General features: G+C 67.1%; 42 protein-coding genes (2 of these 42 cut by a window edge). 23 read left to right on the forward strand and 19 right to left on the reverse strand.

The annotated features are described in order from the left end of the window. Positions 1-985, reverse strand: the beginning of a protein-coding gene (kdpB, locus tag Q0379_RS19215; RefSeq protein ID WP_299015406.1) for a potassium-transporting ATPase subunit KdpB. It extends 1,076 nt beyond the left edge of the window; 985 of the gene's 2,061 nt are visible here — the first part of the coding sequence; the start codon lies at positions 983-985; its stop codon lies beyond the left edge, outside the window. 11 nt (positions 986-996) lie between these two features. After that, positions 997-2,709 carry a potassium-transporting ATPase subunit KdpA gene (gene kdpA, locus Q0379_RS19220; RefSeq protein ID WP_299015409.1) on the reverse strand — a complete coding sequence of 571 codons (1,713 nt, stop codon included), beginning with the start codon at positions 2,707-2,709 and terminating at the stop codon, positions 997-999. Positions 2,710-3,241: 532 nt separating this feature from the next. On the opposite strand from kdpA, the gene Q0379_RS19225 reads away from it, so the two are divergent. From Q0379_RS19225 to Q0379_RS19245, 5 genes are all read left to right on the forward strand, one after another. Beyond that, entirely contained in the window at positions 3,242-5,500 is a 2,259-nt protein-coding gene (locus Q0379_RS19225; RefSeq protein ID WP_299015412.1) for a TonB-dependent receptor, read from the forward strand. Positions 5,501-5,734: 234 nt separating this feature from the next. Beyond that, positions 5,735-9,166, forward strand: a complete 3,432-nt coding sequence (locus Q0379_RS19230) for a response regulator (RefSeq protein WP_366519338.1) — start codon at positions 5,735-5,737, stop codon at positions 9,164-9,166. 2 nt (positions 9,167-9,168) lie between these two features. Next, positions 9,169-9,990 (forward strand): CheR family methyltransferase, encoded by an 822-nt coding sequence (locus Q0379_RS19235; RefSeq protein WP_299015415.1) that lies wholly within the window; start codon positions 9,169-9,171, stop codon positions 9,988-9,990. Continuing rightward, positions 9,987-10,556: a chemotaxis protein CheB gene (locus tag Q0379_RS19240; protein WP_299015418.1), complete on the forward strand. Its 570-nt coding sequence runs from the start codon at positions 9,987-9,989 to the stop codon at positions 10,554-10,556. Before Q0379_RS19235 ends, Q0379_RS19240 begins: the two co-directional genes overlap by 4 nt. Continuing rightward, complete coding sequence (locus tag Q0379_RS19245) at positions 10,553-11,689, forward strand: hybrid sensor histidine kinase/response regulator (protein WP_299015423.1); 1,137 nt, start codon at positions 10,553-10,555, stop codon at positions 11,687-11,689. Before Q0379_RS19240 ends, Q0379_RS19245 begins: the two co-directional genes overlap by 4 nt. A 12-nt stretch (positions 11,690-11,701) precedes the next feature. On the opposite strand, the gene Q0379_RS19250 is transcribed toward Q0379_RS19245, so the two are convergent. Continuing rightward, positions 11,702-12,127, reverse strand: coding sequence for a MarR family transcriptional regulator (locus Q0379_RS19250; RefSeq protein WP_066685455.1), 426 nt, complete (start codon positions 12,125-12,127; stop codon positions 11,702-11,704). Positions 12,128-12,227: 100 nt separating this feature from the next. After that, positions 12,228-12,962 carry a GntR family transcriptional regulator gene (locus Q0379_RS19255; protein ID WP_299015430.1) on the reverse strand — a complete coding sequence of 245 codons (735 nt, stop codon included), beginning with the start codon at positions 12,960-12,962 and terminating at the stop codon, positions 12,228-12,230. 128 nt (positions 12,963-13,090) lie between these two features. On the opposite strand from Q0379_RS19255, the gene Q0379_RS19260 reads away from it, so the two are divergent. Together Q0379_RS19260 and Q0379_RS19265 are read left to right on the forward strand one after the other, a co-directional pair. After that, a complete protein-coding gene (locus Q0379_RS19260) occupies positions 13,091-14,161 on the forward strand; it encodes an aromatic ring-hydroxylating dioxygenase subunit alpha (RefSeq protein ID WP_299015433.1) in 1,071 nt (356 codons plus the stop codon). Next, positions 14,158-15,105, forward strand: coding sequence for a PDR/VanB family oxidoreductase (locus tag Q0379_RS19265; RefSeq protein WP_299015436.1), 948 nt, complete (start codon positions 14,158-14,160; stop codon positions 15,103-15,105). Before Q0379_RS19260 ends, Q0379_RS19265 begins: the two co-directional genes overlap by 4 nt. 10 nt (positions 15,106-15,115) lie before the next feature. On the opposite strand, the gene Q0379_RS19270 is transcribed toward Q0379_RS19265, so the two are convergent. From Q0379_RS19270 to Q0379_RS19285, 4 genes are all read right to left on the reverse strand, one after another. Then, positions 15,116-16,600, reverse strand: coding sequence for an AMP-binding protein (locus tag Q0379_RS19270; RefSeq protein ID WP_299015439.1), 1,485 nt, complete (start codon positions 16,598-16,600; stop codon positions 15,116-15,118). A gap of 44 nt (positions 16,601-16,644) precedes the next feature. Continuing rightward, positions 16,645-17,466, reverse strand: coding sequence for a p-hydroxycinnamoyl CoA hydratase/lyase (locus Q0379_RS19275; protein ID WP_299015442.1), 822 nt, complete (start codon positions 17,464-17,466; stop codon positions 16,645-16,647). Between the two features lie 40 nt (positions 17,467-17,506). Continuing rightward, positions 17,507-18,919 carry an aldehyde dehydrogenase gene (locus Q0379_RS19280; protein ID WP_299015445.1) on the reverse strand — a complete coding sequence of 471 codons (1,413 nt, stop codon included), beginning with the start codon at positions 18,917-18,919 and terminating at the stop codon, positions 17,507-17,509. 124 nt (positions 18,920-19,043) lie between these two features. Further along, a complete protein-coding gene (locus Q0379_RS19285) occupies positions 19,044-19,937 on the reverse strand; it encodes a helix-turn-helix domain-containing protein (protein ID WP_299015449.1) in 894 nt (297 codons plus the stop codon). 148 nt (positions 19,938-20,085) lie between these two features. Here Q0379_RS19285 and pobA point away from each other — a divergent pair, with 148 nt between their 5' ends. Genes pobA through pcaD form a run of 8 tightly spaced genes read left to right on the forward strand, consistent with a single transcriptional unit; the run spans position 20,086 to position 27,559 of the window. Next, positions 20,086-21,261: a 4-hydroxybenzoate 3-monooxygenase gene (gene pobA, locus Q0379_RS19290; RefSeq protein ID WP_299015452.1), complete on the forward strand. Its 1,176-nt coding sequence runs from the start codon at positions 20,086-20,088 to the stop codon at positions 21,259-21,261. A 17-nt stretch (positions 21,262-21,278) separates the two neighbouring features. After that, positions 21,279-21,989 (forward strand): CoA transferase subunit A, encoded by a 711-nt coding sequence (locus Q0379_RS19295; RefSeq protein ID WP_299015455.1) that lies wholly within the window; start codon positions 21,279-21,281, stop codon positions 21,987-21,989. Beyond that, positions 21,989-22,636, forward strand: coding sequence for a CoA transferase subunit B (locus Q0379_RS19300; RefSeq protein WP_299015458.1), 648 nt, complete (start codon positions 21,989-21,991; stop codon positions 22,634-22,636). Before Q0379_RS19295 ends, Q0379_RS19300 begins: the two co-directional genes overlap by 1 nt. Further along, a complete protein-coding gene (pcaF, locus tag Q0379_RS19305; protein ID WP_299015461.1) occupies positions 22,633-23,832 on the forward strand; it encodes a 3-oxoadipyl-CoA thiolase in 1,200 nt (399 codons plus the stop codon). The genes Q0379_RS19300 and pcaF overlap by 4 nt, the downstream gene beginning before the upstream one ends. Before the next feature lie 21 nt (positions 23,833-23,853). Continuing rightward, positions 23,854-24,555, forward strand: coding sequence for a protocatechuate 3,4-dioxygenase subunit beta (pcaH, locus tag Q0379_RS19310; RefSeq protein WP_299015598.1), 702 nt, complete (start codon positions 23,854-23,856; stop codon positions 24,553-24,555). Further along, positions 24,552-25,214 carry a protocatechuate 3,4-dioxygenase subunit alpha gene (gene pcaG, locus Q0379_RS19315; protein WP_299015464.1) on the forward strand — a complete coding sequence of 221 codons (663 nt, stop codon included), beginning with the start codon at positions 24,552-24,554 and terminating at the stop codon, positions 25,212-25,214. The genes pcaH and pcaG overlap by 4 nt, the downstream gene beginning before the upstream one ends. Before the next feature lie 21 nt (positions 25,215-25,235). Next, the gene (gene pcaB, locus Q0379_RS19320; protein ID WP_299015467.1) at positions 25,236-26,378 is read left to right on the forward strand and encodes a 3-carboxy-cis,cis-muconate cycloisomerase; all 1,143 of its coding nucleotides are present in this window, start codon (positions 25,236-25,238) and stop codon (positions 26,376-26,378) included. After that, positions 26,378-27,559 carry a 3-oxoadipate enol-lactonase gene (gene pcaD / locus Q0379_RS19325; RefSeq protein ID WP_299015470.1) on the forward strand — a complete coding sequence of 394 codons (1,182 nt, stop codon included), beginning with the start codon at positions 26,378-26,380 and terminating at the stop codon, positions 27,557-27,559. The genes pcaB and pcaD overlap by 1 nt, the downstream gene beginning before the upstream one ends. A gap of 27 nt (positions 27,560-27,586) precedes the next feature. Here pcaD and Q0379_RS19330 read toward each other — a convergent pair whose 3' ends face one another. The 3 genes from Q0379_RS19330 to Q0379_RS19340 are packed head-to-tail and all read right to left on the reverse strand — an operon-like array spanning position 27,587 to position 32,115. After that, positions 27,587-28,477: an alpha/beta hydrolase gene (locus Q0379_RS19330; RefSeq protein WP_299015473.1), complete on the reverse strand. Its 891-nt coding sequence runs from the start codon at positions 28,475-28,477 to the stop codon at positions 27,587-27,589. Positions 28,478-28,522: 45 nt separating this feature from the next. After that, positions 28,523-30,859 carry a 2-hydroxyacyl-CoA dehydratase gene (locus tag Q0379_RS19335; RefSeq protein WP_299015475.1) on the reverse strand — a complete coding sequence of 779 codons (2,337 nt, stop codon included), beginning with the start codon at positions 30,857-30,859 and terminating at the stop codon, positions 28,523-28,525. Further along, positions 30,859-32,115, reverse strand: coding sequence for a CaiB/BaiF CoA-transferase family protein (locus Q0379_RS19340; RefSeq protein WP_299015478.1), 1,257 nt, complete (start codon positions 32,113-32,115; stop codon positions 30,859-30,861). The genes Q0379_RS19335 and Q0379_RS19340 overlap by 1 nt, the downstream gene beginning before the upstream one ends. Positions 32,116-32,451: 336 nt before the next feature. Here Q0379_RS19340 and Q0379_RS19345 point away from each other — a divergent pair, with 336 nt between their 5' ends. The 4 genes from Q0379_RS19345 to Q0379_RS19360 all read left to right on the forward strand — a co-directional run bounded on the left by Q0379_RS19345 (position 32,452) and on the right by Q0379_RS19360 (position 38,663). Continuing rightward, entirely contained in the window at positions 32,452-35,160 is a 2,709-nt protein-coding gene (locus Q0379_RS19345; RefSeq protein WP_299015480.1) for a TonB-dependent receptor, read from the forward strand. 78 nt (positions 35,161-35,238) lie between these two features. Further along, positions 35,239-36,972 (forward strand): CocE/NonD family hydrolase, encoded by a 1,734-nt coding sequence (locus Q0379_RS19350; RefSeq protein ID WP_299015482.1) that lies wholly within the window; start codon positions 35,239-35,241, stop codon positions 36,970-36,972. Further along, entirely contained in the window at positions 36,969-38,099 is a 1,131-nt protein-coding gene (locus Q0379_RS19355; RefSeq protein WP_299015485.1) for a CapA family protein, read from the forward strand. The genes Q0379_RS19350 and Q0379_RS19355 overlap by 4 nt, the downstream gene beginning before the upstream one ends. Before the next feature lie 63 nt (positions 38,100-38,162). Beyond that, positions 38,163-38,663, forward strand: a complete 501-nt coding sequence (locus Q0379_RS19360; protein WP_299015487.1) for a MarR family winged helix-turn-helix transcriptional regulator — start codon at positions 38,163-38,165, stop codon at positions 38,661-38,663. Positions 38,664-38,667: 4 nt separating this feature from the next. On the opposite strand, the gene Q0379_RS19365 is transcribed toward Q0379_RS19360, so the two are convergent. Both Q0379_RS19365 and Q0379_RS19370 read right to left on the reverse strand, forming a co-directional pair. Then, positions 38,668-40,083 carry an MFS transporter gene (locus Q0379_RS19365; protein ID WP_299015490.1) on the reverse strand — a complete coding sequence of 472 codons (1,416 nt, stop codon included), beginning with the start codon at positions 40,081-40,083 and terminating at the stop codon, positions 38,668-38,670. 133 nt (positions 40,084-40,216) lie between these two features. Further along, on the reverse strand, positions 40,217-40,759 hold the full coding sequence (locus tag Q0379_RS19370; RefSeq protein WP_299015493.1) for a MarR family transcriptional regulator: 543 nt from the start codon (positions 40,757-40,759) through the stop codon (positions 40,217-40,219). Positions 40,760-40,828: 69 nt separating this feature from the next. Here Q0379_RS19370 and mhpT point away from each other — a divergent pair, with 69 nt between their 5' ends. Together mhpT and Q0379_RS19380 are read left to right on the forward strand one after the other, a co-directional pair. Then, positions 40,829-42,052 carry a 3-(3-hydroxy-phenyl)propionate transporter MhpT gene (mhpT, locus tag Q0379_RS19375; RefSeq protein WP_299015496.1) on the forward strand — a complete coding sequence of 408 codons (1,224 nt, stop codon included), beginning with the start codon at positions 40,829-40,831 and terminating at the stop codon, positions 42,050-42,052. Positions 42,053-42,302: 250 nt separating this feature from the next. After that, entirely contained in the window at positions 42,303-44,594 is a 2,292-nt protein-coding gene (locus Q0379_RS19380; protein ID WP_299015499.1) for a TonB-dependent receptor, read from the forward strand. Between the two features lie 50 nt (positions 44,595-44,644). On the opposite strand, the gene Q0379_RS19385 is transcribed toward Q0379_RS19380, so the two are convergent. The 6 genes from Q0379_RS19385 to Q0379_RS19410 form a co-directional block, all read right to left on the reverse strand. Beyond that, entirely contained in the window at positions 44,645-45,535 is an 891-nt protein-coding gene (locus Q0379_RS19385) for a hypothetical protein (protein WP_299015502.1), read from the reverse strand. 305 nt (positions 45,536-45,840) lie between these two features. Then, complete coding sequence (locus Q0379_RS19390) at positions 45,841-47,643, reverse strand: CIA30 family protein (protein ID WP_299015505.1); 1,803 nt, start codon at positions 47,641-47,643, stop codon at positions 45,841-45,843. Positions 47,644-47,669: 26 nt separating this feature from the next. After that, the gene (locus Q0379_RS19395) at positions 47,670-50,180 is read right to left on the reverse strand and encodes a zinc-dependent metalloprotease (RefSeq protein WP_299015508.1); all 2,511 of its coding nucleotides are present in this window, start codon (positions 50,178-50,180) and stop codon (positions 47,670-47,672) included. Between the two features lie 14 nt (positions 50,181-50,194). Further along, on the reverse strand, positions 50,195-53,245 hold the full coding sequence (locus Q0379_RS19400; RefSeq protein WP_299015511.1) for a TonB-dependent receptor: 3,051 nt from the start codon (positions 53,243-53,245) through the stop codon (positions 50,195-50,197). A gap of 300 nt (positions 53,246-53,545) precedes the next feature. Next, the gene (locus Q0379_RS19405) at positions 53,546-54,901 is read right to left on the reverse strand and encodes an ATP-binding protein (RefSeq protein WP_299015514.1); all 1,356 of its coding nucleotides are present in this window, start codon (positions 54,899-54,901) and stop codon (positions 53,546-53,548) included. Further along, entirely contained in the window at positions 54,901-55,554 is a 654-nt protein-coding gene (locus Q0379_RS19410) for a response regulator transcription factor (protein ID WP_299015600.1), read from the reverse strand. The genes Q0379_RS19405 and Q0379_RS19410 overlap by 1 nt, the downstream gene beginning before the upstream one ends. A 148-nt stretch (positions 55,555-55,702) precedes the next feature. Between Q0379_RS19410 and Q0379_RS19415 the strand changes: the two genes are divergently transcribed. Then, positions 55,703-56,740 (forward strand): efflux RND transporter periplasmic adaptor subunit, encoded by a 1,038-nt coding sequence (locus Q0379_RS19415; RefSeq protein ID WP_299015517.1) that lies wholly within the window; start codon positions 55,703-55,705, stop codon positions 56,738-56,740. A gap of 1 nt (position 56,741) precedes the next feature. Beyond that, positions 56,742-57,671: the beginning of an efflux RND transporter permease subunit gene (locus Q0379_RS19420; RefSeq protein ID WP_299015520.1), read on the forward strand. The gene runs 2,151 nt beyond the window's last position; the window shows 930 of its 3,081 coding nt (coding positions 1-930); the start codon lies at positions 56,742-56,744; the stop codon falls past the right edge of the window.

A 57,671-nucleotide genomic window follows, 5' to 3' on the forward strand; every position in this document is an offset into this window, starting at 1 on the left:
CCTCGGTGGCCATGCGGTTGCCGAAGGTGATGGTGCCGGTCTTGTCCAGCAACAGGGTGTCGACGTCGCCCGCCGCCTCGACCGCGCGGCCGGAGGTCGCCAGGACGTTGACCTTCAGCAGCCGGTCCATGCCGGCGATGCCGACGGCCGAGAGCAGGCCGCCGATGGTGGTCGGGATCAAGGTGATGAACAGCGCGCCCAGCACCAGCGGGTCCAAGGCCACGCCCGAGAACTTGCCCAAGCCCAGCAGGGTCACCACCGCGATCAGGAAGATCAGGGTCAGGCCAGCCAGCAGCACGGCCAGGGCGATCTCGTTCGGCGTCTTGCGACGGTCCGCGCCTTCGACCATGGCGATCATGCGGTCGAGGAAGGTCGAGCCAGCCTCGGCGGTGACGCGAACCTTGATCCAGTCGGAGACCACGGTGGTGCCGCCGGTGACGGCCGAGCGGTCGCCGCCGCTCTCGCGAATGACGGGGGCGCTTTCGCCGGTGATGGCCGCCTCGTTGACACTGGCCATGCCCTCGATGATCTCGCCGTCGGTCGGGATCACGTCGCCGGCCTCGACCAGGATCACCTCGCCCATGCCCAGTTTGTGGGCCGGGGTCGGAATCCATGTGCCGGTCTTCGGATCGATAATCAGCTTGGCCTTGGTCGTCACGCGGGTGGCGCGAAGGCTGTCGGCGGCCGCCTTGCCCCGCCCCTCGGCGACGCTTTCGGCGAGGTTGGCGAACAGCACCGTGGCCCACAGCCAGACGGCGACCTGGATGGCGAAGCCCGACGCCTGGTGAGCCGCCACGGCGGCGACCGCCGAGACGGTCGACAGCAGCGCCACCAGCCAGGTGGCGAAGATCACCGGATTGCCGGTCAGCTTGCGCGGATCGAGCTTGAGGAACGCCTCCTTGGCCGCGCGGGCCAGGACGGCGCTGGAGAGGCCGCCGGCCAGGGCGCGTCGGCCATGATCGGCATGGATGTCTATCGAACTCATGGGATCACCACTCAGCGGAGGGCCGCGACCGCGCCGAGCGCTTGGAAGTGCTCGACGATCGGTCCCAGCGCCATCGCGGGGAAGAATTGCAGGCCGCCCAGGATCAGGATCACCCCGATCAGGAGGCCGACGAAGAGGCCGCCGTCGGTCGGCAGCGTGCCGGCGGTGGGGGCGAGCTTGGGCTTGGCCGCCAGGTTGCCGGCGATGGCCAGCACCGCGACGATCGGCAAGAAGCGGCCCATCGCCATGGCGATCCCCAGCGTCACGTCCCACCAGGGCGCATTGGCGGTCAGGCCCGCGAAGGCGGAGCCGTTGTTGGCCGTCCCTGAGACATAGGCGTAGAGGATCTCCGACAGGCCGTGCGGGCCGCTGTGCATCAGGCCCTTCAGCGCCTCGGGCAGCACGGCGGCCAGGCCTGAGAAGCCCAGCATCGACAGCGGGATGATCACCACCGCCAGGATCGAGAACTGGATCTCGCGGGCCTCGACCTTTTTGCCGAGGTACTCGGGCGTACGGCCGACCATCAGCCCGGCGACGAACACCGACAGCAAGGCCATGACGACCATGATGGCGACGCCCGAGCCGATGCCGCCGGGCAGGATCTCGCCCAGCTGCATCAGGAACATGGCGATGCCGCCGCCCAGGGGCATCAGGCTGGAATGCATGCCGTTGACCGAGCCGTTCGAGGCGCCGGTGGTCATGGCGACCCACGCGGCCGTGGCGGGCGCGCCGAAGCGGACCTCCTTGCCCTCCATGTTCACCGAGGCGTCGACCTTGGCGGCGACCTGGGCAGGGGGGGCCTGGGTCTCCGTCGCGTAGACGCCCGCCGCCCCGGCGAACAGCAGCACGAAGGCGGCGATGACCAGAGCGCGAACGTCCTTCTTGGCCAGCACCATGCGACCGAAGGCGAAGAAGGCCGCCCAGCCCAGGGTGTTGATCGAGACCGCCGTGATCAGGTTGGTCAGCGGCGTTGGGTTCTCGAAGGGATGGGCCGAGTTGGCGTTGAAGATCCCGCCGCCGTTGATGCCCAGCATCTTGATCGCCTCCTGAGAGGCCACGGCGTAGAGCGAGATCTTCTGGTCGGCGCCCTCGAGCGTATGGGCGGTGACGCTAGCGGCCAGGGTCTGCGGCAGCCCCAGGGCGACCAGGACGATCGCGACCACGAACGCCAGCGGCAGCAGCAGGTAGAGCGTCGTGCGGATCAGGTCGGCCCAGAAGTTGCCGACGCCCTCCCCGCGATTGGCGACGAACGCCCGCGCGAGAGCCGCCGCGACGGTCGCGCCAGTGGCGGCCGAGACGAAGTTCTGCACCGTCAGCACGAGCATCTGACTGAGCGTCGACATCGTGCTCTCGCCCGCATAGCTCTGCCAGTTGGTGTTAGTGACGAAGCTGATCGCCGTGTTGAACGACAGGTGCCCCGAAAGCCCGGGGAAGCCCTGCGGGTTCAACGGCAAGACGCCCTGCAAGCGCAGCACCGCGTAGACGAAGATGAAGCCGACCAGATTGAAGGCCAACAGAGCCAGGGCGTAGGCGTGCCAGCTCTGGCTCTTGGTCGGATCAACGCCGCAGGCCTTGTAGAATAGGCCCTCAACCGGACGCATCACGGGGTCGAGGAAGGTTTTCTCGCCGTTCCAGACGCGCGAAAGAAAGACACCCAGCGGCCAGCCGATGGCGACCGCTAGGCCGAGGGTGAGGGCGATCTCCGCCCATCCTTGCCATGTCATGGAAGTTGTCCGTCAGAACTTGTCGGGTCGCAGCATCGCCGCGACCATGTAGCCAGCGATCACGATCGCGCCGGCGCCCCACAGGATGTTCACGAACATCGTCAGACGCGCCTCAGCGCGGCGACGAAAGCGCCGAACAGGGCGAACAAGCCCAAGGCCAGCGCCCCATAGAGAAGATCAGCCATCAAGGCCTCCTTAGTGTTGGAGGCCAGGGACCATGAAGGCGCGTAAAGGCGCGATGCGGAAGAGCGGGCGGCGTATAAGGATTGCATAAAGACGACCCAGTCGACCGGGACGCCCGCTGCCCTCCCTGGCCGATCGCAACGGCGTGCGCGCCCATTCAGAAATCCCAGTCACGCTTTGAAGCCTTCTGGGTTTGCGCCTCCTGAAAAAACCTATCAGATAAATAGGATTTCGGGACTCAGACGAGGCGTAAGCCCGCGGGTTCTTCGGGGGCATGATGACCAGTAGTAAAACCGATAGTCCAAAGGCGCGGCTGCTCGTCGGCGCAAGCGTTCTGGCTTGCGCTGTTATGAGCGACGTCGCTGAGGCCCGTGAGATCAGTCCCTCCGCCGCGGCGGAGGCGGAAGCCGGCCAAGCGGTGGATCAGATCACCATCACGGCGCGCCGCCGCGAGGAGAAGCTCCAGGACGTGCCGATCACGGTGTCGGCCGTCTCCGGCCAGGTGCTGAAGGCCGAACGCCTCGACCGGGTGGCCGACTACGCGGCCAAGATCGCCAATTTCGCGGCCCTGCAGCAGAACACGCGGGTATCCACACTGACCGTGCGGGGGCTGGGGGGCAACGCCAACAGCGACGGTTCGGAAGCGGGCGTGGGCTTGATCGTCGATGGCGTCTTCTTCACCCACCCCGGGTTTTCATGGCTCGACTTCGTCGACCTCGACCACATCGAGCTGGCTCGCGGTCCGCAAGGCACGCTGCTGGGCAAGAACACGACCCTGGGCGCGCTGATCGTGACGACCAAGGCGCCGTCCTATCGGCCAGACGCCACGGTCAGCGCGACGATTTCAAGCCGCGAGCATTATCAGGTCCGCGCGAACATTTCGGGCCCGCTCGTCGCCGACAAGATCGCCGGACGCCTAACGCTGTACGGCGACACCGGCGGCGGCTGGATCACCAACAAGGTCGACGGCAAGGACTATCTGGACAATCGGCGATGGGCGGTCCGCGGCCAGCTGCTGTTCGATCCCAACCCGTCCTTCAGCGACCGGCTGATCGTCGAACACTACGACACCGACGAGTACAACAACTACTACCCGCCGGTGGGCGATCCCCTCACCTACGTCAACGGAACCGTCCGGAATGGCTGGGCGCGCAAGCTGCAGACGGCGTTCGGCTACGCCTCGTCCTATGACATCAAGGACGCCAAGCTGGACACTCAGGAACGCCTGATCTCCAAGACGGACGGGGTGTCAAACATCGCCGAGCTCAAGCTCGGCGCAAACACCCTGACCTCGGTCAGCGCCTGGCGGCGGCTGTACTACCGTCCCCACAACGACGGCGACTATACGCCCTACCCGATCTTCCGGGCGGGCTATGATGTCGATGTCGATCAGTTCTCACAGGAGCTGCGACTGGCCTCGCCGACCGGTGACAGGGTCGATTGGCAGACGGGGATCTATCTTCTGCGGCAGCAGGTGCGCAGCAACTACCGCGTTGAGCTGCTCTCGAAGGCGTCAGCCTTCTTCCTCTCCCCGACCCTACCGGCCGCCGTCCTGGACGGCGTCGAAGGCGATCAAGTGGGCGCGGCCGACACCACGAGCGCGGCGATCTTCGGCCAGGCTGCATGGCATGTGAGCGAGCGCGCCACCGTGACCGCCGGCCTGAGATACACTCACGAGTCCCGCGAGGCTTCGAACCGGGTGCTCTCGTTTGGCGGCGCGGCCCTACCGGCCGTCCTCTCTCCGTATCGCGCGGCCGCGACCGGACCAGCCTACACGGTTAGCGGTAAGAAGGACGACGGCTCCATCTCCTGGCTGATCAACCCGTCGTACAAGATCAGCGACAACATCCTGGCCTACGCCAGCGCCAGCTATGGCGAGAAATCCGGCGCGGCCAACCTGGGCGCAAAGGTCGGCGACGCTGTGATCATCGGCCCCGAAAAGTCGATGGACTACGAGCTGGGGATCAAGACCACCCTGCTCGGCGGCCGCGCCACGCTCAACACCAACCTCTACAACAACACGATCGACGGCTATCAGGCCACGCTCAGCGACCCCACGAGCACTCGCACCTACCTGTCCAATGTCGGCAAGGTTCGACTGCGAGGCGTCGAGGTGGAAGGCGTCGCCCAGGTTTCCGACCACCTGAACCTGTCGTTCAGCACCGCCTGGGGCGAGGCGATCTACGTCTCCTACCAGAACGCGCCGCCGCCCGCCGAGTACACCTATGTCGGCGCGCCGACCTCAGTGGACCTTTCGGGCAAGTCGGCGCCGTTCGCTCCCAACTGGACGGGCGCCCTCAGCGCGCGCTGGGAACAACCGCTGGCGGGCGGTCTATCGCTCTTTGCCTACGCCAACGAAACGTGGCGGAGCCGCGCCAACCTCAATCCGCTCTCGTCTTATGGCCGCCAGGACGGCTACGCCCTGACGAACGCGGGGATCGGGCTGAAAGGTCGCGACGAGCGCTGGTCGGTGACGCTGTGGTCCAAGAACCTGTTCGACAAGCGATACGCCGCCGCCTTCGCCGCCGCCACGACCATCACACCCTACACCGCCATCTTGGGCGATCCACGTACAGTAGGCATAACCCTCACGGCCAAGCCCTTCTAGACAAGGAAGTGGGGAAAGGACGCGTGAACTCGGGGAACCTTTGCCGTGCGATGGCGTTTGGGACCCTACGCGCAGCTGCGCGCACGGGGGCGTGGTGTTCATTTTGACGACAGTGTTTGGCGTCGAGGGTCGCGGACGGAGCGCGGACTCATTGGCGCGCGCGACATTGTGTTCGCGCCAAACTCCCCAGCAATTCATCGTCTAGCGTTCTAGCGTTTCGCCTTCGGGACTTTCATGTCGACCACAAGCTCATCGCGTTCGTCCCTGCCCTGGTCCCGGATGGAGGTCTGGGCGACCCTGGGCCTGACTCTGGTGCTGCTGTTCTTTCTGGGCAGCGGACTTGTCGCCTATCGCAATGTCGAGATGCTGCGGAGCAATAGCCAGAAGATCTGGCATTCCCACGACGTGCTGATGGCGATCGATGATCTGCTGTCCACCGTGCAGGACACCGAGACGGGACAGCGGGGCTATCTGCTGACGGGCAACGACCGCTACCTCGAACCCTATCAGGCCGCCGTCTCCGCCGTTGCTTCACGAACCGAGGCGGTGGAGAACCTGACACGGGACAATCCCACGCAGCAGGCCAATCTCAAGGTCCTTAAGCGCCAGATCGCGGCCAAGCTCGAGGAGCTGGACGAGACGATCACTCTACGCCGCACCATTGGCGCTCAAGCCGCTCTCGCCGTGGTCAACACCGATCGCGGCAAGGCCGAGATGGACGCGATCCGCCGCCAGATCGGCGTCATGCGGCAGGAAGAAAGCCGTCTGCGCGCCTTGCGTCTGACGACCATGGGCGCGGCGTACAACACCGCCCTGCTCAGCGGCGTGCTGGCCAGCGCGCTCGGCGGGGTCCTGACCTTGGCGGTGTTCTATCTGATCCGCCGCGCCGCCCGCGCTCAGGCGCGCGAGGAGTGGCTGCAAGCCGGCCAAGTGGGTCTTGGCTCGGCGATGATGGGCGACCTTTCCGTGGAAATGCTGGCGGACAATATCCTGGCGTTCCTGTCGCAATATCTGGGGTTCCAGGCCGGGGCGCTGTTCAAGGGCCACGGCGGTCACTTCTATCGCGCCGCCAGCCTGGGCATCCCCGCCGACGCCCAGACCCCGGAGCGCTTCAACCTCAAGGAAGGCCTGCTGGGCAAGGTGGCGGCCGAAGGCCAGGCGACGATCGTCCGAGACGTGCCGGACGGCTACATCACCATCGGCTCCGCCTTGGGCCAGGATAAGCCCCGTCACCTGGTCATCGTGCCGGTGAAGGCCGACGGCGTGGTCAACGCCGTGATCGAGCTGGGCTTCCTGCACCCGGTCGACGATCGGGTCGTGGAGTTGCTGAACCAGGCTTCGGGCGCGATCGGCGTCGGACTGCGTTCGGCCCGCTACCGCGCCGAGCTGCAGGACACGCTGGAAGAGACCCAACGCCAATCGGAGGAATTGCAGGTTCAGAGCGAAGAGCTGCGCGTCTCCAACGAGGAGCTGGAGGAGCAAGGCCGCGCCCTGAAAGAGTCCCAGACCCGCCTGGAACAGCAGCAGGCCGAGCTGGAACAGACAAACAGCCAGTTGGAAGAACAGGCCCAGATGCTGGAGACCCAGCGCGACGAGCTGGAGCGGACCAGCGCGGCCGTGGCCTTGAAAGCGCGCGAGCTGGAGCAGGCCAGCCAGTACAAGTCCGACTTCCTGGCCAACATGTCCCATGAGCTGCGCACGCCGCTCAACTCACTGCTGATCCTCTCCAAACTGCTCAGCGACAATCCCAACGGCAATCTATCGACGGAACAGGTGAAGTTCGCCCAAACGATCGAGTCCTCGGGCAACGACCTGCTCAACCTGATCAACGACATCCTCGATCTGTCGAAGATCGAGGCCGGTCACGTCGAGGTGCGCCCCGAGACCGTCTCGCTGCAGCGCCTGACGGGCGACCTGCGTCAGCTGTTCAATCCCGTCGCCGACAACCGAGGCCTCGACTTCAACATCGAGGTGGCCGAAGGCGCGCCCAAGGTGATCGAGACCGATCGCCAGCGGCTGGAACAGGTGCTGAAGAACCTCCTCTCAAACGCCTTCAAGTTCACCGAAAAAGGCGGCGTAACGCTGAGGATCGCTTCGGCGGGCGACGAGCACATCGCGTTCTCGGTCAAGGACACTGGCATCGGCGTCTCCCGTGAACAGCAGGAAGCCATTTTCGAAGCGTTCCGTCAGGCCGACGGCACCATCAGCCGCAAATACGGCGGCACCGGCCTTGGCCTGTCGATCAGTCGCCAGCTTTCGCGCCTGCTGGGCGGGTCGATCAGCTTGGAAAGCCAGCCCGGCGAAGGCAGCACCTTCACCGTCACCATTCCCCTGGCTTACGATCCGACGCGCGTGGCGCCGCGCGAGCCGCCGCGCCTGAGCGAGGCCCCCGTCGCGGCGCCCACGCCTCGGCCTCGTGCGAAACGGACCTCCCCGCCAAAGACGGTCGAAGACGATCGTGATCACGCCCTCGGCGCGCGGCGCGTTTTGCTGGTCGTCGAGGACGATGACACCTTCGCCGGCATCGTCCGCGACCTGTCGCGCGAGCAGGGCTTCCAGTGCCTGGTGGCGGGCACGGCCGAGGAAGCCGTCAAACTGGCCCGCGAGTTCAAGCCCAGCGCGGTCGTGCTGGACGTGGGCCTGCCCGATGAATCCGGCCTTCTGGTTCTGGACCGCCTCAAGCGCGACGACGCCACGCGACACATCCCGATCCACGTGATCTCGGCCGAGGACCACAGCCAGACGGCGCTTTCGCTGGGCGCGATCGGCTACCTGGTCAAACCGGTAAAGCGGGACGATCTGGCCGAGGTGCTGAAGATCCTCGAAGCCAAGCTGGCCAGCACCGTGCGTCGCGTGCTGATCGTCGAGGACGACCGCGTCCAGCGCGAGGCGGTGGGCAAGCTCCTGACATCCGGCGATGTCGAGACGGTCGGCGTCGGCACGGCCGCCGAGTGCCTGGACGCGCTCAAGCGCGAGACCTTCGACTGCATGGTGCTGGATCTCTCGCTGCCGGACGCCTCGGGCTATTCGCTGCTGGAGACGCTCAGCCAGGATGGCGACCACGCCTTCCCGCCCGTCATCGTCTATACGGGTCACGACCTGTCGCCCGACGACGAGCAGCGCCTGCGCCGCTATTCCAGCTCGATCATCATCAAGGGCGCCAAGTCGCCCGAGCGCCTCTTGGACGAGGTCTCGCTGTTCCTGCACCAGGTGGTCGCGGCGCTGCCGCCCGAGCAGCAGAAGATGATCCAGAAGGCGCGCAATCGCGACGCGGTGCTGGAAGGCCGCCGGATCCTGGTGGTCGAGGACGACATCCGCAACGTCTACTCGCTGACCAACGTGCTCGAACCCCGCGGCGCGGTCGTCGAGATCGCGCGCAACGGCCAGGAGGCGATCGACGCGCTTGGCCGCGCGGCTCAGGATCCCACCAAGGAGATCGATCTTGTCCTGATGGACGTGATGATGCCGGTCATGGATGGCCTGACGGCGACCCGGACGATCCGCGACGATCCCCGCTGGTCGAAGCTGCCGATCCTGATGCTGACCGCCAAGGCCATGCCCGACGACCAGGCCCGCTGCATCGAAGCCGGCGCCAACGACTACATGGCCAAGCCGATCGACGTCGACAAACTGCTGTCGCTGGTCCGCGTCTGGATGCCGAGGTAGGCGTGTCTGAGATCGAAGACCTCGAGATCCAGCTGCTGCTGGAGGCGCTCTACCAGCGCTACCACTACGACTTTCGCCATTATGCCCGCGCGTCGATCAAGCGCCGCCTGACCCAGGCGCGCAGCCAACTGGGCTTCTCTTCGGTGTCGGCGATGCAGGACCGCGTGCTGCACGATCCGGCCATGCTGCCGCGCCTGCTCGGCTTTCTCACCGTGCAGGTGAGCGAGATGTTCCGCGACCCGTCCTACTTCCGCGCCCTGCGCGAGAAGGTCGTGCCGCACCTGCGCACCTATCCGTCCCTGAAGGTGTGGATCGCCGGCTGCAGCAGCGGCGAGGAGGTCTATTCGCTGGCCATCCTGTTCCGCGAGGAAGGTCTCTACGATCGGACGATCTTCTACGCGACGGACATCAATCCCGAGGCGCTGGCCGCGGCTGAGGCCGGGGTCTACGCCCTGGACCGCATCCGCAAGTTCACCGAGAACCACCAGAAGTCCGGCGGCAAGTCCTCGCTTTCCGACTACTACACGGCCGCCTACGGTCGCGCGGCCTTCGACAAGTCGCTGCGCAACCGGGTGGTCTTCTCGGACCACAGCCTGGTGACGGACGCGGTGTTCGCCGAGATGCACCTGATCTCGTGCCGCAACGTCATGATCTATTTCGATCGTCCGTTGCAGGACCGCGCGATCGGCCTTTTCCGAGAATCCCTGACGCGCAAGGGCTTCCTGGGCCTGGGCTCCAAGGAGAGTCTCAGGTTCTCGGCGCACGCGGCGGCCTTCTCGGAGTTCGCGGCCGCCGAGAAGATCTATCAAAGGCGCGAGCCATGAGCGGCGTCCGCCTTATCGTGATCGGCGCGTCGGCCGGCGCCGTGCAGGCGCTCCTGGCCTTGCTGCCCGTCCTGCCCTCCGGTTTCCCGCTGCCCATACTGGTGGTCGTCCACGTGCCGCCGGATCGCGACAACGTCCTAGTGCCGCTGCTGCAGGCCAAATGCCGCCTGACGGTGAAGGAGGCCGAGGACAAGGAGCCTTTGGTCGGCGGCGTGATCTACTTCGCGCCTTCCGACTACCACCTGCTGGTGGAAGCCGACGGAACCCTGGCGCTCTCCACGGACGAGCCGGTCAACTACTCCCGGCCTTCGATCGACGTGCTGTTTGAGAGCGCGGCCGACGCCTATGGCGAGAGCCTTGTCGGCGTCATCATGACCGGCGCCAACCACGACGGCGCGGCGGGCCTCAAGGCGGTGCTGGAGGCCGGCGGCAGGGCGATCGTCCAGGACCGCGCCGAGGCCTACGCCACGGCCATGCCCGACGCCGCCTTGGAGGCCTGCCCGACCGCCTCCACAATGACCCTCGACGCGATCGCGTCCTACCTGTCGAGTTTGGGGACCGCATGACCACAGCGGACAAGCCGATCAACTTCCTTCTGGTCGATGACCTTGAAGAGAACCTCCTGGCCCTCGAGGCGCTGCTGCAGCGCGATGGCCTGACGTGCCTCAAGGCGAGGTCGGGCGAAGAGGCGCTGGAGCTGCTGCTAGAGCACGAAGTGGCCCTGGCCTTGCTGGACGTGCAGATGCCCGGCATGGACGGCTTCGAGCTTGCCGAATTCATGCGCGGCAGCGAGCGCGCGCGGCATATTCCCATCATCTTCGTCACGGCGGGCGCGGCCAGCAATCAGCGTCGCTTCCGGGGTTACGAAGCCGGCGCGGTCGACTTCATCCAGAAGCCGATCGAGGCCCACATCCTGCGCAGCAAGGCTAATGTCTTCTTCGACCTCTACGAGCAGCGGCGGCAGATCGAAGCCCAGCGCGACGAGCTCGAAGCCGCGGCCCAAGCTCTGCGGCGCGCCGACCGCCACAAGGACAACTTCCTGGCCGTTTTGGCTCACGAGCTGCGCAACCCGGTCGCCGCGCTCGGCGGCGGCCTGCACTTGCTGAACAAGGACATCCCGCCCGAGCGGGCCGCCGATATCCGGGTGCGCATGGAGCGCATGCTGGAGCATCTGACCCACCTGGTCGACGACCTGCTGGACGTCTCACGCGTGAGCCAGGGCAAGATCGTCCTGAAGACGGCGCGGGTGGAGCTGGGCGAGGTCTTGCAGTCAGCGATCGACGCCAGCCAGCACACCATCGACGCCGGCGGCCACAGCTTCGTCACCAATCTCCCGGACGCGCCGGTCTGGCTGGAGGGCGACCATACCCGCCTGGCCCAGATCGTCTCGAACCTGCTGAACAACGCGGCCAAATACACGCCAAGCGGCGGCAAGGTCTCCCTGACCGCAAGCGCCGCGGACGGCTGGGCGACCATCACGGTGTCCGACACCGGCGTCGGCATTCCCGCCGAGATGCAGTCAAAGATCTTCGAGATCTTCGCCCAGGTGGAGGATCACCTTGGCAAGGCGCAGGGCGGTCTCGGGATCGGCCTCGCCCTCGTCAAGCAGCTCGTCAGCCTGCATGGCGGCGTGATCACCGTGGAGAGCGCCGGAGAGAACCGCGGCAGCGCCTTCACCGTGCGGCTGCCCGTGACATAGGCAGCGGCCTAGCTAGCGCAGCTTCGCCAGCAGCAGGCTGAGTTGCTCGCGTTCCTTGTCCGTGAGCACCGCGAAGGCCTCCTGATCGTGGAGCGCCGTTTCCTGTTCGATGCGGGCTCGCAAGGCCTCGCCGGCAGGGGTCAGATGCAGGGCGTTAGTGCGCCGATCGCGGCCTGGGCGGCGCTCGATGGCGCCCAACGCCTCCATCTCATCCACGGCTTTCACCGTGCTGGCGCGATTAACGCCCAGCGCTCGGCCAAGCGTGGTCTGATCACAGCCCGGGTGAAGACCAATATAGACGATCGCGGTGGCCCGAGCCGGCGTAACACCCAGCGGCGCCAGACGGGCGCCAAGGCCGGTCATCGCCCGCACGTCGGCATAGTGCAGCTGCAATCCCAGGCGATTTCCCAGGACGCCGAAAGCGGCGATCTCTTCCATATCAGCAAAATCCCAAGAGAAAATTCGTATGCCGAGTAAACTGTATTCGAATGGCTCTAAAGCGGTTCCGAGCAGAGTTCCAGCCCTCGTGCGCCCAGTTTCAGTCCGCGCGGATGGTGGGGGCCGCCCCAATAGGTGAGCCGGCGGCCATGGCCGCCTCGAAGACCTTCGCGTTACGGACGGCGGCCAGAGCGTGATCGCGCATGATCTGCTCGGCCGCCAGGAAATCGCCCCGCGTGATCGCGTCGAGCACCGCCTTGTGCTGGCGATGGGCCGCCAAGAGATGGTCATACTCAGCCGCCAGATCCGTCAGGTCGAGCGCCAGCGCTCCAGCCCCGGCGAAAGGCTCGAAGTTATTGCGCGCCAACGCGGTCTCCACCGCTGCGTTGCCCGCGGCGGCCACCAGGGTGTCGTGGAAAGCCAGATTGTAGCTGGCGTAGCGATCGAGGTCTTCGGACGTCAGTTGCCCCTTGGCGAACAGGTCCTCCCCCTCCTTGATCAGCTTGCTCAGACGGTCATGCGTCTCCGGCGCCAGCCCCTGTTCAGCCAGGCGCCGAACCGCGAAGCCTTCCAGGACCCCTCGCACTTCAATGGCGTCGCGGATCTGGCCGATCGAGACGCCACGGGCCGCATAGCCGCGAGCGCCGAGCCTGACGACCAACCCCTCCTGCTCCAGGCTGCGCAGCGCCGTACGCACCGGCATCCGTGAAACGCCCAGCGCGGCCGCCGTGGGGATCTCGGCGATGCGCTCGCCGCTTTTGATCTCGCCCGAGGCAATCATCTTGCGAAGGGCCATCAACACCCGCTGGCCCGGCTTCATCCTCGGCGTCTCCATGGCCGAACCCTAGCCGACGGGTCGAGCGCATCACAAGCTCAAGATTGGATCCAATCTTGACGCCGCCATCACGGCCGTGACAATTGGATCCAATTGGCGAAGACCAAAGACCGCTTGAGGAAACGACGATGGGCACTGAACTAGCGACTTCCCTCCCCCCCTGGCCGCTCGACGCCTGGTACGTCGCGTGCACGCCCAACGAGATCGCCGACAAGCCGCTGGGTCGGCGCATCTGCGGCCAAGCCATCGTTTTCCATCGCGGCAAGGACGGTCAGGCCGTCGCCCTTGAGGACTTCTGCCCGCACCGCGGCGCGCCCCTGTCATTGGGTTTCGTGCGGGACGGCGAACTGGTCTGCGGCTACCACGGGCTGGCCATGGGCTGCGACGGTCGCGCGTCTTCCATGCCGGGTCAAAGGGTCGGCGGCTTCCCCGCGATCCGGGCCTATCCGGTGCTGGAACGCTACGGCTTCATCTGGGTGTGGCCAGGCGATCCGGCCCAGGCCGATCCCGCCAAGCTGCATCCGCTGTTCTGGGCGGAGAGCCCGGACTGGGCCTATGGCGGCGGGCTTTATCACATCGCCTGCGACTATCGGCTGATGGTCGACAATCTGATGGACCTGACCCACGAAACCTACGTCCACGCCACCAGCATCGGTCAGAAGGAGATCGACGAGGCGCCGGTCACGACCAAGCTCGAGGGCGACGAAGTGGTCACGAGCCGCTTCATGGAGGGCATCCACGCCCCGCCCTTCTGGCGCATGGCCTTGCGCGGCGCGGGCCTGCCCGAGGACGCCTTGGTCGATCGCTGGCAGATCTGCCGCTTCTCCCTGCCCAGCCACGTCATGATCGAGGTCGGCGTCGCCCTGGCCGGGAACGGCGGCTACCACGCCCCTGCGGACAAGAAAGTTTCCAGCGTCGTCGTGGACTTCATCACGCCCGAGACCGAGACCTCGCACCACTATTTCTGGGGCATGGCCCGCAGCTTCGCGGTCCAGGACGCCGCCCTGACGGATACGATCCGGGAAGGCCAAGGCAAGATCTTCGGCGAAGACCTCGAGATGCTGGAACGTCAGCAGAAGAACCTTCTAGCCTATCCCGACCGCAAGCTGCTGAAGCTGAACATCGACGCTGGCGGCGTGCGCTCGCGCATGGCGATCGATAAGGCCATCGCGCAAGAATCCGCGGCGCGCGTCGGATGATCAAGGTTCGCGTCGCGTCTCGTGCCACCGTGGCGGACGACATTGTCGGGTTGGATCTCGTCCACGCCGAGGGCGGCGAACTGCCGCCGTTCAGCGCCGGCGCCCATGTCGACCTCTTCCTCGGCAACGGCCTGACTCGGCAGTACTCCTTGTGCAACGACCCAGCTGATCCGAGCCGCTATCGGATCGCTGTCTTGCGCGAGCCGACGTCGCGGGGCGGCTCGGCCTTCGTGCACGACGCCTTGGTCAAGGGCGCGACGCTGACGATCAGTCCGCCGCGCAACCTCTTCGCGTTGGACGAGGCCGGGCGCGAGCATTTGTTGTTCGCCGGCGGCGTCGGGGTGACGCCGATCCTCGCCATGGCGCATCGGCTTCATGCGCTTGGGGCGCCCTTCACGCTCTACTATTGCGCGCGGTCGCGGTCTCGCGCGGCGTTCCTCGAAGAACTGACGAGCGCGCCGTTCGCATCATCGGTGCGCCTGTCTTTCGACGACGAGCCAGACACCCGCCTCGACCTCGACCAGATCCTCGCCACGCCGACGCTAGAGCGGCGGATCTATGTCTGCGGCCCCACGGGTTTCATGAATTTCGTGACCGAGGGCGCAGCGGCGCGCGGATGGGCGACCACTCAGGTTCGCAAGGAGCATTTCGCCGCCCCTATCGCTTCGAACGAAAATCGGCCCTTTGAACTCGTCCTCGCCAGCAACGGCCAGGTCGTGCCGGTCACGGCCGACCAGACGGCGGCGGAGGCCCTGGAGGCCGCGGGCGTCTTCGTGCCGCTCTCCTGCGAACAGGGCGTTTGCGGGACCTGCCTGACACGGGTCGTCGAGGGCGAGATCGACCATCGCGACGCCTTTCAGACCGATGAAGAGAAGGCGGTGGGCGATCACTTTACGCCCTGCTGCTCGCGCGCGCTGGGTCCTCGCCTCGTAATCGACCTCTAGGCGGGCGGGCTCAGGCCCGCTCGGCGGTCAGGCGCTCTCTCAGAACGGTCTTCAGGATCTTGCCCGAGGCGGTGCGCGGCAGGGCGGAGACCAGAGTCAGCCCCTTGGGAAGCTTGTAGCGCGCCAGCCGGCTTTCGAGATGAGCAAGCACCTCGGCCAGATCCAACGCCGTCCCCTCCCGACAGGTCGCCACCAGATGGCCGACCTCGCCCCACTGCGGGTCGGGCACGCCGACAACCGCGCATTCGAGGATCGTGGGATGGTCGGCCAGGGCCGCCTCGATCTCGGCGGGATAGACGTTCTCGCCCCCCGAGATGAACATGTCCTTCTTGCGGTCGACCAACCAGTGATAGCCTTCGGCGTCGGCCACGGCAATGTCGCCGGTGCGGAACCAGCCATCCGCGGTAAAGGCGCGGGCGGTCTCATCGGATCGCCGCCAATAACCGAGGAAGACGTTGTCGCCCTTCAGCAGCAGTTCGCCCGGAACGCCCGCCGGGCAATCGTTGTCCTGGTCATCGACGATGCGGGTGAAGACCGCCGGCATGGGCAGACCCGCCGACCCGGCCCGCCCGTCGATCAAGACCGGATCGGCGGGCATGCCGAACACGGTCCCAGCCTCGCTCATGCCATAGCCGTCGACCACCGGAATGCCCTGCGCCAGCCAGGCGCGGATATCGGAGGCCGGATGCGGCGCGCCGCCGGTGAAGATCGCCGTCAGCCGTTTCAGCGCCGAGGCGTCGAAGGCCGGTTGCGCCCGCAGCATGGCGGCCATTTGCGGCACGCAGAAATAATGGGTCACACCCAGCTTGGGATCGCCAAGCCTGGCCAAGGTCCGGCTGGGCTCGAAGCCGTCCGACACCAGAATGGTCCCGCCGTGCATCAGGACCGGCCGGATCGAGGTGATCAGGCCGATGATGTGGAACATCGGCGCGTCCACCAGGAAGACGCTCTCATGCGTCACCTTGCCAAGACGACCGAAGTTGATGGCCGTCTGGTCCAGGTTGCGCTCGGAGAGCATCGCGCCCTTGGGACGTCCCGAGGTGCCGGACGTGTAGAGGATCAGCGAAGGACGCTCACGGTCCGCCGGTCCCGCCGCCTCGGGTTCGGCCGCGTCGATCTCGGCCTGCAAGACGTCGAGATCGAGGCCCTGCAGCCCCGCCGCCGCCAGGAAGCCGTCGCCAACGATCAAGGCGGGCGCCGCGTCCTCCACGAGGGAGGCCACCTCGGCCGGCGAAAGGCGCCAATTGAGCGGAACGAACATCGCGCCCAGCCGCGCGCACGCCAGGTGAAGGACCGCGAGCAGCACCCGGTTGCGCGCGAGGGTGGCGAAACGATCCCCCTCCCCTAAGCCGCGTTGACGCAACACGCGAACGGCGCGCGCGATGGCGTCATCCAACTCGGCATAGGTCCAGGAACGCCCGCTCGCCAGATCAACGGCCGCCGGCCGGTCGGGCTGCAGGCGCGCTTGGAGAGCGACGTGGTCCGTCGGCGTCATCGGCTCTCGCCTTCCTTGTTGTTTCCCCCCGAAGCCCTCTCGCTCTATTTGGCGAGATTGTAGGCCCCGAGCCCTGGCTTGTAGGTCTTGTCGTCGATGAACTGCTTGATGCCTTCCTTGCGGCCCTCGTTGTCGAACGAGTTGGCCGCCTCTTGGGCGCGGACCAGATAGTCCTCGGCGTTGTCGTAGGTCATTTCCTTGACCCGCCGGATCGCGTCCTTGGTCGCCTTCAGGGCCACCGGGTTCTTCTTCAGAAGCACCTCGGCCAGTTCACGGACGCGGGCCTCAAGCTTGTCGAGCGGCACGCTCTCATTGACCAGGCGCCAGGCGGCGGCCTTCTGGCCGTCGATCAGCTCGCCGGTCATGGCGTGATACATGGCGTCGCGCATCGGCATCAGGTCGACAACCACCTTGGTGGCGCCGCCGCCGGGCAGGATGCCCCAGTTGATCTCCGACAGGGCGAACTGCGCCTCGTCAGCGGCGATGGCCAGGTCGCAGGAATAGAGCGGACCGTAGCCGCCGCCGAAGCACCAGCCATTGACCATGGCGATCGTCGGCTTCTGGTACCAGCGCAGGCGCCGCCACCAGCCGTAGGACTCGCGCTGGGCCTGACGGGTCGCGCCCAGGCCCAGGGCCTCGGTCTCGCGGAAGTATTCCTTCAGGTCCATGCCGGCCGACCAGGCCGAGCCCTCGCCGGTCAACACCAGCACGCCGACGTCGTCGCGGAATTCCAGCTCGTCCAGCACCTCCATCATCCGCCGGTTCAGGGTCGGGCTCATGCAGTTGCGCTTGTCGGGGCGATTGAACTTCACCCACGCGATGCGGTTCTCGACCCGGAAGGTGACGGTGTCGTCGGTCTTCGTCATGTTCAGTCCTTGAATAGAAAGTAAGGCGACGCGCGGCGCGTCAGATCGGGAAGTGGCCGGTTTGGGTCTCGACCGTGATCCAGCGCAGCTCGGTGAAGGCGTCGATGCCGGCCTTGCCGCCGAAGCGGCCGTAGCCAGAGGCCTTGACCCCGCCGAACGGCATCTGGGCCTCGTCGTGCACGGTCGGGCCGTTGACGTGGCAGATGCCCGACTGGATCCGCCGGGCGACCTTCAGGCCGCGAGCGATGTCGCGCGTGAAGACCGAGGCCGACAGGCCGTATTCGGTGTCGTTGGCCAGGGCGATGGCGTGCTCCTCGTCCCGAGCGCGGATCACGCCGACGACCGGGCCAAAGCTCTCTTCGCGGAAGAGACGCATGTCGGGCGTGACCTTGTCGACGACGGTGGCCGGCATCAGCACGCCCTTGGCTTCGCCGCCCGCTACCTGGACCGCGCCCGCCGAAACCGCGTCGGCGACCAGGCCCTGGACGTGGGTGACAGTCTTCAGGTCCACCACCGCGCCTAGCGGGGTTTTGCCCTCGCGCGGATCGCCGACCGCCAAGCTGGCGGCCTTGGCGGCGAACTTCTCGACGAAGGCGTCAGCGACGGCCTCGACGACGATGATCCGCTCGGTCGACATGCAGATCTGGCCCTGGTTCATGAAGGCGCCGAAGGCGGCGGCCTTGACCGCCTCATCGAGATCGGCGTCCTCCAGAACGATCAGCGGCGCCTTGCCGCCCAGCTCCAGCAGCACCGGCTTCAGATGCTCGGCCGCGCGCTTGGCGATGATCTTGCCCACGGCCGTCGAGCCCGTGAAGTTGATGCGACGCACCGACGGGTGATCGATCAGGGCGCCCACCACCTCGCCCGCGTTCTTGGGCGCATTGGTGACGATCGACAGAGCGCCTTTAGGAAGGCCCGCCGCCTCGAAGGCCTCGGCGATCAGACCGTGGGTGCGCGGACAGCTCTCGGAGGCCTTCAGCACCACCGTATTGCCGCAGGCCAGCGGCGTGGCCACGGCGCGCACGCCGAGGATGATCGGCGCGTTCCAGGGGGCGATGCCCAGGATCACGCCCACCGGCTCGCGTACCGCCATGGCCAGGCAACCGGGCTTGTCGGACGGTATGACCTCGCCGTTGATCTGGGTGGTCAGGGAGGCGGCCTCGCGGACCATCGAGGCGGCCAGCATCAGGTTGAACCGCGCCCAGCCCTCGGTCGCGCCGATCTCGCCCATCATCGCCTGCACGAACGCATCGGCGCGGGCCTCGAGCTGCTCGGCGGCCTTGTACAGCAAAGCGCGGCGGGCGTTAGGGCCCAGAGCGCTCCAGGTCGGCAGGGCCGCCTGCGCGGCGTCGGCGGCGGCGCGGGCCTGATCGGTGGTCATGGCGACAGAGGTCGTGGCGACCGCGCCGGTGATCGGGTCGAGGCGCTCAAAGACGGCTTGGGTCGAGCTCATGATCGTTCCTTCCCTTGGACGGCGCAGCGCGTTGTTCCGCGCGGATTATTCGTATGCCGCTCGCTTTGTATGCCAGGCAAACAATGCTGACAAGTCACAATCCCTGGCTTGCTTCAAACGATTGTCAGGCCGCCAACGGCGAAGGTCGCGTCGCCCGATCCAAGCGGTAGCGCTTGGGCGAGCGCCCCTCGGCCTTGGTGAAAAACCGGGAGAAGTAGGCCGGATCCTCGAAACCCAGATGATAGCCCACCTCGGCGATGGTCATGTTCGAGTACAGCAGCGCCCGCTTGGCCTCCAGCATCAGCCGATCCTGGACCAAGCGCAGCGGCGAGGCGCCGGCGGCGCGCATGCAGGCGGCCCGCAGGCGCGGCAAGGCCACCCCCAGTTTGCGGGCGTAGGCCTCCATCGGAAGGCCCTCGCGGTAGTGCGTCTCGACCAGTTCGCGGAAGCGGGCGACCAGGGCGATATGACCGCCCTGCAGCGCCGGCCCGACGGCCTCGTCCTGGACCTGCCGGCGCAGCGCCTCGACCAGGATGGTCAGCAGGTGGGCTTCGGCCGCCGCCCCGCCGCCGGGCGCGGTCCAGACCAGCTCGCGCGACAGCTCGGCCAGCGATCCGGCGACCCGCGAGCGGGCGTCCAGCGGCGTCTGGCGGGGCGCGCGGAACAGGCTGGCGAAAGCCGGCTCGCGGGCCGTCAGATCGCGCAGATAGCTGTCGGCGATCGTCAGGACCGAGCCGGCCGTCTCGACCTCGTAGGCGAAGCCGTGCACCCGGCCCGAAGGGACCAGCAGCAGGCACGGCGCGGCGAAAGCGATGGTCTCGTCATCGACATGCATCACGCCGCCGCCGGCCGAAATGTGGAAGACGTGGTTGAGGTCCGTATGCGCGTGCGCGCGTATGTTCCAATTATTGGGCCTCGTTCGATCGTCCAACTCTTCGAGATGGATGAACTTGCCCTGCACCGTCTTCAGCGGCTCTCCAAAGAGGAAAAAGCTAGGAATTGCTGAACTATCGGGCACCTGCAACGCTCCTGATTAGCGTTCGCGCACTGGCGCCGCTAAGCGAAAAGTCCAACTTTTTGGCAGCTCTGTCCATCCCCAGAAACCCGCCGAACCCGCACTCTCTCCCCAAGCCGCCTCAGAGCGGCGGGGTGGAAACGAGGACCACATGCGCACACAGGTCGCCATCATCGGCGCGGGACCAGCTGGATTGCTTCTGGCGCATCTGCTGCGTCGCGCTGGCGTCGACGCCGTCGTCATCGAGCGCCGCGATCGCGAGTATGTCGAGGGCCGCGTGCGCGCCGGCGTTCTGGAGCAGGTCACGGTCGATCTGATGAACGAACTGGGCCTGGGTGAGCGGATGCGCGCCGAAGGCCTGATCCATACCGGCACCAACATCGCCGCCGACGGCGACCTCTTCCGCATCGACATGTCCGAGCTGACGGGCGGTTCGACGGTGATGGTCTATGGCCAGCAGGAGGTGATGAAGGACCTGTTCGACGCGGCCGAGCCGCGCGGCGTGCGCATCGTCTTCGACGCCGAGGACGTCGCCCTGCACGAGATCGACGGCGCCAAGCCCTATGTCACCTGGCGCAAGGATGGGGCCGAGCAGCGGCTGGACTGCGACTTCATCGCCGGCTGCGACGGCTATCACGGCGTCAGCCGCGCCACGATCCCGGCCGACGTCCTGAAAACCTTCGAGCGCGTCTATCCGTTCGGCTGGCTGGGCGTGCTGGCCGACGTACCGCCGTGCGACCACGAGCTGATCTATTCCAACCACGAGCGCGGCTTCGCCCTGGCCTCGATGCGCTCACCCACCCGCAGCCGCTACTACATCCAGTGCGGCTTGGACGAGAAGATCGAGGACTGGAGCGACGAGCGTTTCTGGGACGAACTCTGCCTGCGGCTGGGTCCGGAGGCCGGAGCCCGGGTGACGCGCGGAGCCTCGTTCGAGAAGTCGATCGCGCCGCTGCGCAGCTTCGTCAGCGAGCCCATGCGCCATGGCCGCCTGTTCCTGGCTGGCGACGCCGCCCACATCGTGCCGCCGACCGGCGCCAAGGGCCTGAATCTGGCCGCCTCGGACGTGATCATGCTGGGCGAGGCCCTGACCGAGCACTATCTGGAAGGCTCGGACGCCGGCCTCGACGGCTATTCGGCTCGGGCGCTCGCCCGCGTCTGGAAGGCCGAGCGCTTCTCCTGGTGGTTCACCAGCCTGACCCACCGCTTCCCCGACCGCGACGGCTTCGACCGCAAGATGCAGGTCGCCGAACTCGCCTATATGCGCGGCTCGCGCGCCGCCCAGGTCACCCTCGCCGAGAATTACGTCGGCCTCCCGCTGGTCTAGGAGGCTTCGGAGCAAGCATGAAGAGCAAGATCTACGAAAGCGCCGCCGCGGCCCTGGAGGGCGTCGTCTTCGACGGCATGACCCTGATGTCCGGCGGCTTTGGCCTGTCGGGCAATCCCGAGACCCTGATCCCGGCCCTGAAGGACACAGGCGTCAAGGGTCTGACGGTGATCAGCAATAACTGCGGCGCCGACGGCTTTGGCCTCTGGATACTGCTGAATAACGGCCAGATCCGGAAGATGATCTCGTCCTACGTGGGCGAGAACAAGCTGTTCGAGCAGCTCTATCTGTCGGGCGAGCTGGAGCTGGAGCTGAACCCGCAAGGCACCCTGGCCGAGCGTATCCGGGCGGGCGGCGCGGGCATCCCGGCCTTCTACACCAAGACTGGCGTCGGCACGGTCGTGGCCGAGGGCAAGCCGGTCGAGACCTTCGAGGGCGAACAGTACGTCCGCGAGACCTGGCTGCGCGCCGACCTCGCCATCGTCAAGGCCTGGAAGGCCGACCCGGAAGGCAACCTGATGTTCCGGATGACGGCCCGCAACTTCAACCCAGTCATGGCGACGGCCGGCAAGGTGACGATCGTCGAGGTCGAGGAGATCGTCGAGGCCGGCGAACTGGACGCCAATGCGATCCACACGCCTGGCATCTATGTCGACCGCATCATCAAGTCGACGATCAACGAGAAACGCATCGAGAAGCTGACCACCCGTCCCCGGGAGACTGTGTAATGGCCTGGACCCGCGACGAGATGGCGGCCCGCGCCGCCCGTGAGCTGAAGGACGGCTTCTACGTCAACCTGGGCATCGGCATTCCGACCCTGGTGGCGAACCACATCCCCGAGGGCGTGCACGTCACCTTGCAGAGCGAGAATGGCATGCTGGGCATGGGCCCCTTCCCCTATGAGGGCGAGGCCGATCCTGACCTGATCAACGCCGGCAAGCAGACGATCACCAAGCTGCCGACCTCCAGCTTCTTCGACAGCGCCCAAAGCTTCGCCATGATCCGCGGCGGGCACATCGACCTGACGGTGCTGGGCGCGATGGAGGTGGCCGAGAACGGCGACATCGCCAACTGGACGATCCCGGGCAAGATGGTGAAGGGCATGGGCGGGGCCATGGACCTGGTGGCCGGCGTCAAGCGCGTCATCGTCGTCATGGACCACGCCAACAAGGCCGGCCAGAGCAAGGTCCTCAAGCGCTGCGCCCTCCCCCTGACCGGCGCGGCCTGCGTCGACATGGTCATCACCGACCTGTGCGTCTTCGACCTCGACCGCAAAGGGGGCGGCCTGACATTGATCGAACTGGCGCCGGGCGTCACCCTCGACGAGATCAAGGCCAAGACCGAGGCCGATTTCGACGCGGGAGCTTTCGCATGACCACCGCCTATCTCTGTGACGGGATCCGTACGCCCATCGGCCGCTACGGCGGCGCGCTATCGAAAGTGCGGGCCGACGACCTGGCGGCGATCCCGCTGAAGGCGCTGGCCGCGCGCAATCCCGGCCTGGACCTGTCCGCCCTTGACGAGGTGGTGCTGGGCTGCGCCAACCAGGCCGGCGAGGACAACCGCAACGTCGCCCGCATGGCCCTGCTGCTGGCCGGCTATCCGGTCGAGGTTCCCGGCGTCACCGTGAACCGTCTCTGCGCCTCGGGCCTGGAGGCCGTCGGTTACGCCGCCCGCGCCATCCTGTCCGGCCAGAACGACCTTGTCATCGCCGGCGGCGTCGAGAGCATGAGCCGGGCGCCGTTCGTGATGGGCAAGGCCGACAGCGCCTTCTCGCGCAACGCCGAGATCTACGACACCACCATCGGCTGGCGCTTCGTGAACCCAGCCATGCGCAAGGCGTACGGAGTCGATTCCATGCCCGAGACGGCCGAGAACGTCGCGACCGACTACCAGGTCAGCCGCGAGGACCAGGACGCCTTCGCCCTGCGCAGCCAGCAGCGGGCCGCGGCCGCTCAAGCCAACGGCTTCCTGGCCGGCGAGATCACGCCTGTCGAAATCCCCGGCAAGGCCGGCCCGACGATCGTCGAGCGCGATGAGCACCCGCGTGAGACGACCCTGGAGGCCCTGGCCAAGCTGAAGCCCGTCGTCCGCGAAGGCGGGACCGTCACCGCCGGTAACGCCTCGGGCGTCAATGACGGCGCGGTGGCCCTGATCGTGGCCTCGGAGGACGCCGTCAAACGCCATGGCCTGACGCCGCGCGCCCGCATCACCGGCTACGCCACGGCCGGCGTGCCGCCCCGCGTCATGGGCATCGGCCCCGTGCCGGCGGTGCGCAAGCTGCTGGGCAAGACCGGGCTCTCGATCAGTGACTTCGACGTCGTTGAACTGAACGAGGCCTTCGCCGCCCAGGGCCTGGCGGTCCTGCGCCAACTGGGCCTGCCAGACGACGGCGAGCATGTGAACGCCAACGGCGGCGCCATCGCTCTGGGCCACCCCCTGGGCGCGTCCGGCGCGCGGCTCGTGCTCACCGCCCTGCGGCAGCTCGAGGCGACCGGCGGCAAGCGCGGCCTCGCCACCCTCTGCATCGGCGTCGGCCAGGGCGCAGCCCTCGCGCTCGAGCGCGTCTAGGAGATTTCCATGAGCCTGATCCTGCCTGGTTCCTATCGCCGCGAAGACGCAGGCCAACCGCCCTCTCTCTATCCGGACTACGCCTCGACCGTTTCGCGTTCGCCGCGCGAGCCCCTAGTCAGGATCCCCCACACCCTGACCGAGACCACCGGGCCGGCGAACGCCTGGTCGCGGCTGATGGGCGAGTCGATGGCGGACCTGACGACCCAGCACAAGGGGACTCCCTTGGGCCAACGGATCGTCGTCTCGGGCCGCGTTGTCGACGAGGACGGCCGCCCTGTCCCCCACACCGTGGTCGAGGTCTGGCAGGCCAACGCCGCCGGCCGCTACATCCACAAGAAGGACCAGTGGGACGCGCCGCTGGACCCCAACTTCACCGGCGCCGGGCGGGTGATCACCGACGCCGAGGGCCGCTATCGGTTCATCTCGGTGCGGCCGGGCGCCTATCCCTGGCGGAACCACAAGAACGCCTGGCGGCCGTCGCACATCCACCTGTCGCTGCTGGGCCCGGCCTTCGCCACGCGGCTGGTGACGCAGATGTACTTCCCGGACGATCCGCTGATCGAGATCGATCCTATCGCCAACGCCGTCCCTATGCCCTACCGCCAGCGGATGGTCTCGCGCTTCGACCTCGAGACCACCGAGCCGAACTGGGCGCTGGGCTACGTGTTCGACATCGTCCTGCGCGGCCGCGACGCCACGCCTTTCGAGAACGGCCAATGACCCCCGAACAAGCCCGCCCCGCCCCGCGCCAGGACAACCAGGACCCGGCCATCTTCGGCCAGACGCCCTGGCAAACGGTCGGCCCCTTCTTCCACTACGGCCTGCCGTGGAAGGGCGGCGCCGACCTGGTCGGAACCAGCGAGATCGGGGCGCGCCCCGAGCTGATGCCGCCCGAGCATTACGTGCTGGCCTCGCCGAGCCCCAAGGGCGAGATCGCGGGCGAGACGATCGTGCTGGAAGGCGCGGTGATCGACGCCGACGGCCAGGTCATCCCGGACGCCATGGTCGAGATCTGGCAGGCCGACGCGGCCGGCAGGTACGCCGAGGGCAACACCGGCTTCATCGGCTTTGGCCGATCCTCGACCAGCGAGGAAGGCGTCTATCGCTTCCGCACCGTCCGGCCCGGCTCGATCGGCGAGGGCCACGCCCCGCACATCGCCGTCGGCGTCTTCGGTCGCGGCCTGCTCAAGCGCCTGGTCACCCGGGCCTATTTCGAGGGCGACGCCGCCAACGCCAGCGACGCGATCCTTGGGCTGGTCCCCGACCAGCGCCGCGACACGCTGATCGCCCGCCGCGTCGGCGAGGAGGACGGCGCGAGCGTCTGGCGCTTCGACATCGTCTTGCAAGGCGAAGGCGAAACGGTCTTCTTCGACATCTGACGCTGAACGGAGTCGCCCCCCTTGCCTTCCCTGCTGCGCGACCGACCGGCCTCGACGCCGGAGATGCTGGCCGTGTTCGGCGACGAGGCGCTGCTGAAGGCGGCCCTGGCGTTCGAGGCCCAGCTGGCTCTGGCGCAGGGCGAGCTGGGGCTGATCCCGCGAGACGACGCCGAAGCGATCGCCACCGCCTGCGCGTCCGCGTTCGACATCGCCGAACTCGCCGACGCCGCCGCTCACGCTGGCACCCTGGCCATTCCGCTGGTCGAACGCCTGCGAGCGCGGGTGACGCCCGAGGCCGCCAAGCATGTCCACAAGGGCGCGACCAGCCAGGACCTCGCCGACACCGCCCTGATGCTGCAGGCCCGCGACGGCGCGGCGCTGATCCGGCGCGACGCCGCGCTTCTTGCGGACGCCCTGGCCGCCCTCGCCCGCGCTCACGCAGCGACGCCGATGCTGGGTCGCACCCTGCTGCAAGCCGCCCTGCCGATCACCTTTGGCCTAAAAGCCTCTACCTGGCTGTCGGGCGTCGCCGGCGCACTCGACCGGTTCGAGCGCGAGACTGCCGCCATCCGCCTGCAATTCGGCGGCGCGACTGGTTCTCGCGCGGGACTCGACAGACAGGGCGCGGCGCTGGCCGAGCGGCTGTCCGACCGGCTGGGCCTCGCCAACGCCCTCCCCTGGCACGCCGAGCGCCAAGGCTTGGCGGGCCTCGCCTCCGCCCTGGCCATATTGACCGGCGCGATCGGCAAGATCGCCGGCGACGTCGCGCTGATGGCCCAGGTCGAGGTCAGCGAGGCCTTCGAGCCGCGCCAGGCCGGACGCGGCGGCTCTTCGGCCATGGCCCACAAGCGTAATCCAACCGGATGCCAGGTCGCGCTGTCGGCGGCGATCCGCGCGCCGCATCTGGCCGCCACTATCGTCTCGGCCCTGCCCCAGCAGCACGAGCGCGGCCTGGGCGGTTGGCAGGCGGAGGCTCCGGTGCTGGCCGAGCTGTTCCAACTGACCCACGGCGCCCTCGCCGCCATGGTCACGGTCATCGAAGGCCTGGAGGTCGACGAGGGCCGCATGACCGCCAACCTCGCCGCCGCCCAGGTCGGAACCGACACCGGCGAAAGCGCGGCGCTCGTCGCCCAGGCGCTGGCCGCTTACGAAAAGGACCGCTGATGCCTTTCGCAACCTCGCAGGGCGCGCGCCTCTACTGGCGGCAGGACGGCGCGACCGACAAGCCGGCTCTGGTGCTGCTGACCTCGATCGGCACGGACCTCTCGCTCTACGATCCGGTCGTTCCGCTGCTGACCCCGGACTTCCGGGTGATCCGCATGGACACTCGCGGCCACGGCGCGTCCGACGCCTCCGCCGGCGACTATAGCCTCGACCTTCTGGCCGACGACGTGCTCGCGGTGATGGACGCCGCCGGCGCCAGCAAGGCCAGCATCTGCGGCACCTCGCTGGGCGGCATGATCGCCATGGCCCTGGCGACCAGGGCCCCCGAGCGCGTCGAGGCCTTGATCCTGGCCTGCACCTCGCCGGCCATGGATCCCTCGACCTGGGATCAGCGCCTGGCCCTGATCCGCGCCGAGGGCATGGGCGCGATCGTCGAGGCGGTTATGGGCCGCTTCTTCTCGGAAAGCTTCCGCGCCACGCATCCAGAAGTCGTCGAGACGGTCCGCGCGGGCATGCTGGCCCAGAGCGTCGATGGTTACGCCGGCTGCGGCGCCGCCATCCGCGACATGGCCCTGCTCAACCGGTTGCCCGGCATCACCGCGCCCACCTTGGTCGTCACCGGCGTCAAGGACCTCGCGACGCCCTATGCCGGTCACGGTGAGAAGATTGTCGCGGCGGTCCCCGGCGCGCGCCATGTCGAGATCGGCGGCGCCCATCTGCCGAGCCTGGAAACGCCCACGGCCCTAGCCGGCGCGGTGCGCGACTTCGTCCGAGAGGTTCGGCGCGGAACGGCGGTGCGCGAGGCCAAGGACACCCTGTTCGAAGCAGGTCTCGAAAACCGTCGCAAGGTCCTGGGCGACGCCTGGGTCGACAAGTCCCTGGCAAAGCGCACCGCCTTCACCGCCGACTATCAGGCGATGATCACCCGCTACGCCTGGAACGAAATCTGGGGCCGCCCCGGGCTGGATCACCGGACTCGGCGGCTGCTGGTGCTCGCCATCTGCGCCAGCCTGGCCCGCTGGGAAGAGTTCCGCCTCCACGTCCGCGCCGGGCTGGAGCAAGGCGGCTTCACGCAGGACGAGCTGAAGGAGGTGCTGATGCAGACGGCGATCTACGCCGGCGTGCCCGCCGCCAACACCGCCTTCACCGAGGCCGCCGAGGTGATCGCCGAGCTGGGCTGAAGCCTACGCGGCCCAGCTCGGCGGATCTCACTTCAGCCCTTTGGCTTCGACGTGCCAACCTGGTCGCGCGCAGAGCCCACACTCAGGGCCAACGAACATGGCCCGCCCAGCTGCGTCGCCTTTCAACTGCCAGTTCAGCCACGCCACGGCCACCTCGCCGAACGCGCCGCCGCGCGCTTGGCCATAGGTTCCGCCGTGGCCGACGCCATCCTCGTAGGCTCGAACGACCGGGATATGGTCGATCCGCGCGAAGTCATCGTTGGCGTTGCCGAAGGCGATGTCGCTGGCGTCGCCGCTGACATAGATCGCCGGACCATGGAGGGCCTTCAGGCTCGCCTTGGTCACGTTGGCGCCGGGCAAGCCGCCCGTCCCCGTCCCCAGAACGCCGCTGTTCCACACCCCCGTGGTGGTGACGCGGGGGTCGGCCGACGCCTCGATGGCCTGCAGGCCGCCGCAGGACATGCCCATCACAGCGATCTTTTGGACGTCCAGACGCCCCTTGTAGCGGCTGCTCGGCCGCGCGTTCTCGGCAATCGCCCAGTCGATGGCGTCGATGAGCTGCGACGAGGTGGTCTTGGGTGGGGCGTTCATGTCAGGTCGCGGCGGCGGCCCCGCGTTCGGCGGCTTGGGACCGACGATCGGGCCGATGGCCACGACGAGGTAGCCGTGCCCGGCGATCTCGGTAAGGAACTTGGCGAAGGCGTCGCCCTCGTTTGCGCACGCGCCGTTGGCCCAGGCCAGGATCGGAAGCTTTGCCTTACCCACGGCCGTCAAGTCCGCCGGCCGGTAGACCGTATGGGTCGGCAAACTCGGGTCGCTTTCCATCACCGCCAGATAAGGCGGAGGCGCTGGCTCGGCCGCCGCGGCGGCGCCGGCGAGGACCATGGCCAGCGTCGCGGCCAAAATCGGAAGCTTCATCGGAACTCTCCTGGCGGGTTGGAACGGGACAGGGGCGTTAGGCGGTCAAAGGCTCTCGATAAAGGTCGTGACGGCCGCCTCGAGGGCGTCGCCGTCGAGGCTCATATTGCTCATCGGCAGGCGCAACACCGGAACGCCGGCGCGTTCCAGGGCGGCCAGGACGAAGGGATCGGCGTCGTCGATCGCCACAGCACCGTGCACACCATGCGTCTGAGCCTCCTTGACGTGCCAGGCGCCCGCCCAGGTCGGCATGCGCAGCTCGTCGCCCATCGTCACGAAGCGCGCGGCCAGAGCGCGCATGGCGTCCTTTTCGCCGTCGAAGAACCGCAAATAGCCGTCGGCCGCCAGGCCCAGGTACATCGACCAGACGAACACCGCGCCGTGGCTCTCCTCCCAGCGCTGGTAGAAGCCCATGTCGCTCCAGAGGCCCCGTCCGACCCACATCAGGCGGATCTTCTCGCCCGCGCAAGCAGCCTCTCCGGCCTCGACGCGCGCGGCGACCTCTTCGTAGAAGCGCTTGGCCGCGTCACGCCCCCAGGTCGAGCCTCGGTGCCATTGCGGCACCATGGTCGCCGGCATGGTGTCGACGATGCCCGCCGGCGCCGGATGGGTGGCGGCGATCAGATCACGCGTGCGGCGGTAGTAGTCTTCCTGTTCGTTGACGAGGTTCATCACCTCGACGAAACGCGCCGGATTGAACTTGCGCCCGGTGATCGCTTCGAGGCGCGGGATGCTGGCCTCAAGTTGGGCGGTCAATAGATCAAGCCGCTCGGATTCCAGGGCGTCATCCCAGCGCTCGGGCAGGTCGGACCACCATTCGGTCGGCAAATCCCAGCGGCCCTCGATCGAACGCGAGAAGACGAAGAGCTCGGCGTCCGTCTCACGGGACCAGGCCTCGAACAGCTTGGCGCCCGCATCCGATCCGGTCGTCAGGGCAAGGATGTCGGGCTTTGGAAGGCCGCCCCACGGCGCGTTCTCCAGGTCCGTATCCAGGGCGGCCGCCAGGCCTTGGGCGCTGTAGGACTCGACATCCGACGGATAGTCCGCCGCTCTCAGCAGCGTGGCATAGTCGCGGCCGCGTTGCTTCGCCGCGACGATAGAGGCCCACCACTGGTTCACGACATAGGGGATGTCCATGGCCCGCAGGATCTCCTGCGGCGCGTCGGCGTTGACCACCGCGAACGGCCCCTCGGCGGCTTTCCGCCGGACATCGGCGAACCAGTCCCGCTGCCACGCCGCGAAATCGGCGGTCGAGGTCAGGGCCTTGTGACTGCGACGACCAATGCTGGCGCTTGCAGGCCGTTCTTCCGCCGAAGCGGCCCGCTTTGGCGCTGACGGCGGCGGCGCGCGCGAGAACGAAGGGTCGGCGAAGAAGGCGGAGAGCTTGTCAGCGATATCAACGACCGCCGCCGCGGTCGGCGCGGGATTCAGTCGCAAGGTCGCCAGAGGCTTGCCGACGTGCTCCAGAGCTTTCCGAGCCTCCGCGACATCCCACGGAGACGCCTCGTCGCCGGGCAGGCGGACATGGATCACGGCGTCCACGTCCAGCGCCTTGGCGCGCGCCGCGAGGGCTTGGGCGCGCATCCGGCTTGAGCCGCTCGGGGCCGACAGCGGCGGCGTCCGCCACCGCGTGACGAACGCTTCTAGCGGGTCCAGAGACTCGTCGAGCATGGCGCTCGCCAAGGTCTCGCCCCAGTCATGATCCTCGCCAACGATCACGCATCCCGCCGCCTCGATGGCCGCGTATAGGGCGGAGGTCTCGTGCGGCGAACCCGTGACCAAAACCCGTCGCCCCATCACCGGCCGCGCGTTGGTCAACGCCAAGTCGATCAGGCCGTCTCCGTCTTCCGGCGACACCTGAGACAGAGCGCGGATCAAGTCTAGCGCCTGGACTCCGCTCAACCGTGGAGTCGGCTCGGCGCGCAGTGACAAGACTTGCGACAGCTTGAGACGCTGGGCGTTCGCGCGCGCGATCTCGTCGCGCAAGGTTTCCGAGGTGACAACCTTTCCGGTCACCCCCTCCAGCCAGGCCTTGAAAGCGACCAGTCGCGCCCGGTTGTAGGCGTCGATCGCCGGATCGGCGCCGTAAAGGACGTCGAGATGCGCGAAGGGAGGCCCATCCAGAGACCCGATCAGCGACAGCTCGCGCAACACCGAAAAAAGCTGGGCGTCTTCCGCGCAGCCATGGGCGATGGCGATGGCGGCGAAGGAGCCAGTCTGGATCTGGGCTAGCAAGGCGCGGGTGCGAGGCGACTGCCCGGCGAGCCCTTCGATCGTCGTGGCGGTCGTGTCGGCCGCCAGTCGAAAAGGCGTGAAGCCGGCCGCCGCGATCAGTTCGCGCGGAATGTCCGCCCCCACACAGGCCAGGCTCGGGGCCGCCATCAGATCGCGCCCGCCTGGGCCAGCGCTTCGACCTGCTCTTCCGAATAGCCCAGCAGCTCGCGATAGACCGTCGCGTTGTGCTCCCCGACCGCCACCGGCAGCACCGAATCGAAGCCGGTCCGGCTTTCGGAGAACTGAATCGGCACCCCGCTGGTGATCAGGCCGTCATCTCGCGCATAGCCCGGATGATGGATCGGAACCGTCTCGCCCCGCGCCAGCACGCGAGGATCATGCAGACCTTCGGCGGGATGGCGGACCGGCGCGGCCGGAACGCCCTCGGCCTCCAGTCGGCGGACGACCTCGGCGGTGGGCAGTCGGCTGGACCAGGCCTCAATAAGCGCTTCCAAGACCTTGGCGTTGGCGACCCTGCGGTCGCGAGTCTCAAAGCGCGGATCGTGGCCTAGCGCCTCATTCTCCATGGCGCGGAAAAGGCCGCGCGCCAGGCCCTCGTGCACCGCGACGATCGAGACGTAGCCATCCGCGCAGCGGAAGACACCGAACGGCGAGAGGCGTTGAACGGTGAGGCCGGTGCGCGCCTCCATGCCCGCCAACGCCATGGCCTGCCAATTTTCGATGGCCACGAACGAGGTCAGGGCGCCCAGCATCGACACGTCGACATGCTGCCCCTGGCCCGTGCGCCTCCGTTGCTCCAACGCCGCCAGGACGCCGATGACCCCGAACACGGGCGCGAGCATGTCGGCCATCGGAATGCCGATCCGCACGGGCGGATCGTCGGGCCCGCCGCTAGTGTACATGGCGCCGCTGAGCGCCTGAATCAGCACGTCCATCGCCTTGCTGCCCTCGGACACGCCCGCGCCGAAGCCGCTCAGGGAGCAGTAGATGATCCCCGGATTGGCGGCCTTGGCCGCCGCATAGCCGACGCCCAGACGGTCGGCGGTGCCGCTGGTGAAGTTCTCGACCACAATGTCGGCGTCGCGCACTAAGTCGGCGAACACCTCCCGCGCCTTGGGGTGCTTGAGGTTCAAGCTGACGCCGTACTTGCCGCGCGCCCGGGTAAGGTGGGAAATCGACAGATCGTCTTCATGCAGGCGCTCCACGCTGACGCCTTCTCGCCCGACATAGGGGCTGTTCTCTCGGGCCAGGTCGCCGCCGCGCGGGTCCTCCACCTTGATCACCGTCGCGCCTAGTCCCGCCAGCAGCAGCGTGGCGTACGGCCCCGCAAGCGCCCGGGTCAGGTCGATGACCTTGAGGCCCTCCAGAGGACGAGGACGGGTGTCGGCGGCGGCATCGGTCACGGAATTTTCCTGCTGCGAATCGAGCTTGAAGATGCGGAACGACGAACCAGAACCCCCAGACGCCCTCCTCCTTACATTCAGAGAGGGCGCGTCGCTCGTGTCAATAAATAGTTTGCATCACAAACTATATCGCCAGCAGACAGTCCCCGAAATGGGACGCCCGTTCCAGGGCGCGCGCGTCCGCGCCCGTCCATAACGTCGTTCTTGATTTTTCGCGGGCCCACTTGAAATTCAGATTGTTTGTGTAACATACTATTTGCGGTCGAACGATTTTTAGCTCGACCGAAAATAGAACAGCCGACGGCGGGGCGCCGGACGGCGCACGGGAGGGCCGCCATGAAGACCACCAACTCACGCCACGCCTGCGTCTCGCATCTGGCCATGATCGCCGCCGCCTGGTCGGCCGCATCGGCCGTGCAGGCGCAAACCGCGCCGCAGACCTCGACCATCGAAGACACAGCGGTCTCGGAGATCGTCGTCACGGGCACTAGCATTCGCGGCGTGGCGGCCGCTGGCTCGCCGACCGTCGGCGTGAGCCTTCAGGACCTGAAGGCCTCCGGCGCCGGCGCGCCGAGCGATGCGTTGCGCATGCTGCCGCAAGTCCTGAACCTGGGCGCCGATGAAAGCCGCAACAGCTTCAACGGCGGGGCGCAAGATGCCGCGGCCAACTCCACCGCCGTTCGGACCGCCAACCTCCGCGGCATCGGCCCCGAGGCCACCCTCCTGCTGCTGAACGGTCGCCGCCTGGCGCCGAACGGCATCATCAAGGCGCTCGGCGACCTTGACCAAATCCCGACTTCCGCCGTCGGACGCATCGAGGTCGTCACCGACGGCGCCTCGGCCATCTACGGCTCGGACGCCGTGGCCGGGGTCGTGAACCTGATCACGCGCCGCTCCCTTGACGGCGGCGAGACCACGTTCCGCTACGGGTTCGCCGACAACGTCTCCCAGAAGCAGTACAGCCAGACCTTCGGCAAGACCTGGGACACCGGCGAGCTGTTCTTCTCGTTCGAGCACAATGAGCGGGGCAATCTGTCGGGCGCGGATCGCGACTTCGCCAGCCAGAACCGTACCGCGCGGGGCGGCTCGGACGCCCGCCCCTTCACCGCCGCGCCCGGCAACATCGTCATCGGCGGCGTGCGCTACGCCCTGCCCGCCGGCAATGGCGTCGGCGTCAACCCGTCCGCCTTGGTCGCGGGCACGGCCAACCGCTATGACGAAGGGGCGGCCGCGGACCTGCTGCCGAAGCAGAACCGGAACACGATCCTCTTCAATGTGCACCAGCACATCGGCGATAAGGCCGAGGTCTGGTACGAAGGCTTCTACACCCGCCGCAAATTCAACCTGGCGGCGCCGCCCGCCCTGTTCAGCCTGACGGTGCGGAACACCAACCCCTGGTTCGTCTCACCCGCCGGCCAGACCTCGGAGACGGTCGAATATCGCCTGACCGACGACGCCGATCCGAACTCGACGGGGTTCGAGAACGCCCAGCAGAACGCGATTGGTTTCAACTACGATCTGGGCAAGCAATGGCGGATCGCCGCCTATGCCGACCACAGCATCAGCCGGGGCTTCCAGGATCGGAAGAACGTGCTGAACAACGCCGCCCTGACCGCCGCCCTGGCGAGCAGCGACCCGACCACGGCGTTCAATCCCTTCGGCAATGGCGCGTTCAACCGCACGAACAACGCGCGCCTGCTCGACATCATCGACGCCAACCGCGCGACGTGGGGCACAAACATCGCCAAGGACTACTCGATCAAGGCCGATGGTCCGATCTTCAACCTGCCCGCCGGCTCGGTCCGCGTCGCGGTGGGCGCGGAATATCACGACAACAGCTTCAAGCAGACGCTCGAGGCCACCAACGTCCTGGCCAGCGGCGCGGCGACCTACAAGATCGTAAGCAACAGCCGCGACATCAAAACCGTCTACGGCGAGCTGTTCGTGCCGATCGTCGGCCCCTCCAACGCCCTGCCTGGCGTGCAGCGCCTGGAGCTGTCGCTGGCGGGCCGCCGCGAGGACTATTCCGACTTCGGCAAGACCACAAACCCTAAGATCGGGGTGATCTACGCGCCGGTTGCAGACCTGACGCTGCGCGCCACCTACGGCACGTCGTTCCGCGCCCCGTCGCTGATCGACAGCGCCGACCAGATCAAGAACATTTTCATCCAGAACCTGACCGATCCCGCTTCGGCCACCGGCGTCACGCGCGGCATCTTCACCAACGGCGGCAACGGACAGCTTGGTCCTGAAACCGCCAAGACCTGGTCGGCGGGCTTCGACTGGAAGCCCAAGGCCATCAACGGCCTCAACGTCTCGGCCACCTGGTACAAGATTCTCTACAGCAACCGCATCGACGTGACCCCCAACACGGCCCTGGCCAACGGCTCGGTCTATGCGCCCTTCATCACGCGCCGGCCGGCGGCGTCGGACGCCGCCGCCACGGCCGCCTTCAACGCCCTCGTCGCCGCGGCCATGGCTAGCCCCGACCTGCAAAACCCGGTCGAGCCGGTCGCCAACATCAACGTGCTGATCGACGGCCGTCGCCAGAACCTGGGTAAGCTCGACCAGCGCGGCCTCGATGTCTCGGTTCGCTATGCCTTCGCCACGCCGGTCGGCGACTGGACGGTGTCGACCGAGGTCGCCAAGGTCCTGAAACTTGAACGCAAGACCGCGGCGAGCGCCCCTTGGCAAGACGTGCTGGACACCTTCGGCAACCCCATCGACCTGCGCGTGCGCAGCGCGCTGGGCTGGCGCTCGGACGGCTGGTCGGCCAACCTTTTCGCCAACTATACCGACAGCTACCTGAACACGGCGGTCACCCCGAACGTGAAGGTCAAGAGCCAGACCATCTTCGACGCCACCGCGTCCTACGCCTTCGAGCGCGAGGCGGGCTGGGCCAAGGATCTGCGGATCTCCGCCAACGTCATGAACCTGTTCGACAAGGATCCGCCGATCGTCCTGAACGGCACCCTTTCGTGGGACAGCCAGGCCGCCTCGCCGCTGGGCCGCTTTGTCTCCGTGGAGATCAGCAAGGCCTGGTGATCTCCGATCTTCCCCCCGGGAACACCTTTGGCGGGCGAGCTTGGCTTCGCCCGCTGCTTCTTTTTCAGTGAGCCTCGTATGAAGTCCTCAGCGATCGCCCTCGCCGCCGCGCTTTCGGTCACCAGCGCAGCCTTGCCCGCCGTCGCCGCCCCGCCGTCCAACTTCGGCGCCTATGCGCCCAAGGATATCTATTCGCAGCAGGTGGCGACCTCGTTCTACCTGCCCATGCGCGACGGCACGAAGATCGCGATCTCGCTGCACCGGCCGGCGGTCGACGGTAAGCCCGTGGACACGCGGCTGCCGGTCATCTGGCACCATACGCTGGATATCGAAAAGTCCGGCGTGCGCGAGACGGGGGCGGCCCAGTCTCTCACCGACCTCACCCGCGCGGGCTATGTGGTCGCGATCGTGGCGCGCCGAGGCAACGGCGCCTCGTTCGGCGTCCGACGCGGCTACGAAGACTTCACCGAGGGCTTCGACGCCTACGAGATCACCGAATGGCTGGCCGCCCAGCCGTGGTCCAGCGGTCGGATCGGCATGTACGGCTGCTCGAACACGGGCGAGGCGGTGATGCACGCCATGATCGCCCGTCCGCCGCATCTGAAGGCGGCCTTCGCCGGCTGCTTCGCCTGGGAGCGCTACGACGGCCACACGCGCGGCGGCATCATCTCCCAATATGGCACCGGCCCCACCCGGACGCTCGAAGACGACATGAAGGCCACGCCGGTCCAGGGCGACGAGGATCGCGTCCTGCTGCGCCAGGCGGCGGAGGAACACCAGAAGTCGACCAACCTGCTCGAGCTGATGAAGTCCATGCCCTATCGCGACAGCTGGTCGCCGTTGGTCATGGCCAAGTTCTGGGGCGAGGTCAGCATTGGCGCCTATCTCAGCCAGCTCAAGGCCTCGAACGTGCCGCTTTATATCCAGGGCGGCTGGTACGACGACTTCCGCACCGAGGGCCTGATCGCCCAGGCCAACCTGCCCGCTCAGGCGCGCATCGTGATCGGCCCTTGGCGGCACTGCCTGAACGACGGCTTCGACCTGCGCGCCGAGCAGCTGCGCTTCTTCGACCACTATCTGAAAGGCGAGGCGACGGGGATCGAGACCGACGCCCCCATCCACTACTTCACGATCGGCGCGCCGAAGGGCCAGGAATGGCGCTCGACCGACCGCTGGCCGCGTCCCGACCCGCGCGACGCCCTGTTCCTGGACGCGGGCGCGTTGAAGCCCAAGCCCCCCGCCAAGACGGCGACCAGCAGTGTCACGGTCGACTACGCGCCGACCTGCCCGCCCGATCCGGTGCAACCCAACTGGGGCCCCTTCGCCCAGCCCTGCCATCCGGCCAAGGCGAGCTTCGTGTACAGCGGCCCGGTCTTGAAGGCCGACACCGAGATGACCGGCTCACCGCTGGCCGACCTGTGGATCTCGTCGACCGCGCCGGAACAGCCCGTGTTCGCCTATCTCGAGGACGTCGCGCCGGACGGCTCGGTGACCGTGGTCAGCGAAGGCCGCCAGCGCGCCTCGCTGCGCAAGGTCGTGACAGCGCCCTGGGACACGATCGGCACGCCGTGGCGTCGCGCCTGGACCGAGGATCATCAGCCGCTGAAAGCCGGCGAGCCCGTGCGGGTGTCGTTCGACATGCTGGCGGTGTCCTACGTCTTCAAGGCCGGCCACCGGGTGCGGATCGCCGTCAGCGGCGCCGAGCCCCGCGAGCGCGCGCGGATCGAAACTTCGCCCCCGCCGACCCTGACCTTGCACACCGGCGGCGACACGCCTTCCAGCGTGACGCTGCCCGTGCGGAGCGCCCCATGACCGCGCCGTTCAAGCTCTACATGACCGGCGACTTGGTTCTGGACGAACCCAACGCCGACTTCTTCTTCGACAAGGCGCGACCCTTGCTGGCGGAGGCCGACCTGCTGATCGGCCATGTCGAGGTGCCCCACACCACCCGAGGCCGAGAGTCGGTCGGCGACATCCCCGCCCCCGCCAGCGATCCTGAGAATTTGAAAGCGGTCGGCCGGGCGGGATTTCACATGGTGAGCCTGGCCGGCAACCACATCCACGACCGAGGCGGCGAAGGCATCGAGGACACCATCGCCAACCTGACCGCCCAGGGGATCGTCAGCGCCGGCGCCGGGCTCGATCTCGACCAGGCCCGACGGCCCGCCTTGGCGGCCCGACGCGGCCTTCGCGTCGGCCTGCTCAGCTACAACTGCGTGGGTCCCAAGGAAGGTTGGGCCGGCCCGAAACGCGCCGGCTGCGCCTATCTGAAGATCATTACCCACTACGAACTCGAGAACGCCAACCCGGGCGGGCCGCCCAAGGTCTACACCTTCGCCGATCCCGACACGGTCGAAGCCATGCAAGCCGACGTCGCCGCGATCCGCGCGCAGGTCGACGTGCTAGTCGTCGCCTTCCACAAGGGCGTGGTCCACACCCCGGCCCACATCGCCATGTACGAGAAAGCCGTGTCGCGGGCGGCTATCGAAGCCGGCGCGGACATCGTCATCGGCCACCACGCCCACATCCTGCGGGGCGTCGAAGTCTGGCGCGGCAAGCCGATCTTCCACGGCCTGGGAAATTTCGTCACGGTCACCCGCGCCCTGACGGCGGAGGGCAACGACAACCCCGTCCGCCGCGCGTGGGCCGAAAAGCGCAAGGCGCTGTTCGGCTTCGAGCCGGATCCGGACTACCCGCTTTATCCCTTCCATCCCGAAGCCAAGAACGGCATGGTCGCGGCCTGCCACATTGATGCGAACGGTGTGATTAGCCCTGGCTTCCGGCCGATCTGGATGACTCCGACAGGCCAGCCAGAGCCGCTCGGAGATGACGCGCAAGGTCGCGCTGTGGCCGAGTATGTCGCGGCGATCAGCCATAAGGTCGGTCTCAAAACCGAATTCGCTTGGGAAGGCGACCGCGTCGTCTTCAGGAGCGCATGACCATTGACCGCGACTGACCAAATCGACGAGGAAGTCATTCAGCCGCCGGAGAAAAGACCGCCGATGACCGCCAAGGCCGAGCCCATCGCGACCGTTGAAGACGACGAGCCCCGAGGCGAGATTTCCCTTGGCGTGCTCGACGACTTGGTCGGCTTCCGGATCCGTCGGATCCAAAATCACCTGTCGCGCGCCTTCAACGCCCTGCTGGATCGCGAGGAAATCCGCCCTGGCGCATTTTCGGCGCTGGCCCTCATCGCGGCGAACCCGGGGCTTTCGCAAAAGACGCTGGCGCGCGAGGTCGGCTTCGACAAGGCGACGATCGTCGCCATCCTCGACAACATGGAACGCCTGGGCTGGACGATGCGCCAGCGTTCACAGACCGATCGGCGCCGTCACCTCCTCTTCGCCACGCCGGTCGGCCTGAAGGCTCTGGAGGAGATGCGCGCCCTGGCGCACGTCAACGAAGCGTCGATCAAGACGGCGCTGACCGACCAGGAACATCAGGTCCTGCACACGCTGCTCGACAAGCTCTACAAGCGCTGCTTCGCCGACAGCGACCAGTAGCGTTTCAGGCGGCCGCCGGCTCGTTGGCCTTCAGCCAGCGCGCCCCAAGCACCAGGAAGCCCGCCGCCAGCAGGAAGCCCATCGAGACCACCACCAGGGCGGTCTGCAGCCCGGCCGCCGAGGCCTGGGCGCAGGCCTGCGCGACCTCCGTCGCCGCGCCCTTGGCCGCCCGCCCGCCTGGACAAGCCGCATGGAAGACGCCCAGGGCGGTCGGGAAGGCGCGGCCAGCGACGTTATCGCTCACGCCGCCGGCGATCAGAGGACCGGTCATGCCGCCGATCACCGTCGCGCCGAACATGAAGACGGCGGCGCCGGTGGCTCGCATGGTTCCGGGCACGATGTTCTGCACCGCGGCGTACATCGGCCCGTTTTTGAGGTTGTAGGCGACAGAGGCGGCCAGCAACAGCGGAAGTCCCAGCGCCCAGTTCGGCTGGGCGAAGGCCAAGCCATAGAAGAGGCAAGTCAATACGCCGCCGACCGCCGGCACCAGCACGTAAGAGCGTCCGCGCGCGTCGGCCAGCTTGTCGGCCGCCAAGCCGCCCAAGAAGGTTCCAGCCAGCCCAAGCATGCCACCCAGGCCGACGACGCCGCCCGCCTCGGACAAGGTCAGGCCATGCGTGCGCATCATGAACGAGACGGTGAACACCGTGACGCCATTATAGGCCAGGCCGATGAAGGCCCCGCCCACCACCAGCATCACGAAGGCGGGGTTACGCAACAGCACGCCTAGGTCCGCCGAGAAGGTGGAATTGGACTTCGCTTCGACCTTCGCGGAGGTGTCGGCCTGGGCCCGATCGCGAGGTTCTCGGAGGGTCAGCCAGGCCAGCAGCGCGAGCACCAGACCCGGCAGACCCACGACCAGGAACGCCGCGCGCCAGCCCCACTGCTGGGCGATCAGCCCGCCGACGATCGGCGCCAGGATGGTGGCGAAGGACGGCGCGGTGCTGACGATCGACATGACCATGCCGCGTTGGCGCATGCTGAAATTGTCGGCCAGCAGCGAGTGGCTGACCGGAAGGCAACCGCCCTCCCCCATGCCCACGCCGACGCGAAACAGCAGCAGCTGGACAAAGCCCTGGGCGACGCCGCACAGCGCCGTCATCGTCGACCAGACCGCGACCACCGCCGCCATTAGGCGGGCGCGGTTAGTCCGCTCGGCCAGTCGGGCGACAGGAATGCCGGCGACGGAGTAGAACAGCGCGAAAGCGGGACCGCTCAGCAAGCCCAGCTGCCAGTCGCTGAGCCGCAGCTCGCGCTTGATGGGCTCTTGCAGAACGTTGAGCACGATCCGGTCGAGGTAGTTGCAGATCGTGATCAGCAACAGCAGACCGACAATATAGATATGATAGGGTCGCCAGACGATCTTGCTCGTCGCGCCAGCCTGGGACGCATCGACGTCTCCGCGCACGGCGTCAGACATAAGTTTCCTCCATGGCGTCGGTCGCCGCGCCTTCAGTGGGCGCTTTATTTGTTTCTACATCATATTGTTTGTTGCGCAAATCATTTGACGACAGGTCGATGCGGCCTGGAGCGAGTTTGCCTCGGCGGCCGAGCTAGATCTCGGCGATCCGTTCCAGAACGGCTAGCATCTGCTCTTTCTTGAGGTCGCCGAGCGCCGCCAGGACCTTCTTGTCATGCGCCGCATGCGCCGCTTTCGCCCCCTTCAGAAGCGCCGAGCCCTCGGGGGTTATCGAAAGGGCGTAGGAGCGCCGATCACCGGGAACCGGATCGCGCCGAACAAGCCCCCTAGCCTGCAGTTGGTCGAGAATGATGACTAGGTTCGGGCGCTGAATGCGCAACATGTCGCCGATCGCCCGCTGCTGGAGACCGGGCGTGGCCTCGATGACCAGCAAGACAGAGAGATCCGTGACGCGCAGGTCAAAGGGCTTTAGCGCCGCCAAGAGGTCCTTGAACACCGCGACCTGAGCCAGCCGGAGCACGAACCCCACGGTGGTCTCCAACCCTCCCAACGAGAGGGCTGCCTCAGTCGTCGTCTTAAGTTCCGCAGCGTTAGCCATCAACGCGTCTTCCTCGCCTTGCCCGTTTCGTAGCACGGCGAGCGGATTCGCGCCGATCGTCGCGAATAGGAGCGACATTCCATAATAGTTATGACACATATCAAAAAGACGCGACGTAGAGCGCGATGGTGAGAAGGGGGAGGATCCATGATCGATGGAAACGACATGGCGCGCGGACGCACGAGTCTGGCGGCCGTCGCCATCTGTTGTCTTTTGGCGGTCTTCGAAGGCTTTGACCTGCAATCGGCGGGGGTCGCCGCGCCCCGCCTGGCGCCGGACCTGGGGCTCTCGCCCGACGCCCTCGGATGGTTCTTCAGCGTCAGCACGTTCGGCTTGATGTTCGGCGCCGCCGTTGGAGGCCGCCTCTCCGACCGACTAGGGCGGAAGACCACCCTGCTTTTCTCCGTGGCCGTGTTTGGTCTGCTGTCGATCGCGACCGGCCTTGCGAACGACCTTAACAGTCTTCTGCTGGCCCGCTTCCTGACCGGCGTGGGCCTGGGGGGCGCCCTGCCGAACCTGATCGCGATCGTCGCCGAGAGCGTCGAACCTCGCCTGCGCAGCCGAGCCGTTGGCTTTCTTTATGCGGGTCTGCCCTTCGGCGGCGCGATCGCCAGTCTAGTCAGCCTCGCCGGCGCCGATCCGTCGGATTGGCGGGTGATTTTCCATGTCGGCGGCGTGGGTCCCTTACTCGCCCTGGCGCTGGCCATTCCCCTGTTGCCCAATCCGCCAAAACCTGTTGGCGCGGCTCGAGACGCCTCCGTCCAGAAAGCGGGCTTCGCCGAAGCCGCTTTTGGCGACGGGCGCGGCCTGACGACGCTCCTCCTGTGGATCTCGTTCTTCCTGGCGCTGCTGATCATGTACCTCTTGCTGAGCTGGCTGCCGTCGCTGCTCATCGGCAAGGGCCTTAGCCGACCCGATGCGGGCCTGGTGCAGATGGCTTTCAACCTCGCCGGGGCGGTGGGCAGCGTAGCGACGGGCTGGCTGATGGATCATCCCAACAGACGAACCCTGACCATACTCGCGGTCTTCGGCGCCTCGGCCGTCGCGCTCGCCGCCGCGGCCTCGGCCCCAGCCTCGCTCTCGATCTTCCTGGTCGTGGGCGCGGCGGTCGGCGCCACCATCTCCGGCGTCCAGTCCACGGTCTACGGCATGGCGCCGAGCTTCTATCCCACGCGCCTGCGAGGCACCGGCGTGGGCGCGGCCGTCGTCATGGGACGCCTAGGCTCGGCCGCCGGTCCCTTGCTGGCGGCGTCGCTGATCGGCGCTGGACGTGCGCCCAGTCAGGTTCTCCTGGCGCTTCTGCCCATCCTCGCCGCCGGCGGTGTCGCCTGTCTGTGGCTGAGCGGTCGAACCAGGCCAAGCGACGACTAAATCCAACCCTTCCTGGTTCTTGGGATACGGGGACGCGCGCGCTCAGTACGAGCGCGCGCGTCCTTCCGCATGCGCCTGAGACTCGCGAAGCGCGACCTTCGCGCAACATTGTTCTTTGATTTTCGGAACGTGGCGAGAGGCGGTTGCACGCGGCATACAATCATGCTCTGAAATAGTTAGTACGCATAACAATCAGAACGATCACGAGCGCTCGCGCTGGATGATCATCGACGTACCGGGAGGAAAACCTATGCCCAGGATTGGGACTATCTCCGGCCGCCTGCGCGCCGGGGGACTGATGGCTTGCGCGGTGGCCGGTGTTCAGGCGATCGCGACACCGTCCGTCGCTCAGAACACCGACACCCAAACGGCCCAGATCGAAGAAGTCGTCGTGACGGCTCGCCGTCGCGAAGAACGCCTGCAGGACACGCCCGTCGCCGTCACGGCGCTTGGCGGAGAGGCCCTGCAAAGCCGGGGCGTCGAGAGCGTCGACCAGATCGCCAAGTTCGCGCCGAGCATCCGCTTCGACGGCGCCGCGGCGCTTAGCGGCGGCAACTACAACGCGACGGTCTTCATCCGGGGCGTCGGCCAGAACGACTTCGCGATCTTCAGCGATCCCGGCGTCGGCGTCTATGTGGACGGCGTCTACTACGCCCGCTCCATCGGCGGCACGTTGGACGCCTTCGACGTCAGCCGCATCGAAGTGCTGCGCGGCCCGCAAGGCACCCTGTTCGGCAAGAACACTATCGGCGGCGCGGTGATCATCACCACCGATCAGCCTAAGGACACGTTCGGCGGCAAGATCGAGGGCGTGATCGGCAGCCTCGATCGTCGCGACGTGAAGGGCCACGTCGACATCCCCCTTAGTGACAAGGTCTCGGCCCGCCTCTCGGCCGCGCGTCTCACCCGCGACGGCTACGGCAAGCGCCTTCTGACCGGCGACGACCTGGGTGACCGCAACGCCACCGCCGCCCGAGCCCAACTGCGCTGGGAAGCCTCGGATGCGGTCACGGTCAATCTGTCCGCCGACTATACGCGCGCCCGCGAACATTCCGCGCCGCAGAAGCTCCTGGTGATCGGCTCGGTTCCCGGCTTCGTGGCTGGACCGTTTATCGCCAACTTCAACACCTATGTCGCGCCGGGTCTCGGCATCACCGCGCCGAACGGCTCGAAGACGCTCAACACCTCGTTCCTGACCAACGATCCGTACACGACCTATGGCACAGGTCCGAACATCAACGACCTGGACCTGTGGGGAACCTCGGCTACCGTGGATTGGGATCTCGGCGCTGTGTCCTTCAAGAGCATCAGCGCGATCCGGGGCCTGAAGGCGACCTTCGCCCGCGACGGCGACAACACGCCCTTCACCTTCCGCGAGACCTTCAACCACGACGTCCAGGCCCAATACAGCCAGGAATTCCAGCTCAGCGGCGCGTCCTTCGATAACCGTCTGACCTGGGTGACGGGCGTCTACGCCTTCCGCGAACGCGGCACCGACTCCGGCTTCGCCAAGCTGGCTCTGGGCCTGGCGCCGGGCGCCTCGCCGCCGCCCTATAGCCCGTCGGCGGCGGTCTATACCAAGGTGACCAGCACCACCTACGCGGCCTTCGCCCAAGGCAGCCTGACCCTTACCGATCGGCTGAGCGCGACGCTCGGGGCCCGCTACAACCGCGATGAAAAGGACTACGTGCTGGACCACCGCCGCATCCGCGACGGCGGGATCATCGCCCTGCTCTCACGCAGCGGATCCTGGAACTCGTTCACGCCGAAAGTCGGCCTCGAATACAAAGCCACGCCGGACGTCCTGTTTTACGCTTCCGTGGGAAAGGGCTTCAAGAGCGGCGGCCTCAACGCCCGCCCGCTCAACGACGCCTCGGAGGTCACCGAGTACCAGCCCGAGACGCTCGTCACCTACGAGGCCGGCGCCAAGACCGCCTGGCTGGATCGCCGCCTGATCCTCAACGTCGCCGGCTATTTCAGCGACTATCAGGACATCCAGGTGACGGTGAACCAGACGCCGCGCAACTTCGTCGCCAACGCGGCGGCCGGCGAAGTCAAGGGCGTCGAAGTCGAACTGCAAGCCCGGCCGACGACCCACTGGAGCTTCAACTTCGGCGGCGGCTACATGGACGCCAAATATACCGAGGTCGGCAACGGCCTGGCGGCGGGTCAGGTGCTGCCGATCACCCTGGCGACGCACTTCGTGAAAGCGCCCAAGTGGACGCTGAATGGCGGCGTCGAATACGGCCATGATCTGCCCAACGGCGGGCGGGTGACCGCCCGGGCCGACTGGACCCACTACAGCACCGTCTACAACGACGTCGCCAACGACCCCGACCTGACCCAGCCCGCCTACGACCTGTTCGGCGCGCGTCTGGCCTACGCGTCTCCGGACCAGCTGTGGCAAATCGCGCTGTTCGGCTCCAACCTGTCCGATGAGCGCTACAAGGTCTCGGGCAACGCCTCCAGCGGCTTTGGCCTGAAGGAAGCTAGCTATGGCCGTCCCCGTGAATGGGGTCTCAGCTTGAGCCGGAAATTCTAGTCTGCCTCAACGCCTTGCCCGAGCGCTCGCCGCTCCGGGCAAGGCGAAGGCTAATTCGCGGCCTGATAGTCGGCTTCCCACCAGCCCAGCAGGTCCCGCTCGCCCATGATTGAGAAAAAGCGCATCAGGATCTGGCGATGACGCTCGGCGAATTGTCGCCAGATCGGCGTATCGAGTAGTTCGGCGGTGATCAAATAGCCGCGAGACACCTTCTGACACAGGCCATTCTCGGCGAGCCGCAGAGCGTTGCGCCTTACGGTTTCGAACGGTACGCCCAGCGACCGTGACAGGGACAAGGCGGAAACGGGTTCGCCGGCGCCAGACTCCGTCGCCTGGCTCTCGCGCAGGATCGTGAACAACAGGACGATGCCGAGGGGCTTGTGGACCATCGACAGAAGCGTCTCGATCAATCGCAGGAAATGATCGCCCCAAAGTCGCATCATGTATCTGTGCGGGATCTCTCCATCGCCGGTCCCGCCCGTTGGCGCCTCCAGCGCGCCCGCGCGTCTGAGGGCGCAATAGAGGTCGCCGATCGCCCGCCAAGTCGCCTTGGCGGTATCGATGTAGACGGGGGTCGCGGTAACGCTCTTGGGCATGTAGACCCCTGCGCTCGTCTGGACCAGGAACCCGGATTCGACCATCAGCGCCACGCGCCGTCGCGCCGTCTCCTGGGGAATGCCGAGCGAGATGGCGATCGACCGTGATCTCACCGGCCTGCGCACCTCGTCGGGCGGCGGACTGCTCAAGCCCGCATAGGTCTTCTGGAACGCCAAGTTGCGAGCCATCGGCGCCAGGTTTGCCTGGGCTATGGCCAGCGCCAAAATCGTGTCGAGCGCCGAGCGGAAGCTCCCCCTTAGGAAACCGCTAGCAATCAGGTCAGCCGAGAGCGCCAGACAAAGCCTTTCGACGTCCCTGTCCGTACTCGAGGCCGACGGCGTCATCGCCGCGAATTCCCGTCAAAGCTCTTTCCAAGTGCTACGCGCACAACACATGCCCCCAAATGCCGCCTCGCGACATGTAGGCTTTGCGTTTAGCGGGCGCAATCGAGGTGGGCCAAGACTTGAACCCGTCAGTAGGAAGATAGCGTAACCATCAAATCGCTACCCGTGATGCGTAGCGAATTCTCGCCAAGATCGCGGCCTCACCCCGATCGTCGCCGCCCGAACAGGCCTGCCCGGGCTGACCCGCGCCACCGCCCTGGCGCGGGTCGATGGCGCGATTGGTCTCGGCGACGAGGCGTAAAGGCTCAGTAGAAGGTCACGTCGTCGAGCTCGAACCACAGCTTGCGGCCAGCCGGGCGCGAGCCCGACACTCCGACCTCGAGCAAATCCGTTCCAGTCCAGGCCCCCTCGCCTCGACCCGAGCGCTTGAAGTCGGTGAAGGGCACAGTGACCTTGGCCCAGGTTTTGTCGGCCGACACCGTGGCCGCCCAAGAGCCCGAAGCGCTGTTGATGGTCACGACATAGGGACCGCCATCGCCGCGCAGTTCGAAGGTCACGCCCTTGAACGCCGAGGCGTCGACCGGCTCGACCGAGCCGCGGCTCAGCGGCAGCAGGACGCCGGCGTCGGGTTCGGGTTTCTGGGCCATCTTGGCCGCCACGCTCAGCACATGGTCGCCATCCCCGCGATCGATGGTCTGAAGAACCTCGACACTGCGGTCACGACCGCCGTCGAAGTCGCTGAGTCTTAGCGTGTCCAGGCTGGTGCGGCCGTCGGCGCGCTCGAAGTCGTCGATCAACGGCCCCTTGGCCTTCAGCACCGGCATGGTCGGCTTGTCGTTGGCGGGCGAGCGGGTCGAGCCGGACCCGAACACAGCCTTGCCGTCGATGAAGACGCGGTCGACCTTGCGGATGTCGGTGATGGTCGTCCACGGCTGGCCGGCGATCAGCACGAAGTCAGCGCGCTTACCCTTCTCCAGGGTGCCCCGGTCGGCAAGCAGGTTCATGGCGCGGGCGCTGGTGGCGGTGCCGGCAATCAGGGCCTCCGAAGGGGAGAGGCCGGCCTGGACCAGCAGTTCCATCTCGCGCAGGGTGGAGGCGCCATGCGGCGTGCCAGGCATGCCGGCGTCTGTGCCGAGCGCGATCGGCACGCCGGCGTCCTTCAGCGTCTTCACATTGGCCAGGGCGTAGCCGAACTTCTGGACCGCCAGCTTGGCGCGGGGGCTATCGGCGTCGGCCGGCGGCTTCTGCCCCGGCTTGACCGGCTCATAGACCGCCAGGGTCGGGGCGTAGAAGGTGCCGTTGGCCTTGAGCCTAGCGACGGTCTCGGCGTCGATCGGCTCGTCTTGCAGGCTGTGGGCGATGATGTCGACGCCGCTGCTGGCCGCGACGGCGCCGCGCTCAACCGTGACCGTGTGCGACAGGACCTTGAGGTTCAGCTTGTGGGCCGCGTCCGTCAGGGCTTTCAGCGTCCAGCCATCCATGCTGGTGTTGTCGGGCGAGGACCCATAGCGCCAGCCGTCGGTGAAGGCCTTGATGGCGTCGGGCTTGTAGGGAGCCAGGCCCTCGATGGCGGCCTTGGCCGCTTCGGGCGTGTTCACCCAGCGGGTGGTCGCTTCGTCAGCCCAGTCGGCGCCGTGACCGCCCGGCGTGCTGACGCGGGCTACGAAATTGACGTGCGGCGCGGTGAGGGTCGACAGCCACTGCCGGCGCGGCGCGAAGGATTCCGGCTGCTGGTGGAAATCGTTCACCGTGGTCACGCCCGAGGCCAGATAGGCGTCGGCGATCTTGGGCGTAATGGCCGGCGCGCCGGCCGGGGTCCAGTGGGTATGGACGTCGAAGAAGCCCGGGACCACGGCCTCGCCCTTGGCGTCGATCACCTGAGCGCCCTTTGGCGGCTTCGCCTTGGGGCCGACATCGACGATGCGGCCATCCTGCGCCACCAGAACACCCTTATAGGGCGCGGCGCCCGTGCCGTCGAAGATCTGGGCGTTGATGATCGCGACGGCCGGCGTCGCGGCGTGGGCGGCCGCCGCGGGCAGCAGGAAACTGGCGGCGATCAGCGCGCCTCGGAAAGTGGCCTTGGAGAGCCCGAGGGGGAGAACGGTCATGAGACGCTTTCTTTCTGGGGTACGCATTACAAACCTGCGCTCGGAGCGCAGAACCAGCAGTCCTCGCCGCCGATCGGCATGCCGGGCGGAAGGGCTTCAACCGCGCCGGAGCGAGGCGCGGCCAAAGCCTGCCTAGCGCCGGCGTCGTCGCTCAGCAGGGCTCGCGACAGCATGGCGGCCTGATCGGCCTCGGCCCCGCCGCCCTGATAGGCCGCCAGGGTCTTGCCAAAGGTCCGCAACGCCGCGTCGATCTGGGCGGCCGCGGTCGGCGAGAGCGCCTTGTCGCTCTGCGCCTCGATCAGATCGCTGACGACACGCGCGCGGATGCGCCGACGCAGGTCGCCCAACCGCCCCTGGACGTCGCTCGGCGCAACGGACGCCAGCAGACGCTCGGTCAACTCGGCCACGCCCAGTTGAGCGGGGTCGCGACGGTTCTGCTCGACTACCCGGTTCAGCCGTTGCGGATTGAGCAGCAGCGACACGGTCTGGTCGGCGGCCATCTCGGCGGCGGTCGGCAGGTCGAAGATCGCCGGGCCCGAGGTCGGGAAGATCTCGATCTCGTAGGCCTTGTCCCGAACCCCGGACTGACCGGACGACAGCAGGTTCAGAAGAGGATCCGGCAGATCCAGGGTGGCCGCGTCGGTCGTGCGCAGCAAAGCGTCCAGCGCCTTGCGCTGGGTGGCGGCCGACGGGATCGAGGCGCTTTCGTGACCATCGCCGCGCACGGCGTAGGCGTAGTCGACCCCGCCGATCAGCTTCACGGCAGCTTCGACCTGGTAGCGATGGAACAGGTAGATCGGCGCCAAGACCCGTTTCAGGTCCGCCGCCGGCGCGCCCTTGGGCAGGTTCGCCAGGCCGAAACGGCTCAGCGCCAGCCTGCGCACGGTCAGCACGTGATCCAACTCCGCGACCGCGTCGGGACCATTGTCCCAAAGCGCGCCGTAGGGCTGGCCCGCCGAATTGCTGCGCGAGTCCCCGTCGGTGACGTAGCGAAGCCCCCTGGCCTGGGCCTCGCGCGCCAAGCGATCAAGGCGAGCAGTCTCGTTCGAGCCCGGCGCGCCTTGCGAGTAGAGCCAGTTGATCGCGAAACGATCCCAGGCCCCCACGCCCTTGGCGTAGGCGTCGGAGAGGTCCAGCCGGTCGCCCTGGATCTTCACCTGCGGTGCGGGATAGTCCATGACCGACGCGCGGCCATAGGTGCTGCCCGCGAAGTTGTGGGCCAGACCAAGGGTGTGGCCGATCTCGTGCACCGACAGCTGGCGGATACGCGCCAGCGAGACATTGATCGGATCGTCGGGACCGCCCTTGCCCGTCTTGTCCGCGCCGACGAGGCCTTCGAAGATCAGCCGGTCCTGGCGCACGCGCAGCGAGCCCAGCTGGACGACGCCACGGACGATCTCGCCCGTGCGCGGATCGACCACCGTGGTGCCGGTCGACCAGCCCCGGGTCTGCCGGTGGATCCAGTTGACGACGTTGTAGCGGGCGTCCATCGGATCGACACCCTCGGGCAGCAGCTCCACCCGGAAGGCGTCGACATAGCCGGCCTCCTCGAAGGCCTTCGCCCACCAGCGGCCGCCTTCGATCAGAGCCGAACGGATGGGCTCGGGCGCGCCGCGATCGACGTAATAGACGATCGGCTTCTTGACCGGCGAGCGGGCCGCGGTTGGGTCCGTCTTCTCGAGCCGGAACCGTCGCGCCAGGCGCTGGACGATCGGCTGGTCCAGCGGCGCGGCGTAGTCGGCGAACAGCACCTGGGCCGACGTGCCCGTTCGCGGATCGTAGGCTCGCGGGACGAAGCCCGGCGCCGGCAGGCGGATGAAGCTGTGATGGACGCCAAAGGTCACGGCGCGACCGTCGGGCGCGATGCCATTCACCTCGCCCCCCGGCTCGTCGGCGGTGAAGGTCTGCCGGGTCTCGAATTCGAGGTTGTCAGGGAAAACACCGGTGAGCGGCAGGTCGACATAGCTGAGCGACGAGGCCAACTTGTAGGCGCCCTGCTTGCCGCGCTTGAGCCCACCGGTGATGTCGAACGCATCACGCAGCAGGAAGGAGGCGATGTCGACCGTGACGCCGCCGTCAGGGGTGTCGGAGATCACGTCGCCCGACCAGACGACCGAGGGCGGAAAGCTGTCCTGGACGGTACGGGCTTCCTCTGGCGTGCCGCCGACGGCGCGGAAGCCGTAGTTTTCGAACGCGATCAGCACCTTCTTGCCCACGCGCCGGAAGATCAGCACCTGGGTCTCGCCGGTGGCGGCCCGGTCAAGGCCGACTGGCGTTGACCCCAGGCCGCCGCTGAGGCTGGGCTGGTAGAGGAACCGGCCAGACACGCCATCGGCGGCGGGCGGCGGCAACGTCACGATCACGGCGTTCTTGGCCGCGTCGGTCTTCACCGGCAGCAGAGCCGCCGGAGAAGCGGCCGCTGGCGCGGGCGCGCCAGCGGTCTGAGCGAAGGCAGCCGGCGCGGCGGCGAGCGCGAGCGCGGCCAGCGCGCTCGAAACCCGCCAGCGCGCTCGGTAAGCGTTGAACTGATGCGTCACTTGAGTCCCCGTCCCTAGAACGTCTTCTTGACCGAGACGTACCAGTAGCGGGCATACGGCTGATAGACCGTCCCGTCATAACCCGCCGAGCTCAGCGGCGGATCCTTGTCGGTGAGGTTCCGCACGCCCAGCCGCAGCTTGGTGTTGGCCTGGGCGAAGTCGTACTCGCCGTACAGGTTGGCGGTGATCTGCGAGTCAACAACCCACGGCGACCCGGCCGAGTCGAGCAAGGCTGTGTCGTTGTAGTCGCCGATGTACTGGGTGAAGCCGCCGACGGTGAGCTGCTTGTAACGCCAGGTCAGCGAGGCCGAGACCTTCCAGTCGGTCTTGCCGTTCTGCCGCAGAAGGTTGCCGCCGCCGTTGATGGTGGTGCCAGCGTTGATCTTGCCCGCGCTGCGCGCCGCCAGCAGCTCGGCGATGCCCGGCGACGGCGACTGATAGTACTTGATCAGGTGCGCGGCGTTCACGTTCAGGTCGAAGTCGCCGAGCTTGTCGGTGTTCAGGCGATACATCAGCCCAAGGTCCAGGCCCTCGACGTCCTGCGGCTGCAGGTTGGTGTACTTGTCGTTGACGTACAGGACCTGGCCGGCGGCCGCGAGGCCGGTATCCTTGAAGGCGGCGATGTCGTCGGCCGTCGGGGCGGCGCGGATGACGTTCGGGTTGCTCGAACCCGACTGGCGCAGCAGGTAGTCGAGGATCAGGGCGTTGCCCTCGCCGAACACCCCGATCAGGCCCGTCTGCTTCACCTTCCAGTAGTCGACGGTGAAGGTCAGGCGGCCATATTCGGCAGGAATGAACTTCGGCTCCAGGACCACGCCGTACGACAGGGTTTCAGACTCTTCGGGATCCAGGTCGGGGTTACCGGCCCGGCGCGCCGTGGTCAGCAGCGAGCGCGAGCAGCCCGCGAACGAGGTGATGCGCTTGGCCCGCAGGTCGGCCTCGCAGAAGGCGTAGTCGGTCCGATTGTTCGAGCGCGACACCACCGTGGCGTTGATCTGCTCCAGGTTCGGCGCCCGGAAGCCCTTGGCCCACGAACCGCGGATCCGGAACCCGTCGATCAGGTCCCAGGCGCCGGCGATCTTGGGCTTCGCGGTGTTGCCGAAGTCGCTGTAGTGCTCGTAGCGACCCGCCAGTTGCAGATCCAGGCGATGGACCAGCGGGATCGACATTTCCGGCGACACCAGCGGGACGGCGAACTCGATATAGGTCGAGGCGACCGAACGGTGGCCCTTGGTGTCAGGGTTGATGCTGGAGTTGATCAGGTCGCTCAGCACCACGCCGCTGATGGGGTCGGTGAAGGTGACCGTTCCGTCGATGCGCTTGTCGCGATCGTCCATCTGAGTCTCGCGACGCACCTCGACGCCCGAGGCCACGCCGACGTCGCCGGCCGGCAGGCTGAAGAGGTCGGGCCTGGAGACCTTGAAGTCCCAGGAGGCCAGGGTGCTTTTGGTGCGGCGCTTGATCTTGACGCGGATGGCGTCGATGGCCGCTTCACTGTTGCGGGTGGTGTCCGCGCCGCTGGGATTGTTGATGTCCGAGCCGTTGAAGACGTTGTAGGCGTCGGGCGTGGACAGGGCCAGCTGGGCGTAGAGCTTGGTGTTGGAGATGTTGTCGCTGATGTCGTCGGCGGTGGCTTCCGAATAGACCAGAGCCGATTCCCAATCGAAGCCGAACTTCCGGCCCCGAACGCCGCCCAGCACCCGGTACTGGTCGTTGGTGACGTCGACATGGGTCAGGCCCAGGTCGGCGAAGGTGTAGCCGCGCAGGGTCAGCGGCAGGCCGCTGGCCGGGACGTTCAGGTTGGGCAGGCGGTTGGGATTGGCCGTGCCGTTGGCGAAGGTCACCGGGCCGAAGGGGTTCCAGTAATTGCTGGCCGGAATGCTGATCACGCCCGAGGACAGCGTGGCGATCGGCGCCTGCAGGGCGCTGGTCTTGGCGTGGTAGAGGCCCAGTTCGCCGAAGACCGTCAGGTCATCGGAGATGTCGTAATGGCCGGTCAAGAAGACGTTCGTGCGCTTCAGCTCCGGGATCACCGTGGTGCCCAGGGAGGCCGAGTTGAAGCGCAGGTCGCGATCGGCGGCCGAGGTGGCCAGGGCGCCGTCGTCGATGCACATGCCGCCGCTAATGTTCAGCTGGCAACCGGCGAAGGTCGAAGGCTGGATGTGGAAATAGCCGGCGCTGCTGGTCAGGGCCGTGGTTCCTTGGCGCACGGTTCCGAAGCTCTGGGGAGTCTGGACATAGGCCCACGGCGTTGTGGTGCTGCGACCGTCAAGGCTGGCCACGCCGTCGAAGCGGGTGCCGGCGAACAGCGGACGGCGGTCCGACGAAGCGGTATAGTCCTGGTCCGTCGAGCGCATGCTCGTGCGCTGGTCGTACGAGACGAAGGCGCTGACATTGCCACGGCCGTCGGCGAAGTTCTTCCCGCCGAAGGCGTTGAAGTTGTACTCCTTGAGGTTCGTCCCCTCGGCGAAGCCGTACTGGCTCGAGGCGGTCAAGCCGTCGACATCGTCGCGCAGCACGGTGTTGACCACGCCGGCCACCGCGTCGGCGCCGTAGATGGCGGCCGCGCCATCCCGCAGCACTTCCAGGCGCTTGAGGCCCGTCACCGGGATGGCGCTGGTGTTGTAGGTCAGCACCGGCACCAGGTTGTCATTGGCCTGGCTGGTCGGGTGAGTCACCACGCGACGACCGTTCAGGAGCACCAGGGTGTTGCCGATGCCGAGGTTGCGCAGGTTCACCGAGCCGACGTCGCCCCGCGCGCTGTTGCTGGAGCCCGGCAGATACTGGGCGTTGAAGTTCACGTCGCCCATCTGGGGAATCGATCGGAAGAGCTCGTCGCCGGACACGGCGCCGGACGCCCCGATCTGGTCCTCGCCGACCACCGTCACCGGCAGGGCTGCGTTGACCTTCGCGCCCTTGATCTGGGAGCCGACGACCACGACGGCCTCGATCTCGGTGGGTTCCGCCCCTGCCGGCGGCGCCGTCTGGGCCCAAGCATGGGCAGAGAAACCGACGGCGCACAGCGCCGTGGTGGCAAGCACCAGCTTGCGGTGATTGATGATCATGTAAGCCCCTCCAATAAACGCAACGCGCGAGCCGCCCCCTGCCCCACTCCCAAGAGAGCGGGGCATGGCTCACGCCACACTCCGAACACAAATGGATCGGACGAGCCTCAATCCCATCAAATTTGTCGGGTTTTAAAATGGAATTTTTCTGACAACAGGCGCAGGGTTGATCAAATAGACGCCCCCAAACAGGCCAGATTGCCCAAGGCAAGGGCAAAAAATTACCCTAATAAAAGGATTGACGACGCTCTAAAAAGGTTCTCTGCGCGAGACGATATCAACCTAAAATTGACCACCGATTTACTGAGTGATCGCGGGGAAGGTCAGGATCACACGCAGTCCGCCAAGCGTCGCGACGTCCAGCGTCACGCGGCCTTCGTAAAGCCCCACCAGATCCCGCACGATCGACAGGCCCAAACCATGCCCAGGCGTTCGCTCGTCCAGCCGCTCGCCAAGACCAAAGACGTGCTCGTAGCTCTCGGGCGGTAGGCCTGGCCCGTCATCGTCGACGATGATTTCGGCGAAGTCGCCCCGGCGGCGAACTAAGATTTCCGCGCGCGACCGCGCCCACTTGCCGGCGTTGTCGAGCACATTGCCGAGGATCTCGCTCAAGTCCTGGGCGTCCACCGCGACCACGGGCTGATCCTCGTAGGCGACGGCGAACGAAACGTCGCGGCGCGCGTAGAGGCGCGACAGAGCCATGACGATGGGGTCCAGCGTCGATCGCACATCGGCGGCCACGCCGGGGGCGCGCTTCAGAGCCGCCGCGCGGGCCCGGGCGATCTGATAGTCGATCTGACGCCGCATCCGCTCACACTGCAGGATGATCACCTCGGCGGCTTCGACCTGGCCTGCGGCCCTCATGCGCTCGGCCTCATCCGTCAGAATGGCGAGCGGCGTCTTCAGCGCATGGGCCAGATTGCCGGCCTGGGTGCGAGCCCGCCGCAACATCTCAAGATTGCCCTCGAGCAGCGCATTGAGGTCGACAGCCAGGGGACGCACCTCGCTGGGAAGATCCTCGGGGAGTCGGCTGGCTTGGCCCATCCGAACAGCTGACAGCGCGTGGCGCATGCGGCTCAGCGGGCGCAGGCCAAACCACACCTGCAGCATCGCCGCGGCGATCAGACCGGAAGCGACGATCGTCAGCGACAGAAAGAGGGTCCAGTTGAACCGCCCCAGCACCTCGTCGAGGAGCCGCTGATCAACGCCGATGCCCAGGCGCAGCGGCGGACCGTTCGGCGTGGCCACCGATCGTTCGACCAGACGCAACTGCCCGGAGGGGCCATCGACAAAGACATGCCGCTCGGCCCCGGAAGGCGGAAACGGCCCGGGCAGCGGCAAGCCGCGGCCCGCCAGCGACGGCGAAGTGATCGCTTGGCCGCTCCGAGCCTCGACCCGCCAATAGAACCCCGAGTCCCTAGGCAGGAACCGGGGATCGCTAAGACGTCGGTGCAAGACGAGCTTGCCATCCGGAGTGAGTTCGATCAGCGCCGCCAGCTCGGCGGCATGGCCGTGCAACTCGTCGTCGAACTGCTGGGTCACGTGGGCCTTGAACAGTTCCGACAACAGAAAACCGCTGACCGCCAGGCCCGCGATAATCCAGATGGCGGCGCCGACGATCAGACGAGTGCGGAAACTGGTCCAGAGCTGTCGCATCAGGCGAACTTGTACCCCAGGCCTCGGATCGTGCGGATCGCGTCCTTGCCCAGCTTCTTGCGCAGGCGGGCCACATAGACCTCGATCGTGTTCGACTCGCGCGTTTCATCCAGGCTGTAGACGTGGTCGATCAGTTCGCCCTGGGACACGACGCGACCCGCGCGGTGCATCAAATAGGCCAGGACCTTGAGCTCGCGAGCGGTCAACTCGACGGCTTCGTCGCCGCGCTGGACAGTCCCCGCCTCCGGGTCGAGCACGATGTCGCCGCGTCGCATGATCGGTGAAGAGCGCCCCGCCGAGCGCCGCGTCAGCGCCCGCAAGCGCGCCACCACCTCGGCGTTCTGAAAGGGCTTGCCAAGATAGTCATCGGCGCCGGCGTTTAGGCCATCAACTCGGTCGGTCCAGGCGTCGCGCGCCGTCAACACCAGCACGGGCATGTCGCGGCCTTCTCGGCGCCATTGCTTCAGCACCTCCAAGCCCGGGAGGCGCGGCAAGCCCAGGTCCAGAACCACCGCGTCAAAATCGTTGGTTCGGCCCAACAAAAGACCGGTCTCGCCATCGCCAGCGTGTTCGACGACGAAGCTCGCCTCCGCCAGCGCCGCGACGAGGCGGCGGGCGATCTCGGGATCATCTTCGACGAGCAGGACGCGAATGGCGGGCCTCCCTTGGCTAGCGGCCGTTCATAACACCACCGCCTGAAACGAACCTGACTAAGCGCTTTCAGGTTCGTTTCAGCTTCGCTTCAGACAGGCTTCAGGCTGGCGGCGCATCTGGGTCCGGTTCAAGCCCATCGAGGAGCCGATGCCCCCTGCTCGCCCCCTACTTGCCGCCGCGCTCGTCGCCGCGCTCTCGACCGCGACGGCCTCCGCCGCCGCGCCCGTGACCTTGAGCGCGTCGCAGGAGAAGGCGATGGGCATCGTCCTGGCTGTCGCCAAGCCGGCCTCCGACGCCCCCGTGGCGGCGTTGCCTGGCGCCGTCACCCCGCCTCTCAACGGTCGCCGCGTCGTCGCCGCGCCGTTCGCCGGCACGGTGATGCGCGTCCATGTGCTGGAGGGACAAGCGGTCAAGGCCGGGGCGCCCTTGGTGACGCTGTTCAGCCGCGAGGCCCTCTCCGTGTCATCAGAGCTCGTCCAGAACCAGGCCGAACTCCGGGTCGCCGAGGCCTCGGCGCGCCGCCTGCAACAGCTGGCGAGCGAGGGCGTGATCGCCGGCGCCCGCGCCGAGGAGGCGCAAGCTCGCCTCGCTCAGGCCCGCGCCATGGTCAACGAGCGTCGTCGCTTGCTGGCCGGCGCCGGAGGAACGGGCGGCGAATACGTCCTGCGGGCCCCCGCCGCCGGACGGGTGGCGGCCATCACCGCTCAGCCGGGAGGCGGCTTGGAAGCCATGGCGCCGGCCGTGACGCTGGACAGCGCCGACCGCCTCTGGGTCGAGGCGCATGTCTCTCCCGAGATCGCCCGCAAGCTGAAGGTCGGCTATCCGATGCGGGTCGGTGACGTGAGCGGCCGGATCGTCGCCTTGGGCGCCAGCATCGATCCGAAGACCCGCTCGCTGCCGCTCCGGGCCGAACTCAGCGCCACCAGCGGACTCGCCCCCGGCCAGACGGTGACCCTCACGCTCCTGAGCCCCGCTCCCGCCGGAGCCCAGGCCATCCCGCGCGGCGCGCTGGTGCAGGACCACGCCGGCGCGCGCGTCTTCGTCAAGACGGCCGCCGGCTATGAGGCTCGTCCGGTCACCGTGGTGGGCGTGGCGGGCGCGGAAGCGGTGGTCACGGGGCTTTCCAGCGGCGCGCGGGTCGCGTCCTCGGGAGCGTCCCAGCTGAAGTCGGCGCTAGGACACTAGGATGCGCAAGCTCATCGCCTTCGCGCTCTCGCAGCGCCTGCTGGCCGCGGTGCTGGCGATCGCCCTGGTGGGACTGGGCGTCAACGCGTTCCTGAAGCTGCCCGTCGACGCGTTTCCCGACATCTCGCCGACCCAGGTGAAGATCATTCTCAAGGCCCCGGGCATGACCCCCGAGGAGGTCGAGAGCCAGGTCATCACGCCGCTGGAAATGGAGCTCCTGGGCATTCCCAAGCAGGCCATGCTTCGCTCGACGGCCAAGTACGCCATCGCCGACCTGACGATCGACTTCGCGCCGGGAACGGACGTCTACTGGGCCAGGCAGCAGACCGCCGAGCGCCTGTCGAACGCCATGAGCGCCCTGCCCGCCGGCGTCAGCGGCGGCCTGTCTCCGATCTCCACGCCCCTGTCGGACATCTTCATGTTCACCCTTGAGGGCGAGGGCCTCACCCTGGAGCAGAAGCGCACCCTGCTGGACTGGACCATTCGCCCAGCCCTGCGCGGCCTCCCCGGCGTGGCCGATGTGAATGTGCTGGGCGGCCGAGCCAAGACCTTCGAAGTCTCTCCCGATCCCGCGGCGCTAGCGGCAGCGGGACTGACCGCCCAGGCGATCGTCGACGCCATTCCCGCCTCCAATCGCAACGATGGCTCGGGTCGCCTCAACGAAGGCGAAGAGGCGCTGGTCGTCCGCGTGGCTGGCGCGATTACGAGCCTGGACGATCTGCGCGACACCGCGGTTTCACTGCCCGATGGGGGCGCGGCGCGGCTCGGCGACCTGGCCCAGGTCAGCGAAGGGGCCCTGACGCGGTATGGCGCGGTCACCGAAAGCGGCCGACAGGAGACAGCCGAGGCCATCGTGATCGCCCTGAGAGGGGCCGACGCCAAGACGGTCGTCAAATCGGTCGAAGCGCGACTGAAGGAAATCCAACCCTCC

The organism is uncultured Caulobacter sp. (genome assembly GCF_937900395.1).
Lineage (GTDB): Bacteria > Pseudomonadota > Alphaproteobacteria > Caulobacterales > Caulobacteraceae > Caulobacter.

Bases quoted from the DNA above. Each gene is read 5' to 3' on its own strand.
- kdpA (WP_299015409.1), bottom strand. From the start codon at position 2,709: ATGACATGGCAAGGATGGGCGGAGATCGCCCTCACCCTCGGCCTAGCG.
- Q0379_RS19225 (WP_299015412.1), top strand. From the start codon at position 3,242: ATGAGCGACGTCGCTGAGGCCCGTGAGATCAGTCCCTCCGCCGCGGCG.
- Q0379_RS19230 (WP_366519338.1), top strand. From the start codon at position 5,735: ATGTCGACCACAAGCTCATCGCGTTCGTCCCTGCCCTGGTCCCGGATG.
- Q0379_RS19240 (WP_299015418.1), top strand. From the start codon at position 9,987: ATGAGCGGCGTCCGCCTTATCGTGATCGGCGCGTCGGCCGGCGCCGTG.
- Q0379_RS19245 (WP_299015423.1), top strand. From the start codon at position 10,553: ATGACCACAGCGGACAAGCCGATCAACTTCCTTCTGGTCGATGACCTT.
- Q0379_RS19250 (WP_066685455.1), bottom strand. From the start codon at position 12,127: ATGGAAGAGATCGCCGCTTTCGGCGTCCTGGGAAATCGCCTGGGATTG.
- Q0379_RS19255 (WP_299015430.1), bottom strand. From the start codon at position 12,962: ATGGAGACGCCGAGGATGAAGCCGGGCCAGCGGGTGTTGATGGCCCTT.
- Q0379_RS19260 (WP_299015433.1), top strand. From the start codon at position 13,091: ATGGGCACTGAACTAGCGACTTCCCTCCCCCCCTGGCCGCTCGACGCC.
- Q0379_RS19265 (WP_299015436.1), top strand. From the start codon at position 14,158: ATGATCAAGGTTCGCGTCGCGTCTCGTGCCACCGTGGCGGACGACATT.
- Q0379_RS19270 (WP_299015439.1), bottom strand. From the start codon at position 16,600: ATGACGCCGACGGACCACGTCGCTCTCCAAGCGCGCCTGCAGCCCGAC.
- Q0379_RS19275 (WP_299015442.1), bottom strand. From the start codon at position 17,466: ATGACGAAGACCGACGACACCGTCACCTTCCGGGTCGAGAACCGCATC.
- Q0379_RS19280 (WP_299015445.1), bottom strand. From the start codon at position 18,919: ATGAGCTCGACCCAAGCCGTCTTTGAGCGCCTCGACCCGATCACCGGC.
- pobA (WP_299015452.1), top strand. From the start codon at position 20,086: ATGCGCACACAGGTCGCCATCATCGGCGCGGGACCAGCTGGATTGCTT.
- Q0379_RS19295 (WP_299015455.1), top strand. From the start codon at position 21,279: ATGAAGAGCAAGATCTACGAAAGCGCCGCCGCGGCCCTGGAGGGCGTC.
- Q0379_RS19300 (WP_299015458.1), top strand. From the start codon at position 21,989: ATGGCCTGGACCCGCGACGAGATGGCGGCCCGCGCCGCCCGTGAGCTG.
- pcaF (WP_299015461.1), top strand. From the start codon at position 22,633: ATGACCACCGCCTATCTCTGTGACGGGATCCGTACGCCCATCGGCCGC.
- pcaG (WP_299015464.1), top strand. From the start codon at position 24,552: ATGACCCCCGAACAAGCCCGCCCCGCCCCGCGCCAGGACAACCAGGAC.
- pcaD (WP_299015470.1), top strand. From the start codon at position 26,378: ATGCCTTTCGCAACCTCGCAGGGCGCGCGCCTCTACTGGCGGCAGGAC.
- Q0379_RS19330 (WP_299015473.1), bottom strand. From the start codon at position 28,477: ATGAAGCTTCCGATTTTGGCCGCGACGCTGGCCATGGTCCTCGCCGGC.
- Q0379_RS19335 (WP_299015475.1), bottom strand. From the start codon at position 30,859: ATGGCGGCCCCGAGCCTGGCCTGTGTGGGGGCGGACATTCCGCGCGAA.
- Q0379_RS19345 (WP_299015480.1), top strand. From the start codon at position 32,452: ATGAAGACCACCAACTCACGCCACGCCTGCGTCTCGCATCTGGCCATG.
- Q0379_RS19350 (WP_299015482.1), top strand. From the start codon at position 35,239: ATGAAGTCCTCAGCGATCGCCCTCGCCGCCGCGCTTTCGGTCACCAGC.
- Q0379_RS19355 (WP_299015485.1), top strand. From the start codon at position 36,969: ATGACCGCGCCGTTCAAGCTCTACATGACCGGCGACTTGGTTCTGGAC.
- Q0379_RS19360 (WP_299015487.1), top strand. From the start codon at position 38,163: ATGACCGCCAAGGCCGAGCCCATCGCGACCGTTGAAGACGACGAGCCC.
- Q0379_RS19365 (WP_299015490.1), bottom strand. From the start codon at position 40,083: ATGTCTGACGCCGTGCGCGGAGACGTCGATGCGTCCCAGGCTGGCGCG.
- Q0379_RS19370 (WP_299015493.1), bottom strand. From the start codon at position 40,759: ATGTCGCTCCTATTCGCGACGATCGGCGCGAATCCGCTCGCCGTGCTA.
- mhpT (WP_299015496.1), top strand. From the start codon at position 40,829: ATGATCGATGGAAACGACATGGCGCGCGGACGCACGAGTCTGGCGGCC.
- Q0379_RS19380 (WP_299015499.1), top strand. From the start codon at position 42,303: ATGCCCAGGATTGGGACTATCTCCGGCCGCCTGCGCGCCGGGGGACTG.
- Q0379_RS19385 (WP_299015502.1), bottom strand. From the start codon at position 45,535: ATGACGCCGTCGGCCTCGAGTACGGACAGGGACGTCGAAAGGCTTTGT.
- Q0379_RS19390 (WP_299015505.1), bottom strand. From the start codon at position 47,643: ATGACCGTTCTCCCCCTCGGGCTCTCCAAGGCCACTTTCCGAGGCGCG.
- Q0379_RS19400 (WP_299015511.1), bottom strand. From the start codon at position 53,245: ATGATCATCAATCACCGCAAGCTGGTGCTTGCCACCACGGCGCTGTGC.
- Q0379_RS19405 (WP_299015514.1), bottom strand. From the start codon at position 54,901: ATGCGACAGCTCTGGACCAGTTTCCGCACTCGTCTGATCGTCGGCGCC.
- Q0379_RS19415 (WP_299015517.1), top strand. From the start codon at position 55,703: ATGCCCCCTGCTCGCCCCCTACTTGCCGCCGCGCTCGTCGCCGCGCTC.